This is a genomic window from Aestuariimicrobium ganziense, assembly GCF_015352975.1.
Lineage (GTDB): Bacteria > Actinomycetota > Actinomycetes > Propionibacteriales > Propionibacteriaceae > Aestuariimicrobium > Aestuariimicrobium ganziense.
This window is the reverse complement of sequence record NZ_JACYIZ010000004.1, coordinates 57,672-114,576: the sequence shown is the minus strand read 5'-3', so window position 1 is coordinate 114,576 and position 56,905 is coordinate 57,672. Positions and strand designations below refer to the sequence as shown.

General features: G+C 68.4%; 51 protein-coding genes and 3 tRNA genes (2 of these 54 only partly in view). 21 read left to right on the top strand and 33 right to left on the bottom strand.

From position 1 onward, the window contains the following. Window positions 1-771, top strand: partial view of an MFS transporter gene (locus IE660_RS08685; RefSeq protein ID WP_203567967.1) — the 3' portion only. It extends 567 nt beyond the left edge of the window; only the last 771 of its 1,338 coding nucleotides appear in the window; its start codon lies off the left edge, out of view; the stop codon is at window positions 769-771. A 71-nt stretch (window positions 772-842) separates the two neighbouring features. On the opposite strand, the gene IE660_RS08680 is transcribed toward IE660_RS08685, so the two are convergent. From IE660_RS08680 to IE660_RS08660, 5 genes are all read right to left on the bottom strand, one after another. Continuing rightward, the gene (locus IE660_RS08680; protein WP_203567966.1) at window positions 843-2,294 is read right to left on the bottom strand and encodes a sulfatase family protein; all 1,452 of its coding nucleotides are present in this window, start codon (window positions 2,292-2,294) and stop codon (window positions 843-845) included. Between the two features lie 182 nt (window positions 2,295-2,476). Further along, window positions 2,477-3,577, bottom strand: coding sequence for a Gfo/Idh/MocA family protein (locus IE660_RS16390; protein ID WP_203567965.1), 1,101 nt, complete (start codon window positions 3,575-3,577; stop codon window positions 2,477-2,479). Window positions 3,578-3,685: 108 nt separating this feature from the next. Continuing rightward, window positions 3,686-4,615 carry a TolB family protein gene (locus tag IE660_RS08670; protein WP_203567964.1) on the bottom strand — a complete coding sequence of 310 codons (930 nt, stop codon included), beginning with the start codon at window positions 4,613-4,615 and terminating at the stop codon, window positions 3,686-3,688. Between the two features lie 13 nt (window positions 4,616-4,628). After that, on the bottom strand, window positions 4,629-5,591 hold the full coding sequence (locus tag IE660_RS08665; RefSeq protein WP_203567963.1) for a PD40 domain-containing protein: 963 nt from the start codon (window positions 5,589-5,591) through the stop codon (window positions 4,629-4,631). Between the two features lie 56 nt (window positions 5,592-5,647). Continuing rightward, entirely contained in the window at window positions 5,648-6,367 is a 720-nt protein-coding gene (locus tag IE660_RS08660) for an EcsC family protein (RefSeq protein ID WP_203567962.1), read from the bottom strand. A 128-nt stretch (window positions 6,368-6,495) separates the two neighbouring features. On the opposite strand from IE660_RS08660, the gene IE660_RS08655 reads away from it, so the two are divergent. The 3 genes from IE660_RS08655 to IE660_RS08645 are packed head-to-tail and all read left to right on the top strand — an operon-like array spanning window position 6,496 to window position 9,898. After that, entirely contained in the window at window positions 6,496-7,794 is a 1,299-nt protein-coding gene (locus IE660_RS08655; protein WP_203567961.1) for an alanine racemase, read from the top strand. Continuing rightward, window positions 7,794-9,476, top strand: a complete 1,683-nt coding sequence (locus IE660_RS08650; protein WP_203567960.1) for an N-acyl-D-amino-acid deacylase family protein — start codon at window positions 7,794-7,796, stop codon at window positions 9,474-9,476. Before IE660_RS08655 ends, IE660_RS08650 begins: the two co-directional genes overlap by 1 nt. A 38-nt stretch (window positions 9,477-9,514) precedes the next feature. Then, on the top strand, window positions 9,515-9,898 hold the full coding sequence (locus IE660_RS08645) for a RidA family protein (RefSeq protein WP_203567959.1): 384 nt from the start codon (window positions 9,515-9,517) through the stop codon (window positions 9,896-9,898). On the opposite strand, the gene IE660_RS08640 is transcribed toward IE660_RS08645, so the two are convergent. Continuing rightward, window positions 9,882-10,829, bottom strand: coding sequence for an N-acetylglucosamine kinase (locus IE660_RS08640; RefSeq protein WP_203567958.1), 948 nt, complete (start codon window positions 10,827-10,829; stop codon window positions 9,882-9,884). The two genes, IE660_RS08645 and IE660_RS08640, sit on opposite strands and share 17 nt — an antisense overlap. 128 nt (window positions 10,830-10,957) lie before the next feature. After that, a complete protein-coding gene (locus tag IE660_RS08635; RefSeq protein ID WP_203567957.1) occupies window positions 10,958-11,941 on the bottom strand; it encodes an aldo/keto reductase in 984 nt (327 codons plus the stop codon). A gap of 163 nt (window positions 11,942-12,104) precedes the next feature. Between IE660_RS08635 and IE660_RS08630 the strand changes: the two genes are divergently transcribed. Continuing rightward, window positions 12,105-12,704, top strand: a complete 600-nt coding sequence (locus IE660_RS08630) for a PadR family transcriptional regulator (protein ID WP_203567956.1) — start codon at window positions 12,105-12,107, stop codon at window positions 12,702-12,704. Here the strand turns inward: IE660_RS08630 and IE660_RS08625 are convergent. Continuing rightward, the gene (locus IE660_RS08625; protein WP_203567955.1) at window positions 12,680-13,906 is read right to left on the bottom strand and encodes a multidrug effflux MFS transporter; all 1,227 of its coding nucleotides are present in this window, start codon (window positions 13,904-13,906) and stop codon (window positions 12,680-12,682) included. The two genes, IE660_RS08630 and IE660_RS08625, sit on opposite strands and share 25 nt — an antisense overlap. Before the next feature lie 218 nt (window positions 13,907-14,124). Beyond that, on the bottom strand, window positions 14,125-15,702 hold the full coding sequence (locus IE660_RS08620; protein WP_203567954.1) for a helicase HerA-like domain-containing protein: 1,578 nt from the start codon (window positions 15,700-15,702) through the stop codon (window positions 14,125-14,127). Window positions 15,703-15,855: 153 nt separating this feature from the next. Between IE660_RS08620 and IE660_RS08615 the strand changes: the two genes are divergently transcribed. After that, entirely contained in the window at window positions 15,856-16,149 is a 294-nt protein-coding gene (locus tag IE660_RS08615; RefSeq protein ID WP_203567953.1) for a type II toxin-antitoxin system VapB family antitoxin, read from the top strand. A 25-nt stretch (window positions 16,150-16,174) separates the two neighbouring features. Continuing rightward, complete coding sequence (locus IE660_RS08610; RefSeq protein WP_203567952.1) at window positions 16,175-16,747, top strand: LytR C-terminal domain-containing protein; 573 nt, start codon at window positions 16,175-16,177, stop codon at window positions 16,745-16,747. Window positions 16,748-16,974: 227 nt separating this feature from the next. Here the strand turns inward: IE660_RS08610 and IE660_RS08605 are convergent, their stop codons facing one another. The 4 genes from IE660_RS08605 to IE660_RS08590 form a co-directional block, all read right to left on the bottom strand. Next, entirely contained in the window at window positions 16,975-18,477 is a 1,503-nt protein-coding gene (locus tag IE660_RS08605; RefSeq protein WP_203567951.1) for a potassium/proton antiporter, read from the bottom strand. Window positions 18,478-18,594: 117 nt separating this feature from the next. Then, window positions 18,595-18,682: transfer RNA gene (locus IE660_RS08600), tRNA-Ser, on the bottom strand. Between the two features lie 68 nt (window positions 18,683-18,750). Then, window positions 18,751-19,182: a tRNA adenosine(34) deaminase TadA gene (gene tadA, locus IE660_RS08595; protein WP_203567950.1), complete on the bottom strand. Its 432-nt coding sequence runs from the start codon at window positions 19,180-19,182 to the stop codon at window positions 18,751-18,753. Between the two features lie 30 nt (window positions 19,183-19,212). Continuing rightward, the gene (locus IE660_RS08590; RefSeq protein WP_203567949.1) at window positions 19,213-19,884 is read right to left on the bottom strand and encodes a tRNA adenosine deaminase-associated protein; all 672 of its coding nucleotides are present in this window, start codon (window positions 19,882-19,884) and stop codon (window positions 19,213-19,215) included. 134 nt (window positions 19,885-20,018) lie between these two features. Between IE660_RS08590 and upp the strand changes: the two genes are divergently transcribed. Further along, complete coding sequence (gene upp, locus IE660_RS08585; RefSeq protein ID WP_203567948.1) at window positions 20,019-20,660, top strand: uracil phosphoribosyltransferase; 642 nt, start codon at window positions 20,019-20,021, stop codon at window positions 20,658-20,660. A 336-nt stretch (window positions 20,661-20,996) separates the two neighbouring features. Here the strand turns inward: upp and IE660_RS08580 are convergent, their stop codons facing one another. Next, the gene (locus tag IE660_RS08580) at window positions 20,997-21,224 is read right to left on the bottom strand and encodes a hypothetical protein (RefSeq protein WP_203567947.1); all 228 of its coding nucleotides are present in this window, start codon (window positions 21,222-21,224) and stop codon (window positions 20,997-20,999) included. Window positions 21,225-21,396: 172 nt separating this feature from the next. Between IE660_RS08580 and IE660_RS08575 the strand changes: the two genes are divergently transcribed. Both IE660_RS08575 and IE660_RS08570 read left to right on the top strand, forming a co-directional pair. Then, on the top strand, window positions 21,397-22,038 hold the full coding sequence (locus IE660_RS08575) for a GNAT family N-acetyltransferase (RefSeq protein WP_235997356.1): 642 nt from the start codon (window positions 21,397-21,399) through the stop codon (window positions 22,036-22,038). 387 nt (window positions 22,039-22,425) lie between these two features. Beyond that, window positions 22,426-23,307 carry a hypothetical protein gene (locus tag IE660_RS08570; RefSeq protein WP_203567945.1) on the top strand — a complete coding sequence of 294 codons (882 nt, stop codon included), beginning with the start codon at window positions 22,426-22,428 and terminating at the stop codon, window positions 23,305-23,307. A gap of 14 nt (window positions 23,308-23,321) precedes the next feature. On the opposite strand, the gene IE660_RS08565 is transcribed toward IE660_RS08570, so the two are convergent. The 5 genes from IE660_RS08565 to IE660_RS08545 all read right to left on the bottom strand — a co-directional run bounded on the left by IE660_RS08565 (window position 23,322) and on the right by IE660_RS08545 (window position 28,856). Beyond that, window positions 23,322-23,870 carry a YbaK/EbsC family protein gene (locus IE660_RS08565; RefSeq protein WP_203567944.1) on the bottom strand — a complete coding sequence of 183 codons (549 nt, stop codon included), beginning with the start codon at window positions 23,868-23,870 and terminating at the stop codon, window positions 23,322-23,324. 9 nt (window positions 23,871-23,879) lie between these two features. Further along, window positions 23,880-24,131: a hypothetical protein gene (locus IE660_RS08560; protein ID WP_203567943.1), complete on the bottom strand. Its 252-nt coding sequence runs from the start codon at window positions 24,129-24,131 to the stop codon at window positions 23,880-23,882. A gap of 99 nt (window positions 24,132-24,230) precedes the next feature. Further along, the gene (locus IE660_RS08555; protein WP_203567942.1) at window positions 24,231-24,698 is read right to left on the bottom strand and encodes a hypothetical protein; all 468 of its coding nucleotides are present in this window, start codon (window positions 24,696-24,698) and stop codon (window positions 24,231-24,233) included. Window positions 24,699-24,842: 144 nt separating this feature from the next. After that, the gene (locus IE660_RS08550) at window positions 24,843-25,763 is read right to left on the bottom strand and encodes a 1,4-dihydroxy-2-naphthoyl-CoA synthase (protein WP_203567941.1); all 921 of its coding nucleotides are present in this window, start codon (window positions 25,761-25,763) and stop codon (window positions 24,843-24,845) included. A 33-nt stretch (window positions 25,764-25,796) separates the two neighbouring features. Continuing rightward, window positions 25,797-28,856, bottom strand: a complete 3,060-nt coding sequence (locus tag IE660_RS08545) for a glycine--tRNA ligase (protein WP_207731034.1) — start codon at window positions 28,854-28,856, stop codon at window positions 25,797-25,799. Window positions 28,857-28,907: 51 nt separating this feature from the next. Here IE660_RS08545 and IE660_RS08540 point away from each other — a divergent pair, with 51 nt between their 5' ends. The 4 genes from IE660_RS08540 to IE660_RS08525 all read left to right on the top strand — a co-directional run bounded on the left by IE660_RS08540 (window position 28,908) and on the right by IE660_RS08525 (window position 34,303). Next, a complete protein-coding gene (locus IE660_RS08540) occupies window positions 28,908-29,525 on the top strand; it encodes a GNAT family N-acetyltransferase (protein WP_203567939.1) in 618 nt (205 codons plus the stop codon). A 75-nt stretch (window positions 29,526-29,600) separates the two neighbouring features. Further along, entirely contained in the window at window positions 29,601-31,835 is a 2,235-nt protein-coding gene (locus IE660_RS08535; protein WP_328701905.1) for a catalase, read from the top strand. A gap of 187 nt (window positions 31,836-32,022) precedes the next feature. Then, window positions 32,023-33,783 carry an alpha-amylase family glycosyl hydrolase gene (locus IE660_RS08530; RefSeq protein ID WP_203567938.1) on the top strand — a complete coding sequence of 587 codons (1,761 nt, stop codon included), beginning with the start codon at window positions 32,023-32,025 and terminating at the stop codon, window positions 33,781-33,783. Window position 33,784: 1 nt separating this feature from the next. Then, window positions 33,785-34,303: a hypothetical protein gene (locus tag IE660_RS08525; RefSeq protein WP_203567937.1), complete on the top strand. Its 519-nt coding sequence runs from the start codon at window positions 33,785-33,787 to the stop codon at window positions 34,301-34,303. Between the two features lie 28 nt (window positions 34,304-34,331). Here the strand turns inward: IE660_RS08525 and IE660_RS08520 are convergent, their stop codons facing one another. Together IE660_RS08520 and IE660_RS08515 are read right to left on the bottom strand one after the other, a co-directional pair. Further along, window positions 34,332-36,068 carry an AMP-binding protein gene (locus IE660_RS08520; RefSeq protein WP_235997280.1) on the bottom strand — a complete coding sequence of 579 codons (1,737 nt, stop codon included), beginning with the start codon at window positions 36,066-36,068 and terminating at the stop codon, window positions 34,332-34,334. Window positions 36,069-36,152: 84 nt separating this feature from the next. Further along, entirely contained in the window at window positions 36,153-36,482 is a 330-nt protein-coding gene (locus tag IE660_RS08515; protein WP_203567936.1) for a YciI family protein, read from the bottom strand. A gap of 239 nt (window positions 36,483-36,721) precedes the next feature. Here IE660_RS08515 and IE660_RS08510 point away from each other — a divergent pair, with 239 nt between their 5' ends. Further along, on the top strand, window positions 36,722-38,761 hold the full coding sequence (locus IE660_RS08510; protein WP_203567935.1) for a S9 family peptidase: 2,040 nt from the start codon (window positions 36,722-36,724) through the stop codon (window positions 38,759-38,761). 25 nt (window positions 38,762-38,786) lie between these two features. Continuing rightward, window positions 38,787-39,443, top strand: a complete 657-nt coding sequence (locus IE660_RS08505; RefSeq protein WP_203567934.1) for a DUF1707 SHOCT-like domain-containing protein — start codon at window positions 38,787-38,789, stop codon at window positions 39,441-39,443. Window positions 39,444-39,521: 78 nt separating this feature from the next. On the opposite strand, the gene IE660_RS08500 is transcribed toward IE660_RS08505, so the two are convergent. From IE660_RS08500 to IE660_RS08490, 3 genes are read right to left on the bottom strand one after another with little or no spacing between them, the layout of a single operon-like run. After that, complete coding sequence (locus IE660_RS08500) at window positions 39,522-40,247, bottom strand: glycerophosphodiester phosphodiesterase (protein WP_203567933.1); 726 nt, start codon at window positions 40,245-40,247, stop codon at window positions 39,522-39,524. 2 nt (window positions 40,248-40,249) lie between these two features. Next, on the bottom strand, window positions 40,250-41,698 hold the full coding sequence (locus IE660_RS08495) for a glycerophosphoryl diester phosphodiesterase membrane domain-containing protein (RefSeq protein WP_203567932.1): 1,449 nt from the start codon (window positions 41,696-41,698) through the stop codon (window positions 40,250-40,252). Then, the gene (locus IE660_RS08490) at window positions 41,695-42,528 is read right to left on the bottom strand and encodes a phosphatase PAP2 family protein (RefSeq protein ID WP_203567931.1); all 834 of its coding nucleotides are present in this window, start codon (window positions 42,526-42,528) and stop codon (window positions 41,695-41,697) included. Before IE660_RS08490 ends, IE660_RS08495 begins: the two co-directional genes overlap by 4 nt. Before the next feature lie 91 nt (window positions 42,529-42,619). Between IE660_RS08490 and IE660_RS08485 the strand changes: the two genes are divergently transcribed. Beyond that, window positions 42,620-43,417, top strand: coding sequence for a DUF1206 domain-containing protein (locus tag IE660_RS08485; RefSeq protein WP_203567930.1), 798 nt, complete (start codon window positions 42,620-42,622; stop codon window positions 43,415-43,417). A gap of 27 nt (window positions 43,418-43,444) precedes the next feature. On the opposite strand, the gene IE660_RS08480 is transcribed toward IE660_RS08485, so the two are convergent. Genes IE660_RS08480 through arsM form a run of 3 tightly spaced genes read right to left on the bottom strand, consistent with a single transcriptional unit; the run spans window position 43,445 to window position 45,878 of the window. Further along, on the bottom strand, window positions 43,445-43,873 hold the full coding sequence (locus IE660_RS08480; protein ID WP_203567929.1) for an arsenate reductase ArsC: 429 nt from the start codon (window positions 43,871-43,873) through the stop codon (window positions 43,445-43,447). Between the two features lie 17 nt (window positions 43,874-43,890). Beyond that, window positions 43,891-45,009 carry an ACR3 family arsenite efflux transporter gene (gene arsB, locus IE660_RS08475; RefSeq protein ID WP_203567928.1) on the bottom strand — a complete coding sequence of 373 codons (1,119 nt, stop codon included), beginning with the start codon at window positions 45,007-45,009 and terminating at the stop codon, window positions 43,891-43,893. Next, window positions 45,006-45,878: an arsenite methyltransferase gene (arsM, locus tag IE660_RS08470; RefSeq protein WP_203567927.1), complete on the bottom strand. Its 873-nt coding sequence runs from the start codon at window positions 45,876-45,878 to the stop codon at window positions 45,006-45,008. Before arsM ends, arsB begins: the two co-directional genes overlap by 4 nt. A 77-nt stretch (window positions 45,879-45,955) precedes the next feature. Here arsM and IE660_RS08465 point away from each other — a divergent pair, with 77 nt between their 5' ends. Then, window positions 45,956-46,297, top strand: a complete 342-nt coding sequence (locus IE660_RS08465; RefSeq protein WP_203567926.1) for an ArsR/SmtB family transcription factor — start codon at window positions 45,956-45,958, stop codon at window positions 46,295-46,297. Window positions 46,298-46,386: 89 nt separating this feature from the next. On the opposite strand, the gene IE660_RS08460 is transcribed toward IE660_RS08465, so the two are convergent. After that, a tRNA-Arg gene (locus IE660_RS08460) sits at window positions 46,387-46,462 on the bottom strand. Between the two features lie 245 nt (window positions 46,463-46,707). Between IE660_RS08460 and IE660_RS08455 the strand changes: the two genes are divergently transcribed. Next, window positions 46,708-48,627 (top strand): phosphoenolpyruvate carboxykinase (GTP), encoded by a 1,920-nt coding sequence (locus IE660_RS08455; protein WP_203567925.1) that lies wholly within the window; start codon window positions 46,708-46,710, stop codon window positions 48,625-48,627. Between the two features lie 62 nt (window positions 48,628-48,689). On the opposite strand, the gene IE660_RS08450 is transcribed toward IE660_RS08455, so the two are convergent. From IE660_RS08450 to IE660_RS08435, 4 genes are all read right to left on the bottom strand, one after another. Then, window positions 48,690-51,710: a glycoside hydrolase family 2 TIM barrel-domain containing protein gene (locus tag IE660_RS08450; RefSeq protein WP_203567924.1), complete on the bottom strand. Its 3,021-nt coding sequence runs from the start codon at window positions 51,708-51,710 to the stop codon at window positions 48,690-48,692. Beyond that, window positions 51,707-52,531 (bottom strand): carbohydrate ABC transporter permease, encoded by an 825-nt coding sequence (locus IE660_RS15845; protein ID WP_203567923.1) that lies wholly within the window; start codon window positions 52,529-52,531, stop codon window positions 51,707-51,709. The genes IE660_RS08450 and IE660_RS15845 overlap by 4 nt, the downstream gene beginning before the upstream one ends. Continuing rightward, entirely contained in the window at window positions 52,515-53,471 is a 957-nt protein-coding gene (locus IE660_RS08440) for a carbohydrate ABC transporter permease (RefSeq protein ID WP_203567922.1), read from the bottom strand. Before IE660_RS08440 ends, IE660_RS15845 begins: the two co-directional genes overlap by 17 nt. A 67-nt stretch (window positions 53,472-53,538) precedes the next feature. Continuing rightward, on the bottom strand, window positions 53,539-54,855 hold the full coding sequence (locus IE660_RS08435; protein ID WP_203567921.1) for an extracellular solute-binding protein: 1,317 nt from the start codon (window positions 54,853-54,855) through the stop codon (window positions 53,539-53,541). A 286-nt stretch (window positions 54,856-55,141) separates the two neighbouring features. On the opposite strand from IE660_RS08435, the gene IE660_RS08430 reads away from it, so the two are divergent. Then, window positions 55,142-56,176, top strand: coding sequence for a LacI family DNA-binding transcriptional regulator (locus tag IE660_RS08430; protein ID WP_207731028.1), 1,035 nt, complete (start codon window positions 55,142-55,144; stop codon window positions 56,174-56,176). Between the two features lie 61 nt (window positions 56,177-56,237). On the opposite strand, the gene IE660_RS08425 is transcribed toward IE660_RS08430, so the two are convergent. Then, a tRNA-Ser gene (locus IE660_RS08425) sits at window positions 56,238-56,328 on the bottom strand. A gap of 308 nt (window positions 56,329-56,636) precedes the next feature. Between IE660_RS08425 and IE660_RS08420 the strand changes: the two genes are divergently transcribed. Further along, window positions 56,637-56,905, top strand: the start of a protein-coding gene (locus tag IE660_RS08420) for an LCP family protein (RefSeq protein WP_203567920.1). 1,651 nt of this gene lie beyond the right edge of the window; the window shows 269 of its 1,920 coding nt (coding positions 1-269); it begins with the start codon at window positions 56,637-56,639; the stop codon falls past the right edge of the window.

Genomic DNA, 56,905 nt, shown 5'->3' with positions numbered 1-56,905 from the left:
ACGATGCTGCGCAACCGCGCCGACGGGCAACCGATCCGCACCAAGGTGGACGACCAGCCCGGCTTCGTCCACACCGTGCGCGAGGTGTGGCGCAACCCCGGGACCCGGCTCGGGTTCTACCTGCATGCGCTGGCCGGCTACCCGCCGCTGGTGTTCGTGATGATGTGGGGCTATCCCTTCCTCGAGCAGGGCGTCGGACTGAACGCAGCACAGATCTCGACGCTGTTCTCGATCATGGTGATCGGCGGCATCGTCGCTGGTGGCGTGGTGGGCTGGCTCACCCCGCGGCACCCGCTGCGGTTGTCGAACTTCTCGCTGACCGTCGCTGGGATCAACACCGCAGCGCTGGCGCTGGTGCTGGTGTGGCCTCGTCCGCCGTACTGGGTGCTGGTGCTGTGGATGCTCGCCCTGTCGACCTGCGCCTCGGGCTCGAACATCGGCCTGGAACTCGCCCGCACCCGCAACCTGACCAGCCGGATCGGCACCGCCACCGGTGTGGTGATCATGGGCGCGTTCACCTTCGCGGTGACGTCGATGTGGATCGTCGGCCTGGTGCTCGACCTGTTCGGCGGGTACTCGATGAACGCGTTCCGGGCGGCGTTCGCGACCGAGTTCGTGCTGTTGGGACTGGCCCTGTTCGGGGTCTATCGGACCAGGCCCAAGGTGCGCGCGGCGATGGCCGCGGCGGGGGTGATCGTGCCGTCCTGGCCGGACGCGATCGGGGCTCGGTTGGAGCGGCGGCGTCAGGAGCGCGGCGATCAGGCGGGTTGAGCAGCGGGCGTCTCGACACGTCGCTCGTCGCTCGCTCCTGCTCGACCAGCCGGCCGGAGCGCGCTCGTGACTCAGTGACTGGCGCCCGACCGGCTGCGCCACCCCTCGGGCACCAGTGGGTCGTAGTGCTCGCGTGAGGTGCGCACCTCGTCGGCCCACTGCTCGTGCAGCGCCAGCATGCGCGCGAAGTCGTCGGGATGCGACTCGACCAAGTTGACCTGCTCACCCGGGTCGTCGGCGAGGTTGGCCAGGAAGTGGCCCGAGCCGACCGGCGCGTGCTCGACTCGTCGCAGACCACCGGCCTCGGTGGAGTCCGGGTCGACCCAGCTGAGCTTCCAGTCACCCTGGCGCACCGACCACGACCACGGACCTGTCGTCCAGTGCAGGGCGTCGTGACCCTCACCCGCTCCGGTCCACAGCTCGCTGAGGTCCTGGCCGTCGCAGGGCTCGTCGTCGGCGAGCTTCGTCCCGGCCGCACGCAGCAGCGTCGGGGTGAGGTCGAGGGAACTCGCCAACCCGGGAACCGTCGCACCCGGCTGCGCCACACCCGGCCAGCGGACGATCATCGGTACCCGCACACCGCCCTCCCACAAGGTGTACTTCGTGCCTCGCAGCGGGGTGTTGGACGCGTAGTTGCACGGCGATCCACCGTTGTCGGTGGTGTAGACCACGACGGTGTCGTCGGCCAGCGACAGTTCGTCGAGTTGGTCGAGCACCTGCCCGATCTCGGCGTCCATCAGTTCGAGCTGGGCGAGGTAGTACTCACGCCCGTGTTCGAGGTTGGGGACGATCGCGTTGTCGTACCAGTCGTGGTAGGTCGCGCCGCTGGCGGGGTGCCAGTCGTCGTGGTGCGGCAGGCCGCGCTTGCGCAGTTCGTCGGCCGGCAGCTGCCAACAGAAGTTGTGCACGGCGTTGAAGGCGACCAGCAGGAAGAACGGCTGCTCGTCCGCGGCCGCGCGAGCGATGAAGTCGCGTGCGCGGCGTCCGATCTCCCAGGTGAGGAACCCCTCGTGCTCGACCTGTTCCCCGTTGTCGAACAGGGGTGCGACGGCCATCGGGGCGGCAGCTTCCTTGTACTCGGCCTGCGCTGCGCGGGAGTGGCGCATGTAGTTGAGACGCCCCATCTGTCCCGAGCCGAGGCCATAGAAGCTCTCGTCGAAGCCGTGTTGCTCGGGGCAGGATCGCGAGCCCGGCTCGTCCAGCCCGTAGTGCACCTTGCCGAGGTAGCCAGTGCGGTAACCCTGGGCGCCGAGACGTTCAGCCAAGGTGGGCAGCGTCGGCGGAGGGAAGCTGGACGACTCGAAGAAGTCAGCGCCCCAGCGGGCCTGGTGCACCCCCGAGATCAGGCCCGCGCGCGACGGCGAGCAGACCGGCGCAGTGACGTAGGCATCGGTGTGCGACGTGCCCTCGGCCGCGAGGCGGTCAAGTGCCGGGGTGTGCACCGCCGAGTCATGTCCAAGGAGCGAGCGGTCGGCGTAGCCGTGGTCGTCGGAGACGATCAAGATGATGTTCTTGCGACCCATGCGCCCAGCGTCGCACGAGCGGCTGGTGTCGGGGCATGGGACGCCGGAAGCGTGCAGCGAGTGTGGAGTGCTGGTCTCGAGACACTCGCGGGTGCCCTTGGTCTCAACGCTCGCTGGTGCCCTTGGTCTCGACACACGTTCCCTCGTCCCTCGGGAACTACTCGACCAGCCAGAGAAGTCGCTCAGAGGCCCCACTCGGCCAGTGGGGTCAGCGGGACGCCCTCGGGGCGTTGGCAGGTGCTGAGGATGTCGATGAAGCGGCGTTCCTCGCCCGACTTCACCACGGCCTCCATAACCTCGACGGCGTGGTGGCCGAGTTCGGCCGAGCAGCGGTGGGGTCGTCCGTCACGGATCGCGGCCGCCATGTCGGCCACCCCGATCCCGCGCTCGGCACCGACCACACCAGCCCACGGCTCGACCAACTCCCAGTCGCCGCGTGCCCGGACCTTGACGTCACCGTCGTGGGTGTTGGGGTCTGGCACCGACATGCTGCCCTCGGTGCCGTACACCTCGATGTGGGGCAGGTTCGTCCCACCGAATGCGTCCCAGCTCTCGATCAGCGTGGTCACCACACCGCTGGCGTGCAGCAACGACGCCGACACGTGGGTGGGCACCTCGGGGGTGAACGTCGTCTCGGTGTGCGGCCCGATCATCGGACGACGGTCGCGGCCACGGCCTGAGGTCAACGCCGACACCTGCACGATCGGGCCGAGCAGGTTGACCAGCGCCGCGACGTTGTAGGGACCCATGTCCCACATCGGGCCGCCACCGAACTGGAAGAAGAAGTCGGGCCCCGGGTGCCACAGGTCGGGTCCGCCGCCGGCCATGAACGCGGTCGCGAACCGGGGCTCGCCTATCCGGCCGGAGTCGAGGGTCGCCCTCGCGGTCTGAGTGCCGGTGCCCAGCACGGTGTCAGGCGCAGTGCCCAGTCGCACGCCCTTCTGGTCTGCGGCGTCGAGCAGCTCACCGGCCAGCGCGAACGTGGTCGCCTGCGGCTTCTCGCAGTAGACGTGCTTGCCGGCCTGCAGCCCCGCCATCTCGGTGGCGTGGTGGTTGGCCGGCTCGGTGAGGTCGAGCAGGATGTCGAAGGCGTCGCTGGTCGCGAACTCGGCCGGGTCGAGCACCGGTGCACCCGACACCTGCGACGCCCTCTGCGCGCGTTCGTCCACCAGGTCGCACACGGCGGTGATCTCGACCGCAGGCAGGGCCATCAGCACCGAGAGGTACTTCGGCGAGATCACGCCGCAACCCTGGATGCCGATGCGGGTGCGCTCGGTCGTCACGTGTGACTCCGTCGTCGTTCGGGGTGGTCAGCAGACCCTTGTCTCAGTGCCACTGGGGAGTGCTTCCACTACGGAAGCACTCCCCAGTGACTGCACACAACCAGCTTCTCAGTCGTCGCCGAGCGGGTGGGCGATGTAGCAGAACCAGCGCGAGTCCGGCGCCCACGAGTTGACGTTGATCGTCCCCTGACCGCCCAGCAGCGACACGAGGTCACGGTGGGTGGCTCGTCCCTGCTCGTCGGGCTCGCCCGGCAGCAGCTCGCGCAGGACGACCGGCAGGTCGGCCGGGTGACCGTCGACACCGGGCTCGTAGGACAGGTAGACGATGCGGCGTCCGTCGGGCGACAGGTGCGGGAACCAGTTCACCCGCTGGTCCAAGGTGAACTGCTCACCCGACCCATCGAGCGCGCCCTCCACGGGGATCCGGAAGATCTGCTGGTGGCCGACGACACTGGACTCCTTCTCGGAGTTGATCCAGATCCACTGACCATCGGGTGAGTACTCCGAGCCGTTGGGCTGGCCGTGCTCGGGCGTCACCTGCCGCAACCCGGGCGTGACCGCAGTGCCCATCGCCACCGGCTCGACCGGCGAGCAGCAGATCGAGCGCACCCGCCCCTGGTCGGTGTCACGGGCCGCGGTCCAAGCCACCTCGCGACCATCGGGCGACACCCCGTGCAGGTAGTGCCACCGCCCCTGATCCTCGCCGCTGATCAGCACCGGGTCGACTCCCCCGGCCAGGTCGACCAGGTAGAGGTGCTTGTCATCGCAGGATGCCACCATCAGGTTGGTGCCCGGCACCAAGCAGTGGTCGTTGTTGGCCGGCGGCAGCCCCGGCAGCTCGATCTTGACCGGGGCATCGTCGCCACGGGCGCTCAAGGTGAACAGGTCACCGTCGGCGTTGAGGACGAGGCGGTCGTCCTCGGTCCAGTTCGGCGACTCCAGACGCACTTGGTCGGTGCTCCAGCGCAGCACCTGCTCGCCGGTCTCGATGTCGTACAGCCACACCTCGGTGCGCTGGCCGGGCTTCAGCGGTGCCACGGGGCACTTCCTCTCAGACGTCTGCGGGGGTGTAGGCGACGTAGGCGAACCGCTTCGAGTCCGGCGCCCACGAGTTGACGTTGATCGTGCCCTGACCACCGAAGATGGCGGTCAGGTCGCGGTGGGTGGGACGACCCTGCTCGTCACGATCGTCCAGCAGCAGTTCACGCAGGATCACGTCGAGGTCAGCTGGGTGCCCCTCGGTGCCCGGGGGGAAGGAGATGTAGACGATCCGTCGCCCATCGGGTGACAGGTGCGGGAACCAGTTGACCCGCTCGTCGAAGGTGAACTGCTCGGGCTCACCGCCGCCGACCGGCATCCGGAAGACCTGCGCGTGCCCGGGCGTGGACGAGTTGCGCTCGGAGTTGAACCAGATCCACTCGCCGTCGGGTGAGTACTCCGAGCCGTCGTGTGGCGCGTCGCCCTCGGTGAGTTGGCGCAGGCCGGGGGTCTCGTCCAGCCCGTCGACCGGGCCGACCGTGGTGCAGAAGATGTTGGTGCGCACCTTGTCAGCATTGGCTTGACCGTGTGCATCGAGGCCGCTCAGACCGATCCAGGCCAGTTCGGCGCCGTCGGGTGAGACCCCGTGCAGGAAGTGCCAGATGCCGCCGTCGGAGGCGGTCACCTGCATCGGCTGCTCGGTGACCTCGCCGTTCTCGTCAGGCAGCGCGACGCGGTGCACCTGGAAGTCGCCGCTGTTCGAGACGAAGACGTGGCGCCCATCAGGGTCGAGCACGTGGTCGTTGTTGAGGTCGTCGAGCCCAGGGGTGGGGATGTGCTCGGGCTCGTCCTCACCGTCGACGCTGATCCGCCACAGCTTGCCGTCACCGTTGATCACCAACCACTGGCCGTCGAGGGTCCAGTTGGGGGCCTCGAACAGCACCGACTCGCTGCGATGGCGCAGCGTCGACTCGCCGGTCTCGATGTCGTGGATCCACAGGTCGGCCCGTTGCCCCGGGCGGAAGGCTCGCGCCATTGCTCGTCCTCTCGTCACCGACGAGCCTAGTGCGTGGCCACCGGGGCGCGGGCGCCTCAGACGGTGGTGCCTCGCACCTGCGTCGGGAACTCGCGGCGAGCGTGGTCGGCGACCCGGTTGATCATCCAGCCGTCCAGGCCCGCCCCCACCACACCACCGGCGAACGGCACCGCCTTGCCCAGCTTGGCGAAGGCCTTGGTGCCCAGGTTGCGCAGCAGGCGGAAGCCCACACCCTTGTTGATCATCATCAACGCAGCGCTCGGCAGGTTCTTCAGCAGGGCGTTGGTCGCGACACCCGCGGCGGGCGCGATACCGGCCTTGCGCAGGATGTCGTCGGTCTGGGTGCCGGTCAGGGTGAGCAGCACGGCGGTGCGGATCTCGTCGCGGTTCACGTCGTGGCCGCGCAAGTGGGCGATCGAGGCGACCATGCGCGTGGCGGTGACGTAGAACTCGATGATGTTGGCCGGCAGCGCCACCGGCATGGTGATGAAGCCGCCGAGCCCGGTCGCGAACCCGCCGACAGCGGCCAGCTTGAGGTGGTCGCGGGCCACCTTGTCGATCGCCTTCTCGACATCACCGTTGGAGTCCTTGAGCGCTGCGTCGCCGACCTGGACAGCCGACTTCATCGGGCCCTTGCCCTCGATGCCGAACTCCACCAACTGCTCGATCAGGTTCGTGACGATGTCGTCGCTGCGCGCGGGGTCATTGGCCTCGTCGAGCACCGAACGGCGCGTCGCGGCCGGCTCGTCCTTGCGGAAGATGTCGAACAGTCCCATCGGGGGTCTCCTTGCCTGTGTGCGCCGACGAGGGTGGGTCGACGTCGAGTTCAAGGCTGCCATGCACCGAGTGCGCGGATGGGCGGATTCAGCCGTCGGCTCACCGTTTCGGTCCTAGTCTCAGGGTCATGTCAGGTGTCTCCCCCACTGAACACACACCGCCTGCACCAGACCTGACGAGACTGCGTCGTTTCGTCGCGGACGAGCAGGCGAGCCTGCTCTCGTGGGCTGACAAGGGCGCCCCGGCTGAGTGGGTGGGACGACGGCTCGACTCCTTCGCTGGCGACCCGGGCGACACCGCCGACCAACCCACACCGTGCCTGACGCTGTCGCGCAAGGCCCTCGACCACGACATCGCCGCCTTCGCCGCGTGGGCGTCGTCGCGCGGCCTGGCCCACGCCCCACACGGCAAGACCTCGATGGCGCCGGCCCTGTGGCTGGCCCAACTCGAGGCCGGCGCTTGGGGCATCACCCTGGCCAATGAGGCGCAGGTGCGGGTCGCCCACGCGGTCGGCGTTCCCCGCGTGCTGGTGGCGAACCTGGTGCTGCGTCCGAAGGGACTGCGCTGGCTGGCCTCGATCGCCGACCAGACCGAGGTGACCTGCTGGGTCGACTCGGTCGACGCGGTCGCGCAGATGGACGCCGCGCTGGCCGACGCCGGCCGCCGACTGCCGGTGCTGGTCGAACTGGGCACGGTGCGCACCGGCGCACGCAGCGTGGACGAGGCCGTGCGGGTGGCCGAGGCGGTGGCCCGGGCCCCGCACCTGGAGTTGGCCGGTGTCGGCGGTTACGAGGGTGTCGCGGTCAAGGGGACGAGCGCGGAGGACGTCACTGTGGTGCGGCGGTTCCTGGACGACCTGGTCGACCTGCGCGGACGGGTCGCTGGGATGGTCGAGCGTGACCAGGCGATCCTGACCGCCGGTGGCAGCACTTGGTTCGACCAGGTGACCGAGGCCTTCGGACCGACCACGCCGGAGACGTTGTGCTTGGTCAGGGCCGGGTCGGTGGTCAGTCACGACGACGGCACCTACCTGCACGCCACGCCCTCGGCCCGGGGTGCGGACGGACCTGTGCTCACCCCGGCGTTGCACCTGTGGGCGCGGGTGCTGTCGATGCCGGAGCCTGGGCGGGCGATCCTGGACGCGGGCAAGCGCGACTTCCCACACGACTCCGGACTGCCCGTCCCGCAACTGGGCCTGGGTTCGTCCGGGCTCGAGCCCCTGGTCGGCCACGAACTGCTCGGCTCGAACGACCAGCACGCCACCATGGCGGTGCCCGAAGGATCACCGCTGCGGGTCGGGTCACTGGTGCGGCTGGGCATCTCACACCCGTGCACCGCCTTCGACAAGTGGCGCACGATCCCGGTGCTCGACGACGCTGACGCGCTCGAGGCCCGGGTGGTCGACTGGGTGAGGACGTACTTCTGATGCGCACGCTGCTGCGGGGTGGTCGGTTGGTGCTGCCCGGCGTGGACGAGCCGACCGCCGGTGACCTGGCGTTCGAGGGCGGTGTGATCACCGCGGTCGGCGAGGTTGCTGGGCTTCCCGGCGATCGGGTGGTTGATGTCGGTGGACGAATCGTCGTACCGGGGCTGGTCGATGCGCACAGCCACCTGGACGCGATGGTGTTCGACGCCGACGCCCAGATGGCCTGCCTGCGACAAGGGGTGACGAGTGTCGTCGTCGGTCAGGACGGGGTCTCGTTCGCCCCCGGGTCGGGCGAGTACGGCACCGACTACTTCGGGCCGCTCAACGGCGAGCACCCGACCTACTCCGGTGGCGGGGTGGCGCAGTTGTTGACGTCCTACGACCGGACGACCCCGGTCAACGTGGCCTACCTGGTGCCGATGGGTACCGTGCGCCACGAGGTGATGGGCATGTCGTCGGCAGCGGCGTCCTGCGAACAACTGGACGCGATGGTGGCGCTGGTCGAGCAAGGTCTGGCCGAGGGCGCGGTCGGCATCTCGACCGGACTGGACTACGTGCCAGGTGTGCACGCCGACGTCCCGGAGCTGATCCGGATCTGTCGTGCAGTGGCCGCGCTCGACGGGGTGTACGTCACCCACATGCGCGGGGGCTATGAGGAGAAGTCGCGGCTCGGCACCACCGAGGTCGGCGAGATCGTGGCCGGGTCTGGTGTGCGCGCCCACATCAGCCACTACCACGGCGAGCCCGGGCTGCTCACCGGACTGATCGACGAACTTCTGGCCGAACAGACAGCGCCAGCGGTCTCGACACGCTCGCAGGGACCGCCACTCGACCAGCCGGGTCTGGTCGATCGAGTGGCCCGCGAGGAACGAGCGGGCGTGTCGAGATCGCTCCCGCGGATCACCTACGACTGCTACCTCTACCTGCGCGGCTTCACCCTGGTGGCCATGCCGCTGCTGCCGCCCGACCTGCTCAGCGGCGCACGCTCCGAGGTGGCAGCCAAGCTCGGCAACGAATCGGTGCGCCGCGACCTGCTCGAGGTGTGGTTCCCCCACCACGCCGAGACCTCGGCGCTCGGTCCGGGCTGGGCGAGCCAGATGACCATCGCCCACGCGCCAGGACGACCGGAGGTGCCCGGGCTGACCATCGCCGAGGCGGCCGCCCGAGCCGGGGTCGGCGAGCGGGAGTTCGTCCTCGACCTGTTGGCCGACACCGGACTGCACGCCACCACGGTGATGGAGCCCCGCCACACCCGCGACGTCGACGCGATGGCGCCGCTGTTCACCCACCCGTCGATGGTCGGTGGATCTGACGGGATCGCGATCGGCGACCACCCCCACCCGCGGGCGTTCGGCAACTTCGCCCGCTACCTTCGCGAGTGGGTACTCGACCGCTCGGTGTGGACCTGGGGCGACGCCGCCTGGCACTTGGCCGAGCACCCCGCACTCGTCCACGGGTTCGCTGGTGGGCGCGCTGACCAGCGCGGACGCGGCGCACTCCGAGTCGGGATGGCCGCCGACATCGCCTTGGTCGACCCCGACACCGTGCGCGACCTGGCCACCTACGAGTCACCCCGCCAGCTGGCGGTCGGCATCGACGAGGTCTGGGTCAACGGCGAACAGGTGCTGCGCGACGGCACCCTGACCGGTGCCACCAGCGGACGAGGGCTCCGCCGAGCCTGACCGATCCCCCAGAACATCGACCTGACAAGGAGAGACAGATGAGTGTCCAGAAGATCCATCCCGAGGGCATCCCTCCGGTGGGCGGCCCCTACACCCCGGGCATGCGGGTGGGGAACCTGCTGTTCTGCGCGGGCCAGGTGCCCAACGACGAGCACGGCCAGTTGGTCGGCGCCGGTGACATCAAGGTCCAGGTCACCCAGACCCTGAACAACCTCGAGAAGGTCTGCCAAGCTGCGGGAACCTCGATGCGGCATGCGGTGAAGGTCAACGCCTACCTGTCGAGCCTGAACCTGTTCCCGGCCTTCAACCAGGCCTACGCGGAGTTCTTCGGCGAGGCCCGTCCGGCCAGGACGACGGTGCCGGTCGACCTGCGCGGCTTCGACGTCGAGATCGACGCCGTCGTCGTCATTCCCGAGGGCTGAGCCCGGCCAGCCGCTGGCGCAGCGGTTCGTCCACTGCGACGCCAAGGTGCCGCAGCCCGATCAGGGCAGCGCCGACGGTGCCGTCGACTGCGCGCATCACGGACGCGCCGTCGCTGGTGAGGGCCGCGGCGACGCGGTCACCGACGACCGTTGACGCAATGCCCCCGGCGAGGACCACCGTCGCGGCGCCCGTCGTCGTGAGGTGACCGCAGGCGGTGCGGACGGTGTGCAGCAGGTGCTCGGCCGCCTCGTCGAGGATCGCTGTCGCCACCGGGTCGTCGGCGTGCTCGAACGCCAGCCGGGCGAACTCGGCCAGTGCCGTCGGCCGCGACGACATGGCGTGACGAATGATCCGGGCACGATCACTGCCCTCGCCGGCGGGCAGCGGATCGAGCAGGGCGGGCGTCAGCACCGTGTTCGGACCCCGTCCGTCGAGCGAGGCCAGCACGTCGTGGACGACGCGACGTCCGATCCAGGTGCCTGAGCCGTCATCACCGAGCAGCCACCCGCAGCCGTCGACGAGGGTGCCGAGCTGACCGTCGGCGACCACTGCGGCGACCGCTCCGGTGCCGGCCACAAGCACCACGCCGTCGGTGAGAGTGGTGGCCGAGAACCACGCCGAGAGCAGGTCCGGCTCGATCAGGACGGGCGCCTCGATGCCGGCATCGGCGAGGGCGCCGTCCAGGCCGGGCACCTGCCCGCCGAGTGTGGCGGCGCCGGCGAGCGTGATCGCCACCAGCCCAAGCCCGGTGTCGCCAGCAGCGTCGGCGATGGCGCTGACCAGGTTGCCGACGGCCTCGTCGGGGGCGCTGATCGGGTTGCCCGGCCCTGCGGTGCCCCGTCCCAGCACCGTGCCGTGCTCGTCGAGCAGCACGGCCCGGGTGCTGGTGCCGCCTGCATCGACCGCGACCAAGGTGCGAACAGTGCTCACCAGATCATTGTGCCCGGCAGCACCTGATGGTTTCGTGCCACGCGATCGGCGAAAGTGGCCGAAATCGGCCCTTCAGCGCCATCGCGTGGCACGAAACCATCAGCGGGCCCCTCAACCCCCCGCAGGGGTCACGTGAAGTAGGTCGGCAGCCTGGTCTCGTAGTGCTCCTCGAGGCGAGCCACCTCGTCGTCGGTGAGGTCGATATCGACCGCAGCAGCGGCGTCGGCCAGGTGCTCGGGCTTGGTGGCGCCGACGATGGTCGAGCTGACCACTCGATTGCGCATCACCCAGGCGAGTCCAACCTGGGCCATCGAGACACCCCGCTCCTCGGCAACCTGCTGCACCGCGGCGACCACCTGCGGGTCGGCGTCGCGGAACAGCGGGCGTCCGTACTGGTCGGTCTCACCACTGGACTCCGAGCGCTTGGTGCCGGTCTCGCCCCACGGACGTGCGACCTTCCCACCCGCCAGCGGGCTCCACGGGATCGACCCGACACCCTGGTGGGCGAGCAGGCCGAACATCTCGCGCTCCTCCTCGCGCTGCAGGAGGTTGTACTGGTCCTGCATCGAGACGAAGCGGGTCCAGCCGCCCAAGTCGGCAGCGTGCTGCAGGGTGGCGAACTGCCACGCATACATCGAACTCGCGCCGAGGTAGCGGGCCTTGCCGGCCTTGACCACGTCGTGAAGCGCCTCCATGGTCTCCTCGACCGGGGTGTGGAAGTCGAAGCGGTGAATCTGGTAGAGGTCGACGTAGTCGGTGCCCAAGCGCCTGAGTGAGTTGTCGATCTGCTGCATGACCGCCTTGCGCGACGACCCCTGCGCGCCGGGGCCGCCCTCGGGCATGGCGTTGACCAACTTGGTGGCCAGCACGACCTGGTCGCGCGAGGTGTACTTGGTGATCGCCTCGCCGACGATCTGTTCAGAACTGCCGTAGCCGTAGACGTTGGCGGTGTCCCAGAAGGTGATGCCCAACTCGACCGCCTTGCGGAAGATCGGTTCGGCGGCCTCGGCATTCAGCGACCAGGTGGCCCGCCGTCCGTCGCCGAAGCTCATGCACCCCAGGGCGACCTTGCTGACCTTGAGGCCAGAGGTGCCGAGTCGTCCGTACTCCATGGTGTGTCCCCTTCCGTGTCGTGCTGCCAGTCAACTCTGCTCGTCGCGACGGTGCGAGGTACTGCGGTGACCTCCCTGCCCAACTTGCACCGCAAGCATGTCTCGATATATCGTGATGCTGTCGAACCACACGGGTTCGGCGAAGACGAGAGGACGTGCAGCCATGACGCGCACCCACCACAACCACCGATTCAACGACGAGGGACCCGAGGGCTTCGGTCGTCCCCACCACGGCGGACGAGGCCGCCCCCGAGGCCCGATCGAGGGTCGAGGCCACCGCGAGGGAGGTCGTCCCGAACGAGGGCGACGCCACGGACGCGGCGGACGAGCCCATCGCGGCGACGTTCGCACCGCCGTCCTGCTGCTGCTGAGTGAGGAGCCGATGCACGGCTACCAGCTGATGCAGACCATCGCCGACCGCACCCAGGGCCGCTGGACCCCCAGTCCCGGCGCCATCTACCCCGCGCTCAACCTGCTCGAGGACGAGGGCCTGGTGCAGGTCAGCGCCGAGGGCGGACGAAAGCTCGCCACCCTCACCGACGCCGGACAGACCCTGGTCGCCGAACAGCGTGACTCCTGGGCCGATCCGTTCGGCTCGGGCGACGACACCGACGCCGGTCCTGACCTGCGATCGCTCCTGGTCGAGATCCGCGAGGCCACCCGCCAGGTCGTGCTCACCGGCAACACCGAGCAGACCGCCGCAGCGGCCGAACTGCTCACCCGCACCCGCCGCGAGCTCTACCTGTTGCTCGCCGGGGAATGATCGTCGACGACCTCACGGTCAGCCGGCACCGCACGCAGGTGCCACAACCACAGCAGGAAGCCGATCACCGAGAAGCCTGCCGATGCCATCGCCATCTGCAGCACGGTCCCGCTGACCAGCGGCGAGATCACCCCGGCCAGGGCGGCGTTGAACAGCAGGGTGACGAAGGCCTGCATCGACGCGGCCGCCCCTCGCCGGCGGGGGAACAGGTCGAGCATCACCAACTGCACCACCGGGAAGCTGAGCGCCACACCGAAGGCGACCAGCGACGGTCCGAGCACTGCCCAGGGCAGGGCCGGGGCCCCCGGGAGCGATGACGCCACCACGTTCACCACGCCAGCGACCAGGGTCAGGCCGAAGCCGATCGTCGCCAGCTTTCGTCCGGGCACCCGATGCGCCAGCCGCGCGTTGAGGAACGAGCCCACGATCATCGAGGCCATCAGCGGGACGAACAGCATCCAGAAGTCCTGCTCGCCCTTGCCGAGCAGACGCACGATGAAGATCGGCGCCCCCACGATGTAGAGGAACTGGGCCGCGAACGCGAAGGTGCTGGTCAGCGCCAGCCGCTGGAAGGCGCCGTGGCGGCCCACCTCGAACACCCCGCCGATCACCTCGCGCAGGTTGAACGGCACCCGGTTCTCGACCGGATGGGTCTCGGGCACCACCAGCAGCACCAGCACCGCCAGGAACAGTGCGAAGCCGGTGAGGAACCAGAAGATCACGGGCCAGCGGCCGAGTTGCAGCAGCCAGCCTCCGACGATCGGGGCCACCGCCGGAGCGACCGCGAAGATCATCGAGACCTGGGCCATCAGCCGCTGCGCAGCGGGCCCTGCGAACATGTCGCGGATCAGGGTGCGGCTGATGATCTGGGCAGCACCGGCCGCCAGGCCCTGCATCGAGCGGAACGCCAGCAGGGCGCCCAGGTTCGGTGACAGGGCACAGCCGATCGAGGCGAGCGCGTAGAGCACCAGACCGGTGATCATCACCGGACGCCTGCCCACCGCGTCCGAGATCGGACCGTGCAGCAGCGACATCGCCGCGAAGCTCAACAGGTAGACGCTGGTCACCTGCTGCATGGCGACCTCGTCCACCCGGAACTGCTCGCCGACGGCCGCGAAGCCGGGGAAGATCGTGTCGACGGTGAACGGGCCCAGCATGCCGAGCATCGCGATCACCAGAGTGACCCCGAAGTGGTGGCGCACCGGCGCGGTTCCCCCGGCAGGGGCTTGGTGCGCTGCAGCCGAAGTAATCGCCACATCCTCACACCGGCGTTCCCATGCACCAAAATCGAGTTTGAGCACCAACGTTGGTGCTCAAACTCGATTTTCGTGCGGGGGAAGGGGTCAGCGGCGCAGCCGAGGTGGGGACGAGCCCATGCAGCGCCCTACGGACGAGCCCCCGCGGCGCTGGCGATCAGGCCTCAGCGGCGCCGGGCGTTGCCGAACACCGAGCGGACGATCTCTCGTCCGGCCGAGCGCATGAACTGCTTGAACACGCTCGAGCCGACCACCTTCTCGACCATCCCCTTCTCCTGACGGGCACGGGTGGTGCGCGGCGCCGGCCGGGCCTGCTCCTTCGCCTCGCGGGCCGCAGCCTTCTCGGCCTCGGCCTGCTCGCGCTCACGCTCGGCCGCCGCCGCACCCTCCTCGAGCTTGCGGGCGAGGATCTCGTGGGCGGAGTCGCGGTCGATCTCGGTGCCGTACTTGCTCATCATGGACGAGCGCGCGACCCCCGCGGTGAGCTGGTCGGCCGGCGTCGGGGCCATCATCGACTGCGGGGCGCGCATCCTCGTCCACGCCACCGGTGTGGGGGCACCATCGGGGTCCATCACGGTGACGATCGCCTCGCCGATGCCCAACTGGGTGAGCACCTGGGTGAGGTCGTAGGAGCTGTGCGGGAAGGTCTGCACCGTCGCCTTGAGCGCCTTGGCGTCGTTGGGGGTGTGCGCACGCAACTGGTGCTGCACGCGCGAACCCAGCTGGGCGAGCACCTCCTCGGGCACGTCCTTGGGCGTCTGGGTGACGAAGAAGACACCGACGCCCTTCGACCGGATCAGCCGCACGGTCTGGGCGATCGCGTCGAGGAACGCCTTGGACGCGTCCTTGAACAGCAGGTGCGCCTCGTCGAAGAAGAACACCAGCTTGGGCTTGTCGACGTCGCCGACCTCGGGCAGGTCGGTGAACAGGTCGGCCAGCAGCCACATCAGGAAGGTCGAGAAGATCGCCGGACGGTTCTGCAGGTTGGGCAGTTCCAGCAGCGAGATCACGCCTCGTCCGTCGGTGGTGGTGCGCAGCAGGTCGCGACTGTCGAACTCGGGCTCGCCGAAGAACGCCTCGGCACCCTGGTCGCCCAGGGTGATCAATGAGCGCAGGATCACCCCGACGGTCGCCGACGACACCCCGCCGATCGCCTTGAGCTCGGCCTTGCCCTCGTCGCTGACCAGGTGGGTGAGCACCGCGCGCAGGTCTTCGAGGTCGAGCAGCGGCAGTCCGGCCTTGTCGGCGTAGTGGAAGACCAGACCGAGCGTCGACTCCTGGGTGTCGTTGAGCTCGAGCACCTTGGCCAGCAGGATCGGCCCGAACGAGCTGATCGTGGCGCGCAGCGGCACCCCGATGCCCTCACCGCCGAGTGCGTAGAACTCCACCGGCGAGGCGGTCGGCTGCCAGTCCTGCCCGATCTTCTGGGTGCGGGCCAGCAGCTTCTCGTTGGGCTGCCCGGGCGACGCCAGTCCCGACAGGTCGCCCTTGATGTCGGCGGCGAACACCGGCACGCCCGCGGCCGCCACCTGCTCGGCCATCACCTGCAGGGTCACCGTCTTGCCGGTACCGGTGGCACCGGCCACCAGGCCGTGGCGGTTGAGCATCGACAACGGGATGCGCACCTTGGCCTCGGGCACGGGGCTGTCGTCGTGCATCAGCACGCCCAGTTCGATGGCGGGCTCGTCGAAGGTGTAGCCCTGGGTGATCTCAGCCACGACGTCGGAGCTCTTGTCAGTCATGGCCACAAGCGTGGCACAACGCTGCGAGTGGCTCCGCTGGCCGGGCACCAAAGCCTGAGAAACTCCCCAGATTTGTCCAAGCCCGGTCGCGATCCGGCAACGACCCGGCTCTCGTCGGTGGTTCGATCATGTCGACCGGCTATCCTCGCTTGCGTGATCTTCAAGCGCGTCGGTGACTCTCGTCCCTATCCCGACCACGGCTACGTCCAGAAGCAGTGGGCGGCCATCGCCCCTCACCAGGTGCGTCTGGACGAGCTGGTGACCACCAAGCGCACCCTCGACCTCGAGGCGCTGCTCGAGGACGACTCGACCTTCTACGGTGACCTGTTCGCCCACGTCGTGTCGTACCGGGGCGAGCTGTACCTCGAGGACGGGCTGCACCGCGCGCTGAGGGCCGCACTGCAGCAGCGCCAGACCATGCACGCCCGGGTGCTCGAACTGCGGTGACCTGGACGATGGTGGGGAGGCGACGATGACCGCGCGCAAGGTGCTGCGGGCTCTGGTGACCCCGCTGACCCTCGCGGTGCTGCTCGCCTTCCTCGGCTACGGCGCCTGGTGGGGTTACCGCAACGTGATGCGTCCGATCCCAGCGCGGCCGCCGGACCCCTGCGTCACCCAGTCGGTGGGCCCGAAGCTCAAGTCGTCCCAGGTGACGGTCAACGTCTACAACGGGGGTTACAAGCAGGGCTTGGCCACCACGGTGGCGAAGGCACTGAAGGCCAAGGGCTTCATGATCAAGCACGTCGACAACACCGACGAGCGCATCAAGACCACCGTGATCGTCGGCGCCGACGCCAACAACCCCGAGGTGAAACTGGTCGCGGCGCACTTCAAGAACGCGACCGTCCGCGCTGACCAGCGCCCCGACCACACCGTCGACGTGCTGGTGGGCAACACCTACGGCGGCATGGATGCCAAGGCTGCCGTCGAGATCGCAGTGCCCGGCAACTCGGTCTGCCTGCCCTCGCCGAGCCCGACGCCGACCCCCACCCCGGCGACCCCGGCCACCCCCGCCGCGACCCCGCCGGCGACACCGAAGCGCTGAGCCAGTCCCCCTCTCAACCCGCGTCCCGGCGACCGCGGCCTACCGACGCGCACCCTCGTCCCACGACGGGCCCGATCACGCGGCCCCGTCCGCACGACTCGGCACAACCTTGTTCACTCGGCACAGGTTCAAACGTTCGCTCGGTGAGCCGACCTGTGCCGGGACGAAGCGGGACGCCGGCGCCGCGCGGTCGCAAGCGAACACCGGGCGGACGCAGGGGGTACACCTCAGACGGCGCGATAACCCCGCCACCGCGCGAGTCGTCCGCCTCGCCCGATCTCAGTGAGCCGCTCCTCGACCTGGCGCCGCTGGTTGGGGGCGGTGACCACCAACATCTCGTCCCCCTCCTGCAGCACGTCGCGTCCGTTGGGAGCGAACGGACGACCTTGCCGCACGACGAGTGAGACGACCGCGTTGGTCGGCATCCGCAGTTCGTGCACCGCCACCCCGGCCAGGTGTGAGCCCGCCGGCACCCGCACCGAGAGCAGGTCGGCGCGCAACTTGTCGATCGGGGCGGCCTCGATCTCGACGTCACTGGGTCCCGACGGGTCGACCAGCCCGAGCTTCGCCCCGATCCAGGCCAGTGTCGGTGCCTGGATCGCGGTGAACACGATGACGAACACCAGCACGATGTCGAACAGCATGTCGGCCGCGGGCAGCTTGGCCGCCAACGGGATGGTGCACAAGATGATCGGCACCGCACCCCGCAGCCCCGCCCAGCTGAGGAAGGCCACCTCCTGCCAGGGCAACCGGAACGGTGCCGCGCACAGCACCACAGCCAACGGCCGCGCGATGAACGTCAGGAACAACCCACCCAGCACACCCGCGGTCACCGCCTGCCAGGTCAACCGCTCAGGCGTGGCGAGCACGCCCAGCATCACGAACAGCCCGATCTGGGCGATCCAGCCGATGCCCTCGGCGAACGACCGCACCGAGTGCCGGTGGGTCAACCCGGCGTTGCCGATCACCAGCGCGCAGACGTAGACCGCGGCGAAGCCCGACAGGTGGGTGGCCACGCCGAGGGCATAGGCCAGCACCGCCCACGACAGTGCGGCGATCGCGTAGAGACCGGACGAGGGCAGCGGCACGCGACGCATGATGAACGCCGCCACCACCCCGACGACCGCACCCAGCAGCAATCCGCCGGCCAACTCCAGCAGGATGATCAGCAACTGCACCGCGATGCCGTGTTCGGCACGTCGTCCCAAGGCCATCTGGGTGAACACGATGGTCAACAGCACCACCGGGGCGTCGTTGAGCCCGGACTCGGCCTCGAGCGCTGCTCGCAACCGCGCCGGCAGCGACACGTTGCGCAGCACCGAGAACACCGCCGCCGAGTCGGTCGGCGCGGTCACCGCCCCGAACAGGAAGGCGACCGTCCAGGGCACCCCAAGCACGAAGTGGGCGAAGGCCCCGACCAGTCCGATCGAGACCAGAACCCCGATCGTGGCCAGCACCGTCGCCAGCCCCAGTGCGGGACGAATCGTCTCCCACTTGGTGCTCAGGCCACCCTCGGCGAGGATCAGCACCAGCGCGGCAAAGCCCAACGAAAGCGCCAGGTCTGCATCGTTGAAGGTGATGCCACCGATCTGCGGGCTGCCCAAGGCCATGCCCACGCCGAGGAACAGCAGCAGGGCTGGCAGCCCGAGTCGGCTTCCCAGTCGGGCGGCGCCGATCGCGACCAGCGCGACGACCGCGCCCACCAGCAGGGCGAGGTCGAACGGATCCATGGCTCAGTGTTTCACCCTGCACCCGACCACCACACCGACGACCAGCAGCAAAGTCGCACCAACGACGAACTCCCGAACCCTTGGGCGGGTCCGGGAGTGCGGTGACCGGGAGTCACATGGCGGTGACGGAGGGATTTGAACCCTCGGTGGCTTTCACCACACTCGCTTTCGAGGCGAGCTCTTTCGGCCGCTCAGACACGTCACCGCCGACAAGCGTACGACAGGTCGTGGTGGGGCCGCCAATCCGTCGGGGCTGGTGGGCAGCGGGACGACTCAGCGGTGCTGGCCGAAGAACGTGCGCAGCAACTCGCCGCACTCATTGCCCAGGATTCCGGCCACCACCTCGGGACGGTGGTTGAGCCGTGGGTCCCGCACCACGTCGAACAGGGATGAGACTGCCCCGGCCTTGTGGTCGAAGGCACCGAAGACCAACTTGTCGACCCGACTGAGCACGATGGCGCCCGCGCACATGGTGCAGGGCTCCAGGGTGACCACCAGCGTGCAGCCGTCGAGTCGCCACTGCCCGACCCGCTCGGCCGCCCGCCGCAGCGCCACGACCTCGGCGTGCGCGGTCGGGTCACCGTGCAGTTCTCGCTCGTTGTGGGCGACGGCGAGCACCTCACCCTCGGCCGACAGGACGACCGCGCCGATCGGCACGTCGCCGGACTCAGGGGCCAGTCGGGCCTGCTCCAGCGCAAGCCCCATGGCCTCGACCATCCTCACGCCGTCGGCCCGTCACTGCTGGCTCTGGACGGCCCGCTGGAACTGCGGTCCGAACTTGAGCCGCTCCATCAGCGCAACCACCTGGTCGTCCGACGACTCCTCGAGGTCGTCGGCCAACTGCTCCAGGTCGAACTCGCTGATGCCCAGGTCGGCGAGCATCGCCAAGTCGCCGATCACCTCGGAGTCGTCCTCGTCGTCGGGGAAGTCCAGACCGAGGTAGTCGGCCACGTCGCGGGCCAGCGGCCAGTCATTGGCGGCCACGGAGTCGCTGAGCAGCACCTGCACATTGCGTCCGCGCACCCGCACCAACACGAAGAACTCGCCTGCGATCGAGACCGCGCCGAGGGCTCCGCTGTCGCCGGGCAGGCGCTGCAACTGGGTGATCAACTCGTCCAGGTCGTTGGCGAGGTCGAGGGTCATCGCCGCCGCGACCGGCTCCCCGTCCTCACGGTAGGTGGCCACCACGAAGTCGATGTCGTCGGCGCCGGCGTCCTCGAGGTCGTCATCCTCGTCGTCATCGTCACCGTCATCGTCGGAGTCGTCGTCATCGCTGTCGTCGTCGACGTCCTCGCCGATGATGTCGTCGTCGGGGTCGTCGGCCTCGAAGTCGACCAGGTCCTCGTCGAGGCGGTCGTCGTCAGCGTCGTGCGCGCCCATGGTGTCCACGTGCTCACCGTACGTCATCGCGCCAGTGTTGGCCGCTCGCCCGGTGGGCAATCTCGTCGTGGACGTCGCGCCGATGCCCTGACCAGAGCCACACTGGCCCAGCTCGGCATCCTCGCCCTCAACCACGGTGGCGATGTGCCATTGTGGACGACGTGGAACTGCGCGTCGTCGAACATCCCTTGGTCGCCCACAAGCTGACCCTGCTGCGCCACCGGGACACCCCCTCGGTGGTGTTCCGCCAACTCGTCGAGGAGTTGGTGACGCTGCTCGCCTACGAGGGCACGCGCGAGGTGCGGGTCGAGGCGTGCACCATCCAGACCCCGGTCGCCGAGACCACGGGCGTGTCGCTGCAGCGGCCTCGTCCGTTGGTGGTGCCGATCCTGCGCGCCGGCCTCGGGATGCTCGAGGGCATGATGAAGCTCGTCCCCACCGCCGAGGTCGGCTTCGTCGGCATGGCCCGCAATGAAGAGACCCTGCAGCCGGTGACCTACGCCGAACGACTGCCCAAGGACCTGTCGGGTCGCCAGTGCCACGTGCTCGACCCGATGCTGGCCACCGGTGGATCGCTGGGTGGCACGGTGAAGTTCCTCACCGAGCGCGGCGCCGACCACATCACCTGCATCTGCCTGCTGGCCGCCCCCGAAGGCATCGAGCACTTCCGCAGCCTGGTCGACGAGCTGGACGTGCCGACCACGCTGGTGGTCGCCGCGGTGGACGAGCGACTCGACGAGCGCGGCTACATCGTCCCCGGCCTGGGGGACGCCGGCGACCGGCTCTACGGCCTGGCCGAGTGAGGGTCCTGGCTGGGTGAGGCCAGCTCAGGTCGGCAGCACCTGCACCAGGAAGTGAGCGCCGTAGCGTCCGAGTTCGCCGTCAGGATCGGTGGTCTGCACCACGACCTTGTGGGTCCACTGCCCGATGCCGGGTGATCTGCCGACCGGTGGCTGCAGCGGTGGCTGGGCCCCGCCGCCGACCTCGTGCAGGTCGATGGTGAGCGAGCCAGCCAGGTCACGCAGGGTATAGGCCAGACCGAAGTTGTCACGTTCGTGCAGCAGCCCACCGAGGGTGACTGCCGCCGGCGCCCCGCGGTGTATCTGTTCAGACGTGGCGTAGGTGCGGTTCTCGTCGCCCTAGTTTGCCAGGGTCATCCGGGGGATCTTGACCTCGCTCGACGACGTGGCGCTTCGACAGGTGACGCTGCCGGTGAGGTCGTCCCCGTCGTCCATCCTGATCTCGCAGTGCAGCCCGACGAAGTGGATGGCCATGGTGTGGGTGACGTTGACCCGCGCGGAGAGCTTCCTGCCGAACACGTCGCCGACGGACCCGCCGCCGATCTTCTTGCTCCAGTCAGTACCCATGGCGTCAAGTAGACGCCTGCGCAGCGGCCGCCGACCAGACCTCGACGGCGATTTGTGAGCAGAATGTGAGGTCTGCCACACCTGTGCTCGACGTTGTCGACGTGGCATTCAGCGGCTGCCCGTAACTCGCTGGCGAGCCAGGCTGCGCGCATGGTGGACTTGCCGGGTGCGCATGGCAGAGATGTTTCCCCCAGCCGGGCTGGTGATCCGCTGCGGTGAGGTCGAGCTGCGCTGGCTGTCGGACGACGACCTGCCCGAGCTGATCGAGGTCGCCCTGCGTGGCGTGCACGGCGACGAGCTGATGCCCTTCATGAACGACTGGGCGACCGTGCCGCACGACGTGCTGCCGGCGAACACGCTGCGGTTCTACTGGGGCGAGCGGGCGGCCTGCATGCCCGAGGACTGGAACGTGAACTTCGGTACCTGGCACCGTGGACGACTGGTCGGCATGCAGAGCCTGCAGGGCAAGGCGTTCAGCATGATGCGGGTGGCGTCCACCGGTAGCTGGGTCGGCCTGGAGCACCAGGGCCAGGGCATCGGCACGCTGATGCGCCAGATGGTGTGCGGGCTGGCCATCGACCAACTCGGCGCGGTCGAGTGCCGCTCGGGAGCGTTCACCGACAACACCCGCTCACTCGGGGTGAGCCGACGGATCGGCTACCGGGTCGTCGACACCACCCGGGAGCGCCGCAACGACGCCCAGGGCTGGCAGACCCACCACGTGCTGGTGCTGTCGGCGGACGACTTCGTCCGCCCGGACGAGCCCATCAGCTACGAGGGTGTGGACGCGTTCCGGGCTTGGATCGGCCTCTGACCCTCTTCGTGGCCTCACTGGCAGAACTGGACGGCGATCCCGACGCGGGTGACCCGGAGGCTGGGGCACACACCGAGCCGTCACGGAATGCCTCGACCGTGCTGGGGCGTGTGCCTTGGGGGCCACCAAGGACAACGGTGCCAGGCTCGCCACCGGTACGAGCGACCAGGTCGTGCAGCGACTCGGTGCTGAACGAGATGCGGGCCACGGCGAACTCGTCGTCCTTCCCCCTTCGGGTGGTGTTCGCCATCTGAACCACCTCCTGAGCTCCACGGTAGGTGAGAGTCGGACCTCACTCTGCGGTGTCGTTGCCCGGTCGCCACCCTGGCCGCTGGGCCAAGGCCGTTCGAGCGAGGGCTGCCTCCGCCCCTCGCTACGGTGGGTGGGATGAGCATCCCGCTTGGCCCACCCCCACGCCCTCTGGATGGGCCCCAACTGGCCTCCCGCGTGATCGACGAGCTGCGGCGCCACCCGGACGTGGTCGAGAACCCCGACGCGGCGCGGGTCGAGGCCGAGCGCATCGGAGACACCATCGAGCGGCTGCACGTCTGGCTGACCGGGGTGCGGTTCCGGGTGCCGGACGAACTACTCAACCCCGAGGCGACCGGGGCTCCCACGGATCCCGGCCAGCCCAGTACCCAGCCATCCCCCGCGACGACAGCCGAGATGCCCGTGGCCGGTTCACGAGGCGTGGCCCGTTCGGTGGGCCTGCTCGCCCAACCGGCATCGGTCGAGGGACGAGACGTCTGGGTCGACGGCGCCTTCAACGACCTGCCCGTCCGCTGGATCGAGACGGTCGACCAGGTGGTGCTCGAACTGGACGAACCCACTCCAGATCGTCCACTGCATGGGCATCTGCGCGCGGAGGTCGGCATCGCTGACCTCGAAGGGTTGGTCGAGGACGTGGTCAACCGCGGCCTTGACGGCCGGGGCGCAGTGTCGGGCCTGTCGCTGGCGCTGGCCCGACCGAGCCGGGGCGAGTACCTGCCCGAGGCGGGCGTGACCATGCGACTCGGTCTCCTGCGGGGACGGGTGCGGGCCAGCGCACGGGTGACGATCGACGAGGCGATGGTGCTCCGGGTCGACCGAGTCCGGCTGTCGTCGGCCAACCTGCTGCTGTGGCTTCCGCTGCTCGTCGCCAATCGCAAGCTCGACCAGCACGAGGTGGAGCCGTTCCCGCTGCGCCGGCCCGAGATCGGTGTGATGGTGCGCGACCTCGACGTGCGTCTCGACCAGCGGCTGCGGGTGGCGGCGACCTTCGGGCCCTGAGCGGGCCAGGCCGCTCAGCCGGCCAGGCCCTCGACCACCTCGGCACCGGGCAGGTCGGCCAGTGCCGTCCCGGGCAGCAGCAGCTTGGACGAGCGCACCCCCGACCCGATGCAGACCCAGCCGGCATCGACCACGGCCCGGTCGATCCAGATCGGCCAGTCGTCCGGCATTCCGACCGGGGTGATGCCGCCGTACTCCATGCCGGTGGCCTCGACCGCGTAGTCCATCGGGGCGAAGCTGCACTTGCGCACGTCGAGCTTCTTGCGCACGGTGCGGTTGACGTCGACCCGGGTGGTGGCCAGCGCCATGCAGGCGACGGTCTTGTCGACCTCGCCGCGACTCCCGGCGATGACGACGCAGTTCGCCGCGGTCTCCAGCGGCAGGTCGAACTCGGCGCACAGGGCTGCGGTGTCGGCCAACTCAGGATCGATCTCGAAGACCAAGGCCTGCGGCACGTGCTTCAGTGCGGCGGCCACCGGCGCGGCGACGAGGTCTGGACGCTCGGCGGCCGGCACCGGGTTGAGCTTGGCGAAGTAGTCAGGCAGATCGTCGGCGGAGACCATGGCCGAAGGCTACCGACCCCAGGTGCTCCGCCAGCGCCCCGGCGGCGCTCCCGGAACGTCACAGCGGCCCGGACTCCCAGACCGCAGGCCGCGGACGGCACGGATTTGGCGCGAGAATGCGCTGACCAGGGCGGCAATGACCACGGGCACGATGAAGATCACCACGGTCACCCGGACCCTCTGGCGAGCCATCAGCCATCCCGACAGCGCCGGGGCAATGGCGCCCAGCGTCATCACCAGCAGCCCAAAGGTCGACTGCACCCGCCCCTGCAGCTCGGCGGAGGTTCGTCCGAACAGGTACCCCCACCGCGCCGGCGTTGAGCGCGGGCACGAGCAGCGCCGCACCTGCCCAGAACACGGTCAGGGGGTGCGAGTCCAGCGCGCCACCATGACGTCATAGGGGCCGGCCTCGATCGCCGGGGCGTCCGGGGGCAGAGCCTCGAGCGCGGAGGCCGGCACGACGTTGCGCATGGTCATCGTGGGGGAGTCCCCGTCCAGCCCGGCAAGCTCGACCTGCCAGCGCCAGTCGTCGGCGTAGGTCGCCTCGAGCGTGACCGTGCCGCCGAGGCGTTCGCCGGCCATGACCATGAGGCCGGGCTTCTGGTGCCAGCTGTCGGCCCACGCGGCGGTGACCTCGGTCGCGCCCTCCTCAGGGCCGCCGATGAGCAGGACTCCGCGCTGCGGGCCGTCCGTGGGGTGCACCCAGGCGTACTCGGCCTGGAGCTGGCTGGGGTCGACCTCACGGAGGCGGGCCGAGGAGGGGGCATCGGCGAGCTCGTCGTAGGGCATCATCCGGAAGGCGCAGGTGCCCTCGAAGGTGGGATCCATGCCCCAATTCTGGCTCATCGGACCCGAGCCGGTCGGGGTCGCCGAGGTCCAGGGCGACGAAGTCGAGCCGCGCGCCGCCATCCGAAAACGGTGTTGTTGCGACGCCGAGCCGATCCGGTCAGGAGTAGCAGGGAAGCGTGACCATCAGTAGTAGTAGGGGAAGCGTGACCAGTCGGGGTCGCGCTTCTCGAGGAAGGAGTCGCGTCCTTCGACGGCCTCGTCAGTCATGTAGGCCAGACGGGTGGTCTCACCGGCGAACACCTGCTGCCCGATCAGCCCGTCGTCGATGGCGTTGAAGGCGAACTTCAGCATCCGCTGAGCCGTCGGTGACTTGCCGCAGACCTTGGCCGCCCAGTCCAGGCCGACATCCTCCAACTCAGCGTGCGGGACGACACGGTTGACCGTGCCCATCTCGTAGGCACGCTGGGCGTCGTAGGTCTCACCGAGGAAGAAGATCTCGCGAGCCACCTTCTGCCCGACCTGGCGGGCGAGGTAGGCCGACCCGAACCCGGCGTCGAACGAGCCGACATCGGCATCGGTCTGCTTGAACCGGGCGTGCTCGGCCGAGGCCAGGGTCATGTCGCAGACCACGTGCAGCGAGTGGCCCCCGCCGGCTGCCCAGCCGTTGACCAGGGCGATCACCACCTTGGGCATGAACCGGATCAGCCGCTGCACCTCGAGGATGTGCAACCGCCCACCCTCGGCGGCGGCACGCCGCTCGTCCACCGTCTCGGCGGTCTCGCCGTCGGCGTACTGGTAGCCCGACCGTCCGCGGACCCGCTGGTCGCCGCCGGAGCAGAACGCCCAGCCACCGTCCTTGGCCGACGGCCCGTTGCCGGTGATCAGCACGCAGCCGATGTCGGAGGCCATCCGGGCATGGTCGAGGGCACGGTACAGCTCGTCGACAGTGTGCGGACGAAACGCGTTGCGCACCTCGGGACGGTTGAACGCCACCCGCACCGCGGGCACGTGCTTGGCCCGGTGGTAGGTGATGTCGGTGAAGTCGAAGCCGGGCACCGCCTCCCACAGGTCGGGGTTGAACGGGTTGTCAGAGGGTCTCGACACGCTCGTACCTCGCTACTCGACCAACCATTGGCGTCACTTCTGTGCCTTCTGTCCCAGCGCCAGGTCGAGCGAGCGCCAGTCGATCCCAGCCGGCGCCTTGGCCAGCACGCTGGCCAGCAGTCCCAACCGCGACGCCCGCAGCGCCGGGTCGTCGGCCATCACCAAGGTCTGGTCGAAGAACTCGTTGGTGGCAGCCACCAGCGCACCCGATCCGTCGACCACCTCGTCGAAGCCGACAGTGGCGCCGACGGGAGCCTCGTCGAGCGCGGCTCGCAGCGCCTGCTCACTCGGGCTGACGAGCAGCGCGGCGTCGAACTTGGCCGGCGTTCCCGCGGGAACGATTCGTCCGATTCGGACGAGTGCGGCCACCAGCGCGGCGAGAGCGTCGTCGTCGAAACGTGCCTGCACCGCCCGCAGCAGGCCCTGGGCTCTTCCTGGGGCCTCGGCCGAGGGCAGCACCGCACCGACCAGGTCGGCCGGCACACCTTCGTCGCGCTGCAGCACGCCCCAGCGCCCCAGCGTGAACTCCACGGCCGAGTCGACCGCGTCGTCGGCCACCTCGATGCCCTGCTGGCGCAGTCGCTCGACAGCAGCGGTCAGCCCGTCACGCACGGTGAGGGCACCGACACCCTCGACCTCACGCAGGATTCGCACCACACCGAGCGCCGCCCGGCGCAGACCGAACGGGTCGGACGAGCCGGTCGGCTTGGCACCCAGGGCGAACATGCCGGCGAGCAGGTCGAAGCGGTCGGCCAGCGCCAACAGCGCACCGGGCACCGACGCGGGCACCGCGTCACGCGAGGTGTGCGGCTGCTCCATCTCGTACAGCGCATCGGCCACGGCCTGGGTCTCGCCCATCCGCACCGCGTACTCGCGGGCGACGAACCCGGCCAGCGAGCTCATCTCGACCACCATCTGGCTCGACAGGTCGAACTTGGCCAGCTGACCCGCACGCGACAAGGCCTGACGCTCGTCGTCACCCAGCGAGACCCGCTCGGCCAGCGCACCGGCGACGTCGGCGATCCGGCGGGCACGCAGCCCCACCGAGCCCAGCCGCTCCTCGAAGGTGAGCTGCTCCAGCCCGGGCACGAACTCCTCGGCCGAGGTGGACTTGAGGTCGGAGTTCCAGAAGAACAGCGCGTCCTCGTAGCGGGCGCGAATCACCGAGGCGTTACCGGCGGCGACGGTCTCGTCGTCACAGGGGCCGTTGGCCACCGTGACGAAGTGCGGCAGCAGCGAGCCGTCGGCGGCGTAGACCGGCAGGTAGCGCTGGTGCTTGCGCATCACCGTGGTGAGGATCTGGGCCGGCAGGTCGAGGTAGCGCTCGTCGAACGAGCCGAGCACCCCGTGCGGGTCCTCGACCAGGTTGGTGATCTCGTCGACGACGGCGCCGTCGGCCTCGGCATCGATGCGTCCACCGACGGACGACGCGAGCGCGTTCGCCTGCTCGAGCACCGAGGCGCGGCGCTCGTCCGACGACAACTCGATGGCGCCTCGTCCGAGCACCTCGAGCAGTTCACCGGCGGTGGCGACGGTGGCCTCACCGCGGGGCAGGTCGGGCATCAGCGCCTCGTCGGCACCGTTGAACCCGGCGGCGGTGCGCTGCAGCTGGGTGGTGCGTCCAGCGATCAGATCAGAGATCCGGGCGGGGACGACCGCAGGACCCCACAGCGCGACCAGCCAACGGATGGCGCGCGAGTACGACAGCTTCGGGTCGTTCCAGCGCATGTTCTTCTCAGCGCGCAGCCCGCTGACGGTGGTCTCGACGATGCCCTGCAGCACCTCGAGGGCGGCTCGTCCAGCCTGGGTCGAGCGCACGGCGACGTGCTCGGCGCCGTTGAAGTCGGCCTTCTCGACCTGGTCGACGGTGACCCCCTGGCCACGAAGGAATCCCTCGAGCGCCTTGGTCGGGTTGCCGTCGGCGTCGAAGGCTGCGGCCCACTTGGGTCCGCGGCGCAACTGTTCGGCGTCGGGTTCGTGGGCGGCGACGTCCTCGACCACGGCGACCAGACGGCGGGGAGTGCCGTCGACGGTGATCTCGCCGTGCTCGAGCCGGGTGGCGGCCAACTGCTCGGTCAGGGTCGCCCTGAGCGCGCCGACCTGCAGCGGCACCTCGTGCGGGGGCAGTTCCTCGACCCCGATCTCGAGGGCGAAGGTCTGCGGCTCGTCGGGCAGCTCAGCGGAGGTGGGCTCGGGAGCGCGGTCGTCGGCGACCTCCTCGCGCTTCAGCGGGAAGCCGAGCTCCTCACGCCGCTCGATCCACAGCGCTGCTGTGTCGCGCATCAGCCGGCGCATGGTGGCGAAGGCCTTGGCCCGCTCAGTGGTCGAGATCGCGCCGCGGGCATCGAGCACGTTGAACGCGTGCGAGCTCTTGAGGATGTAGTTGTGCGCGGGCACAGGCAGCCGGGCCTCGACCATGCGGGTGGCCTCGGAGACGTAGGTGTCGTACAGCCGCCGGTTGGCCTCGACGTCGGCGTCGTCGAGGTAGTAGCGAGACATCTCGTACTCCTGCTGGCCGAACGCCTCGCCATAGGTGACGGTGCGTCCGTCGGCCGCAGTGGCGTAGGCAATGTCCTTGAAGTGCTGGACGCCCTGCAGCGCCATCAGGATGCGCTCCATGCCGTAGGTCAGCTCGACCGGGATCGGGTCGAGGTTCACCCCGCCGACCTGCTGGAAGTAGGTGAACTGGGTGATCTCCATGCCGTCGAGCCAGACCTCCCAGCCCAGGCCCCAAGCGCCGATCGCGGGCTGACGCCAGTTGTCCTCGACGAAGCGCACGTCGTGCTTGGCCAGGTCGATGCCGAGCGCCTCGAGCGAGCCCAGGTAGAGCTCCTGGGGGTCGCCGGGCTCGGGCTTGAGGATCACCTGGAACTGGGTGTGGGTCTGCAGCCGGTTCGGGTTCTCGCCGTAGCGGGAGTCGTCGGGACGCACCGAGGGCTCGACGTAGGCGACGTCCCACGGCTCGGGACCGAGCACCCGCAGCACGGTCGCGGGGTTCATCGTCCCGGCGCCGACCTCGGTGTTGAACGGCTGCCAGATCAGGCAGCCGCGCGAGGTCCAGTACTCCGAGAGCTTGGTGAGGGCGTCTTGCATCGTCAGCACCGGGCCAGCCTACCGGCGAGCCCGGGTGCGTAGGCTCAGCCCATGACCTCGATCGTGCGTCCTGCCGTGCGCGCCGACCTCAAGGCGGCCAGCGCGATCTTCGCGTCGGCCTTCGGTGCCACCCCGCAGTGGCGCTGGCTGATCGCAGCGGACGACGTACGCGCCCGCGTGCTGCCGGGGTTCTTCCGCGCGAGCCTGGGCCACGCGCTCTCGAAAGGGCGACTGACGGTCTCGGTGGACGAGAGTTCGGCCGCACTCGACGGGGTCGCGGCCTGGATGCCGCCGGGCCAGTGGCGGGTGCCGTCGTGGCGAGGTCTGGTGGCTTTGCCCACGGTGATGCCGCTGATCCCGGGAGGCCACCTCAAGGAGTTCAGCCGCCGTGGCCCGCTGCTCGACCGGGCCGCTCACGACGCCCACCCTGCCGTGCCGCACTGGTACCTGGCCGGGGTGGCGGTGCTGCCCTCGGGCCAGGCGCGCGGTGTCGGCAGCCGCCTGGTCGAGGAAGGGGTCGAACACGCCTCGGCCGGTGGCCACCCGCTCTACCTGGAGTGCGCGGAAGACCTCGTCGGTTACTACGAGCGCTTCGGGTTCGGGGAGCTGAACCGCATCGAGGCCGGCGAGGGTGCACCGGTGCAGATCGGGATGTGGCACGACGCCTGAACCCGGCCCCCCGCAGGGGTGTGGAGGCCCCCCGGCCGGGCCCGTCCGCCGCGCCGCGGGCCTAGCGTCGCGACCATGGCCACCACCCCGAAGCCTGCCCGCACCAAGGGCAGCCAGAAGAGCCCCGCCGCCAAGGCATCCGCCAGCAAGAAGCCGACCGACCAGCAGCCGACCGACAAGAAGCCCGGCCGCAAGCGCAACGACCCGGCCACCCCTGCCGTCGCCGACTCGCGCCCACCGGGCGCCACCGACCCCGACGGTGTCGACGCCATGCCCGCCCACGACCTGGGCCAGGGCGGCGAGCACCACCAGACCATCGAGCACGGCGGCCCCAGGATGACCACCGCGCAGGGCCAACCCGTCAGCGACGACCAGAACACCTTGCGTGCCGGCCCCCGCGGCCCGCTGCTGATGCAGGACTTCGCCGCCCGCGAGAAGCTGTTCCACTTCGACCACGAGCGCATCCCCGAGCGGGTCGTCCACGCTCGTGGCTACGGCGCGCACGGGTTCTTCGAGACCTACGAGTCGCTGAGCGACATCACCTCGGCCCACCTGTTCCAGGAGAAGGGTCGCCGGGTCGAGGCGTTCGTCCGGTTCTCGACGGTGGCCGGCAACCTCGGCTCGATCGACCTCGCCCGCGACGTGCGTGGCTTCGCGGTCAAGCTCTACACCGAGGAGGGCAACTGGGACATCGTCGGCAACAACATGCCGGTGTTCTTCATCCAGGACGCGATCAAGTTCCCCGACCTGGTGCACGCGGTCAAGGAGGAACCCGACCGCGGCTTCCCGCAGGCCGCCTCGGCCCACGACACCTTCTGGGACTTCATCTCGTTGATGCCCGAGTCGACCCACCACGTGATGTGGCTGATGAGCGACCGTGCCATCCCCCGCTCGTTCCGGTTCATGGAGGGCTTCGGCGTCCACACCTTCCGCATGGTCAACGCCGAACGACGATCCCACTTCGTCAAGTTCCACTGGAAGCCCAAGCTCGGCCTGCAGTCGGTGGTGTGGAACGAAGCGGTCAAGATCAACGGTGCCGACCCCGACTTCCACCGCCGCGACCTGTTCGAGGCGATCAAGTCGGGCAACCCTCCGGAGTGGGAGTTGTGCCTGCAGGTCTTCGACGACGAGTTCGCCGACAGCTTCGACTTCGACGTGCTCGACCCCACCAAGCTGATTCCCGAAGAGGTGTTGCCGGTGCGCAAGGTGGGCCGCCTGGTGCTCGACAGGGTGGTCGACAACGTGTTCGCCGAGATCGAGCAGGTGGCGTTCATGACCCAGAACGTGGTGCCCGGCATCGGGTTCACCAACGACCCGCTACTGCAGGGCCGCAACTTCTCCTACCTCGACACCCAGCTCAAACGGCTCGGCTCGACCAACTTCAGCCACATCCCGGTCAACGCCCCGCGCTGCCCGGTCGCCCACTTCCAGCGCGGCGGTCACATGCAGACCCAGGTGCCGACCGGACGAGCCGCCTACGAACCCAACTCGTGGACCGGCGACAACCGCGGACCGCGGGAGGACCCCGAGCAGGGCTACCGGCACTTCCCCGAGGACGCCGGTGGCCAGATGCGCCAACTGCGCCCCGAGAGCTTCGCCGACCACTACTCGCAGGCGCTGATGTTCCTGCGCAGCCAGACCCCGGTCGAGCGCGAGCACATGGTCGACGCGTTCGTCTTCGAACTGGGCAAGGTCGAGACCCCACCGATCCGCACGAGGATGCTCGCCAACCTGCGCAACGTGGACGAGGCCTTCGCCCAACAGGTCGCCGACGGGCTGGGGATGCCACTGCCCGAGGCCTCCCCCGCGGCGATGCCCACCAAGGACGTGGAGGGCTCACCCGCCCTGAGCATCCTGCAGCGGCCCGAGGCCAGCTTCCGCGGACGCAAGCTCGGTGTGCTGCTCGGTGACGGCGCACCCAAGGCGGTCGTCGACGCCCTGCAGCAGGCCGGTGTGGACGCCGGCGCCGCCGTCGCCCTGGTCGCCAAGGCCGTCGGCGGCGCCACCTTGGACGACGGCACGCTGCTGCCGGTCGACCACGCGGTGACCGCAGCCCCGTCGGTGCTGTTCGACGCGGTCGCCGTGGTGGGTGGTGAGAAGGGAATCGCTGCACTGGCGGTGATGCCCGAGGCCAAGGACTTCGTCCGCGACGCCTTCGTCCACCAGAAGTTCATCGGTGGGGTGCCTGAGGCGGCGACCCTTCTCGAGGCGGCCGGTGTCACCGCCGATGACGGCGTGCTGCCGGTCGACGATGCTGCGGGGTTCTTCACCGCGCTGGACGCCCTGCGGTTCTGGGAGCGCACCCCCTGACCGAGTGGCGCGCCCGTCCCGTCGCCGGCGGGACGGGCGCTGCCGCGTCCAGGTCTGATGCGCCCAGATGCCCCCCGACAACCGCCTGAGCACGGGGTTCGTGCCCGACCGATAGTCTGTGCCCGGCTGCAGCGCGGGGTCCGCCCGCGCTCTTCCACCCCCAGCTCGTCCAGTTTGAGGAGAACACATGTCGAACCTGCCCGGTATGGGTGCCATCGTCGCCGACGGGGGCTGCGGCTTCCGGGTGTGGGCGCCCCACGCCGACTCGGTCAGCGTCGCCGGCGACTTCAACGAGTGGAACAACCAGGTGCACTCGATGGAGCACGAGGGCAACGGCTACTGGTACGGCTGGGTTGACGGCGCCAAGGCCGGTGACGAGTACCAGTTCTTCCTGCGCAACGGCGACATGGAACTGTGGCGGATCGACCCCTACGCGATGCAGGTGACCAACTCAATCGGCAACGGCGTGATCGTCGACCACGCCAGCTTCGACTGGGAGGGCGACACCTTCACCACCCCCAACCACAACAACCTGGTGATCTACGAGATGCACGTCGGCTCGTTCGCCGGTGAGAACGGGACCCTCGACCAGGTCGCCGAACGCCTCGACCACATCTCGCAGCTGGGTGTGAACTGCATCCAGTTGATGCCGTTGATGGAGTTCGCCGGCGACAAGTCCTGGGGCTACAACCCCGCCCACATCTTCGCGATCGAGTCGTCCTACGGCGGCCCGGACGCGCTCAAGGCGATGATCAAACAAGCCCACCGCCGCGGCATCTCGGTGATCGTCGACGTGGTCTACAACCACCTCGGTCCCTCCGACCTCGACCTGTGGCAGTTCGACGGCTGGAGCGAGAACGACAAGGGCGGCATCTACTTCTACAACGACTGGAAGTCGGCAACCCCGTGGGGTGACACCCGCCCTGACTACGGACGACCCGAGGTGCGCCAGTTCCTGCGCGACAACGCCAACATGTGGTTCGACCACTACCACGTGCAGGGCCTGCGCTACGACATGACCCCGTTCATGCGCTCGGTCAACGGTGGCGAGCGTGACATCCCCGAGGGCTGGGCGATGTGCCGCGAGATCAACTCCGAGATCCGCGCCAAGCGCCCCGACGCGATCCTGATCGCCGAAGACCTCCATGGCGTGCACGCGGTCACCGACACCGGCCCGGACGACGCCCACTTCCACTCCCAGTGGGACACCCACTTCGTCCACCCGGTCCGGGGTGCGCTCACCGAGATGCGCGACGAAAACCGTTCGGTCGAGGCGGTGGTCAAGGCGATCACCTACAACTACGGCGACGCCTACGAGCGGGTGATCTACACCGAGAGCCACGACGAGGTCGCCAACGGCAAGGCCCGCATTCCGACCGAGGTCAACCCGGGCGACCCGCAGGGCTGGTTCGGGCAGAAGCGCTCGACCCTCGGCGCGGGGCTGGTGCTGACCTCACCGGGCATCCCGATGCTGTTCCAAGGCCAGGAGTTCCTGCAGGGCGAGTGGTTCCGCGACGACGTGCCGCTGGACTGGCACCTCAACGAGGAGTACCACGGCATCGTCCGCCTCTATCGCGACCTTGTGCGGCTGCGGCTCAACAACGAAGGTCGCTCCAAGGGCCTGATGGGCCAGGACATGCAGGTCATTCAGGCCAACAACTCCTCGAAGGTGATCGCCTTCCACCGTTGGATGAACGGTGGCGCCGGCGATGACGTGGTGGTGGCGCTCAACCTGAGCACCAACACGTGGGGTCAGTACCGGATCGGGTTCCCCGCCGCTGGCCGATGGGAACTGCTGCTGAACTCCGACTCCAAGATCTACTCCGACGACTTCGGCGACCAGTACGCCAGCGACGTCGAGGCCAACGGCCCGGCCCAGGACGGCATGCCTGCCTCGGCCGAGATCGCGCTCGGCCCCTACTCGGTCGTCGTCTACGGAAGGGCCTGAGATGACCGCGCCCCAGGGCACGGGCCGGCCGGTGCTGCAGCCCAAGCAGGCGGTGATGTCGGCCCGGATCGTCTCGGTGACCATGACCGTGGCGGTGATCATGATCAGCGTCACCATGTTCCTGGTCACCAGCGGGGTCGAGGGCCCTGAGGGCCTCACCCACCTGCTGGTGGGGTTGCTGGTGGTGGTCGCGTTCGCCCTGCTCGGACGCCGGGTCGCGACGATGCCGTTCGTCGTCCCGGCGCTGAGGGCGGACGATCCGCAGCCCACGAGCACTTCGATGGTGCGACTGCGCACCTCGACCGTCTACGCCGCCGCGGTCGCCGAGATGGGCGCGATCCTGTGGATGGCGGGCTCGTTCGTGCTGCAACTCAACCTGGTGCAGACCATCGTCCCGATGCTGGTCGGTGCCCTGGGGGTGTTGTGGGCGTCCTACCCCACCGACGACCGGGTGCGCCGGCTGGTCGAACTGCTCGAACGCGACGGGGTGCGCTCAGCGATGGACGAGGTCGTCGCCTGACCGGCGTCGCCGCCCGCGCCCAGCCCCGTCACTGCGACGTGCTGCGGCGCAGTGCGCGCTCGAACCACTGCCGGTCGGTGCTGCCGCTGGCCACCCGCTGGGCCTCGGCCTCGCGCAGTTCGACCCGGCGGATCTTGGAGCTGACCGTCTTGGGCAACTCCTCGACGAACTCGATGATGCGCACGAGTTGGTAGCCGTTGAGGTACTGGCGGGCGTGGACGAAGATCGAGCGCGCCACGTCGGCGTCCGCGGCATGCCCCTGGGCGAGCAGCACGTAGGCCTTGGGCACGTTTCCGCGCAGCTCGTCCGGTGAGGCGACCACCGCACACTCGGCCACGGCGTCGTGCAGCATCAGCGCCGACTCGAGCTCGAACGGAGAGATCTTGTAGTGCGACGCCTTGAACACGTCGTCGGCCCGACCGACGTAGGTGATGGAGCCGTCGTCGTTGCGTCGTCCCACGTCACCGGTGTGGTAGTAGCCGTTGCGCCTGGCCTGGTCGGTCATCGCCTGGTCGTCGTGGTAGCCGCGCATCAGGGCGATGTTGGGGCTGGACAGGTCGAGGCAGATCTCACCCTCACCAACACCCTCGATCACCTCTTCGGTGGCGGTGTCGAGCAGGGCGACTTGGTAGCCGGGCATCGGTCGTCCCATGGCGCCGAGGGTGATCGGCTGACCGGGGCCGTTGCCGATCGAACAGGTCATCTCGGTCTGGCCGTAGCCGTCGCGAATCGTGTTGCCCCACGCAGCGCGGACCTTGTTGATCACCTCGGGGTTGAGCGCCTCACCCGCACCGACCAGTTCACGCGGCGGCTTGGTGAGCTTCGACAGGTCGGCCTGGATCAGCATCCGCCACACCGTCGGAGGCGCGCAGAACGACGACACCTCGTGGGTGTCCATGATCTGCATCAGGGTCTCGGCGTGGAACCGGTTGAAGTTGAAGATGAACACAGTGGCCTGAGCCAGGAACGGGCTGTAGAAGTTCGACCAGGCGTGCTTGCCCCAGCCGGGGGAGCTGATGTTGAGGTGCACGTCGCCGGGACGAACCCCCAGCCAGTACATCGTCGACAGGTGCCCGACTGGGTACGAGACGTGGGTGTGCTCGACCAGCTTGGGACGCCACGTGGTGCCCGAGGTGAAGTAGAGCAGGCAGAGGTCATCGGCCTTGGTCGGGGCGCTGGGCTCGAACTCGGTGGCGGCGCGGGACGAGTCGCGATAGTCGACCCACCCCTCGGGCAGGTCTTCACCGATGCCGATCGAGACGATGCGTCCCTGTGGCACCTGCGAGAACTTGGCGAGCAGGTCGTTCGGGGCGATCGCGAACCGGGCCTGGGCGGTCTCGATGCGCCAGGCCAGGTCGACCTCAGAGACCAGGGTCGAGGTGGGGATGGCGACTGCGCCCATCTTGGTGAGGCCGAGCAGCACCTCCCACAGTTCGATGGTGTTGTGCAGCATCACGATCATGGTGTCGCCGCGCTGCATGCCCAGGTCGATGAGCCAGTTGGCGACCTGGTCGGAGCGGGCTGCGAGCTCGCCGTAGCTGATCTGTGACTCGGTGAGGTCGTCCTCGACGATCTTGACCGCGATCCGGTCGGGGTGCTCGCCGGCGACGACGTCAAACCACTCCAGTCCGAAGTTGAACTCCTCGAGTCGGGGCCACTCGAAGCCGGCCCGCAGCTTCTCGTAGTCGGCGGTGTTCTCGAGGACGAAGTCACGCATCTCGCGCACGGCGAGGGTGGCGGCGGTCGCCGGGCGTCCAGCACTCATGGCGCGACGCTACCGCCGGTCGGGTCGTCGGTCGGGGAGCGACCAAGGAGCGTCTCGAGACCACCATCGCCGGTACCACCTCCCTCAACCAGCGACCGGGCGCACCTCGACCCCGCCACCCTGGTGGTTGATCGGGTTCTGCCTGGCCACCGCCACCGCCGCGTCGAGGTCGTCGGCCTCGATCACGTAGAAGCCGACGACCACCTCAGAGGTCTCGGTGTAGGGTCCCGCGACCACCTCACCCCCACGCACGCTCACCGTCTCGGCCGGGTCTGCCAGCGGGGCTGCGAATCGCAGCCGGCCGCTCGCACTCAGTTCAGCACCGTGCGCGTCGTGTTCGGCCAGGGCAGCCTCGTCGGACTCCCCCTCGGGCTGGTCGGCGGGGTGGTGCAGGAACACTGCGTACAAGGGCATGGTCCCATCCTCTCTGTCGGGGGCGTGGATCGCCCCCTCCTGCAGTGATGACGGAACAGGCTCGCCAGATTCGACGGTCACGGCGAGCACCTGATGGTTTCGTGCCACGGGATCGGCCATTTCGGCCGATTTCGGAACTTTCCCCGGATCGCGTGGCACGAAACCATCACTCGACCGCCAAGCTCGGCCAAGACGACGCCTCATCTGCTCGGCGCTGGCCCGATCGATAGGGTCAACTCATGCGCCCTGACCAACTTCCGCTGCTGCGTACCGTGTCTGCCCCGTCCGTGCACCCCTCCGGTGACTGGGCGGTGGTGTCGGTGGCTCGTCCTGACTTCGACATCGACTCCTCGCTCAGCCAGTTGTGGCGGGTGCCGCGCAAGGGCGCGCCCCGTCGAATCACCCGAGGGCTCAACGACTTCGCGCCACAGTTCTCGCCCGACGGCGATGTGATCGGCTTCCTGCGCGCCGCGGGTGGGCCGCCCCAGGTGGCCCTGGTCAGGGCCGACGGTGGTGAGCCGATGGTGATCACCGATGCCAAGCTCGGGGTCAGCGCGTTCGCCTTCTCACCCGACGGAGCCCGGCTGGTCTACACCACCCGGGTGCCCGAGCAGGGCCGCTACGGCACCGACGACGACATCCCCGCGAACCTCGAGGACCCCCGCCACTTCACCGGCAACCGGCTGCAGTTCAACGGACTGGGCTGGCTGAACGGTCGCCCCTCGCAGGTCTTCCTGATCGACGTGCCCGACCTCGACGCCGAGCCCCCGGTCAAGCCGAAGGGTCGAGCGGCCAAGGCCGCCGCCGAGGCCGCCAAGGAGTCGGGCGAGACCCCGCCGAACCCGTTGGTGCCGGTCGCTGCCCGGCTCACCGACGACGAGATCGACTGGTCCGAGCCCACCTTCACCCCCGACGGCAAGGCGATCATCGTCTCGGGTGCGGCGCACGACAGTCGTGAGAACGACCTCGTCAGCGACCTCTACCGCATCCCGATCACCGGCAAGGCCAGCGCGCCCACCGGTGGCAAGCCGAAGCGGCTGACCAACACCGGGCGCCCCAAGGCGCTGACCTCCGCCGGTGGCGCCACCTTCTCGAACAACGCCGAGCACCTGTTCATGCTCGCCCGCGACCTGGGCGAGGACGGCCTGGACTTCGTCGGGCACCACGGCGGCGTCTGGGTGATGCCCGCCGAGGGCGGCACCGCCACCCAGCTCACCGACCCCGCGGTCACGCCGGACTCCTCCCTCACCCCGATCGGCGACGACGCGGTGCTGCTGGTCGACGGGCACCGCGGCTCGACCCGCCTGCTCAAGGTGCGCGCCGACGGCGACGTCAGCGTCGTGCACGACGGCCCCCACTACGTGCTGGGTGCGGCCGAGGCCGGCGGCCAGCTCTACGCCACCGTCGCTGACACCGGCTCGACCGGAGACGTCGTCCGGATCACCGGCAAGGGCAAGGCCAAGCTGCTCACCGACTTCTGCGCCGACCTGCGCGAGCAGACCACCGTCGTCGAACCAGTCGAGTTCACCGCCACCAGCCCTGATGGTACCCCGGTGCACGGCTGGGTGCTCAAGCCTTCCGGCGAGGGACCCCACCCGGTGCTGCTCAACATCCACGGCGGCCCCTACGCCGCCTACACCGACCACTACTTCGATGAGTTCCAGGTCTACGTCGAGGCTGGGTACGCGGTGGTGGCCTGCAACCCGCGCGGCTCGTCCGGCTACGGCAGCGACCACGGGAAGGCGATCAAGGGCGACATGGGCAACCTCGACATGGTCGACATCCTGAGCTTCCTCGACCAGGCGGTGGCGGCCGACGACGCCCTCGACGGTGACCGGGTCGGGGTCATGGGTGGGTCCTACGGCGGCTACATGACCGCCTGGATCATCGCCCACGACCACCGCTGGGCCGGCGCGATCGTCGAACGTGGCTTCCTCGACGGGGTCAGCTTCGTCGGCTCGTCCGACATCGGTTGGTTCTTCGCGGGCCAGTACCAGGGCAACACGGACGAGGAGATGAACCGTCAGTCACCGATGCTGCTCACCGGCCAGGTGACCACGCCGACGCTGGTGCTGCACTCCGAACTCGACCTGCGCTGCCCGCTGCAGCAGGGCCTGACCTACTACGCCCGGCTCAAGCAGGCAGGGGTGGACGCCGAGATCCTGGTCTTCCCGGGCGAGAACCACGAGTTGTCGCGCTCTGGCACCCCGTGGCACCGCCGCCAGCGCTTCGAGAAGATCTTGGAGTTCTGGGGCAAGCACCTTCCGGTCAACGCGTGAGCGCCGACGTCCTAGGCTGGGGCTCATGACCGATTCACCCCGCATCCGGGCCGGGCACGACGACCGTTCGCGGGTCACCGAGGCCCTCGCGCAGGCCTATGCCGAGGGCAAGCTCGACCACGACGAGTTCGAGGAGCGCAGCGCCACCGTGATGGGCGCCCGCTACCTCGACGAGTTGGGTGGGGTGCTCGCCGACCTGGGCGGTGCGGCCCCGTCGGCCCAGTTGGTCCGTCCGGCTGAGGAACGACCGGTCGTCCCGGCTGCGCCGGCCGGTTCCACCGAGGTCGGCATGCGCTACGACCCGTCGGCCACGCCCAACGGCCTCTCGGTGGGGGTGTTCAGCGGCCAGGATCGGGTCGGACGATGGGTCGTCGGGCCTCGTCACACCAGCGTCGCCGTCATGGGCGGGGTCAGCCTCGACCTGCGGCAGGCCGTGCACACCAGCAACGAGGTCATCGTCAATGCGTGGGCCTTCATGGGGGGTGTCGAGATCATCGTCGGTCCCGACACCGATGTGGTGGTCGAGGGCTTCGGCTTCATGGGCGGCTTCGGATGGGATCCGCGGGGCCGTTCCAAGACCCAGCCGACCAATCCCAAGGGTCCGCGGGTGCGGGTCAAGGGCATGGCCGTCTGGGGCGGAGTGGGAGTCGTGCGCCGCGCCATCGGCGAAGAGGACGACTGACACACCAGCCGGCGAGGGTTGCGCCCACCCGCGCAGAACAGCCCACCCGCGCAGAACCGCTCAGCCGCGCAGAACCGCTCAGCCGGCCAGCACCTCACGCGCCCGGGCGGGCACATTGGTGATGATCGCGTCGACGCCGGCAGCGGCCACCGCCCGCAGGTGCTCGGGCTCGTCCACGGTCCAGACGTTGACTGCCAGACCCAGCGCGTGCGCCTGCTCGACGTACTCCGGCATCCGGATGACCATGCCCCAGTAGGGATGCAGCGCCTGGAGCCCCACGTCGGCGGCGTAGCGCCACGGCTCGCACAGCATGTCCTGGTGCAGGGCAGCCAGCCGCACCTGGGTTCCCGCCCCCGCGATCGAGCGCAGGCTGAGGTGGTTGAAGGACGAGTAGACCACCCGGCCGGTCAGGTTCATGGTGGCGGTGAGCGCCTCGACGGCCTCCTCGAGCCCGGGGTAGGCCTCGATGGTGTTCTTCAGTTCGACGTTGATGACCATGCCGGTCGGGGCGAGCAGTTCGTAGACCTCACGCAGGGTGGGAATCGTCGTGCCGGCGTACCCAGCCATGCCGTTGGAGAAGTCGTGACGACGCAACTCGTCCAAGGTCATCGTGGCGATCGCGCCGGAGCCGTCGCTGGTGCGGTCGATGGTCTCGTCGTGGCAGACCACCACCTCACCGTCGCTGGTGAGCTGCACGTCGAGTTCGACGCCGTCGGCGCCCTGCTCGACGGCCAACTCGAAGGCCGACAGCGTGTTCTCGGGGGCGTCGGCACTGGCGCCTCGGTGGGCCCAGATCGTAGTCATGGTCAGCGGTTCCTGTCCCAGCCCGAACTCCCGGGCTCGTCGGGGGTGGTGGGGCGACGCCACGGATCGTCCGAGGCCGAGGGTGGTGCCCAGGGGTCCTGGCTCGCCGGGGGTTGGGGCTGACCCCATTCGGACGCAGGGAGCGTGGGCGGGGTCGAGGCCGGCGGGTACTGGCTCGAAGGATACTGACTCGGCGCGCTCGGCGTCTGGGACGGGTACGGGGTCGACGGGTACGGGGTCGACGAGTACTGGTCAGACGGGTACTGGTCAGACGGGTACTGCGTGGACGAGTAGGGGCCAGACGAGTACGGCGGATAGGAGCCCTGGCCATGGGTCGGGTTCTGCTGGGGCTGCTGGGCCCACGGGTAGGGCGCCTGCGGGTCGCTGGACGACGACATCGGCGGTTGCCCCCACGCCGATCCCGACGGGTTCCAGGGATCGTTCTGACCCCAGGCCGAGCCGCCGACCGTCGGTTGCTGCGGCCACGCCATCGACTGGTTGAGGGCCTGCTGCTGCCAGTCCAGACCGAGGCTGCGCACCAGTTCCTCGGGCATGGCCACCCACTCGCCACGGCGCTGGACGGCGTCGATGTACATCGTGGTGGTGAACAGGCTCTGGAAGATGGTGGCGAACCACACGTAGGCCGCCATGAGCAGGCTCCAGAGGATCAGGACCACGACCGAGATCCCCGACTCGCGTTGCGAATCCACTGCTGGGGATAGCACTCCTGAGATGAAGTAGCTGGGCACCTGCAGCACCAAGCCGGCCACGAACAGGTAGCCGAAGGTGCGCCAGAAGTTCTCCTGGGTGAGACGCCACGACCGCCGGAAACCCTCGAACAGGCTCAGACCCTCGAGAGCGACCGCATAGATCGTGTAGATCAACTTGATGCTGAGGTAGATGATGCCGACGTAGAAGGCGGGCACGAGCAGGAACAGCAGGCCCAGCAGACCGACAGCGCCGCCTTGGTCGCGCAAGCTGTAGATGACCAGGGCGAACAGGCCGATGACCAGCAGGTAGGCCACGAGCAGTCCGGCGATCACCACGATCGCGCCCGCAGCCAGTCTGCGCACTGTTCCGCGGGTGTCACGCCAGACGCTGCCCAGCGTCGGACCGCCGCCCGCGGCAGCCTCCCGCCCCGCGGCGATCATCAGCACCTGGCTCTTCACCGACAGCCCCAGGATCAGCAGGTAGGCCATCACCCCGACCAGAACCGCCGCGACGATGCCGCCTGTCGAGGGCCGCCAGTTCCCGTCCATGGCACTCAGGCCGCCCAGCAACGCAACGACGACCAGCGACGCCGCCGCGAGCAGCGCAAACATGATCAGGCTCATCGCGATCTGGATCCACAGGAACGAGGCCCACTTCTTCTTGAAGACCTCGAAGGTGCCGGCGAAGACGTCGCCGAGATCCATGGGACTCCGGCGCAGCAGGGGAAACTGGGGATTCACGCCCTCAGCGTACGGTCCGGCGCGTCCACCTCATCGCCATCGGCACCCCGACGAGCATCGCCGGATGCCTCGTCGCGCCCGGCGTCCAACTCGGTGCGCTTGGCCGGCAGTTCCTTGTTCGGCTCGGCCCAGAAGCCTCCGCGACGTTCGGCCGTCGTCCATGCCCAGGCGGCCAGCGGCCAGAGCATCAGGCTCGTCCCACCGGCCAGGGCGGCGCCACCGATGACGTCGAAGTAGAAGTGGGCGGCGGCGTAGACCCGTGACCACGCCATGGTGAGGATCACCAGCACACCGACCGCGACCATCCACCACTTGCGCAGCCCCCACATGGTCAGGGCGAACAGGGCGAAGATCGTGATCGAGGTGGCGAAGCCAGTGTGACCGCTGGGGAAGCTCATCGTGTCGTGGTAGACCACGACCGGCTCGAGGGCCTGCGGCGGACGTTCCCGCGGGAACGACTTCTTGACGAAGTGGCCCGGCAGCCACCCCAGGGCAGGCATCAGCCAGGCCAGCAGGCCCATGATCCGCCGCTTCATCAGGATCAGCACCAGTCCGAGCACCACCAGGGCGTACGGGACGAACTTGGGCCCACCGATGAACTCCAGCACCCGGACGAACAGGTCGACGGGCCTGCTGCGATGCTCGAACATCCACTGGCCCAGCGCGTACTCGCCGGTGCTGTGGGGGTCGAGTCTCCCGGCCTCGCGGGCCAGGAGCACCCCGCCGACCAGCATGATCAGGCCGATGGCGAACGACCACGGGTTCCAGACCCGCACCTCGTCAGCGGCGCGCTGCGCGACGTGCGGTTCCGGGGCTTGATCGGCGTCCATCCGCACAGGGTAGGGCCTGTTCACACCTACCTTCGGGTACTCCACGCCGACTTCACCCCTGCGGGGGTTCCGGGGACGACACACTGTGCCCATGACCGACGCGCAACAGGCGAAGCAGCAGGCCGAGCAGACCGTGAGCAAGGCCGGCGACCACCCGGTCGTCGAGTGGGGGGCACGGCTGGGTTATGCCGCCAATGGCATCGTCCACCTGCTGCTCGGGTGGCTCGCGATCCAGCTGGCCCTAGGCAGCTCGTCGGAGTCGGCCGACCAGTCCGGTGCCTTCGGCATGCTGGCCGACAACACACTCGGCAAGGTGTTGCTGATCGTGGCGGTGGTCGGTTTCGCTTTGCTGGCGATCTGGCAGCTGACCGAGGCCATCCGTGGGCCGGAGCTCACCGACCGACTGAAGGCTGGCGGAAAGTTCATCGCCTACCTGGCCGTGGGCTGGTCGGCGCTGGGGTTCGTACGGGCCAGTGGCTCGTCCAGCGGAGACCAGACCAAGGACTTCACCCAGAAGCTGATGGAGGCCCCCGGCGGCGTGGTGCTGGTGGTCGTGGTCGGGCTCGGTGTGCTCGGCATCGGCGGCTACCACATCTACAAGGGCTGGAAGCGCAAGTTCCGCGAGGACCTGCGCGAGAACCCGGGTGAGGGCATCGAGAAGCTGGCCATGTTCGGCTACATCGCCAAGGGCGTGGCCCTGATGGTGGTCGGTGGCCTGTTCATCGCGGCAGCGCTCGACCACGACCCCGAGAAGGCGCGCGGCCTGGACGGTGCGCTCAAGGCGCTGCTGTCGGCGCCCGGCGGCCAGATCCTGCTGATCGTGGTCGGCCTCGGGCTGGCGGCCTATGGCCTCTACGCGTTCGCCCGCGCCAAGTACGCCAAGGTCTGAGGCGTTGTCAGCGCCAGCCTCGCCAGATCAACTGAGCTGGCGAGGCTGCACGCCGAGTTCGATCAGCAGCGACTGCACGCGGCCCTTGATCTCGTCACGAATCGGACGAACCGCATCGACACCTTGCCCGGCCGGATCAGCCAGCACCCAGTCCTCGTAGCGCTTGCCGGGATAGAAGGGACACGTGTCACCGCAACCCATCGTGATCACGACGTCGGAGGCCTGGACGGCCTCGACGGTGAGGATCTTGGGCTTCTCGTGCGAGATGTCGATGCCCTCCTCGAGCATCGCCGCTCGCACCGCGGGGTTGATGGAGTCGGCGGGTGCCGAGCCGGCCGAGCGAACCTCAACAGCACCGCCGGAGAGGTGGTGGGTGTAGGCGGCGGCCATCTGGGAACGCCCCGCGTTGTGCACGCAGACGTAGAGGACGGACGGCCGGGTGGTGGAGTCGGTCATGGTCGGTCTCGCTCTCGTCAAGAGTTCAGTGGTGCGGAAGAGGTGGCTTGGCCCTTCGACAGCGGGGCCTCGTGCGGGAACCGCTTCGTCAACCAGAGCGACACGTAGACCAGCGCCACCAGCACCGGTACTTCGATCAGCGGCCCGACGACAGCGGCCAGGGCATGCCCCGAGGTGAGACCGAAGGTGGCGATGGCCACGGCGATCGCGAGCTCGAAGTTGTTGCCGGCGGCGGTGAAGGCGAGCGTGGTCGTCCGCTCGTAGGTCATGCCGAGCACCTTGCCGAGCAAATAGCCACCGCCCCACATCAGGGCGAAGTAGGCCAGGAGCGGCAGCGCGATGCGGGCGACGTCCCAGGGACGACTGGTGATCTCGTCCCCCTGCAGCGCGAACAGCACGACGATGGTGAACAGCAGGCCGTAGAGGGCCCATGGGCCGACCTTGGGCAGGAAGGACGACTCGTAGGCGGCTCGTCCCCAGCGCTTCTCGCCCAGCTTGCGGGACAGGTAGCCGGCCAGCAGTGGGATGCCCAGGAAGATCAGGACGCTCTTGGCGATCTGCCAGGCCGACACGTCGAGGTCGGACTGTGGCAGGCCCAGCCAACCGGGCAGCACCGACAGGTAGAACCAGCCGAGGGCGGCGAAGGCGACCACCTGGAAGACCGAGTTGAGGGCCACCAGCACCGCGGCCGCCTCACGGTCACCACAGGCGAGGTCGTTCCAGATGATCACCATGGCGATGCAGCGCGCCAGTCCGACGATGATCAGCCCGGTGCGGTACTCGGGCAGGTCGGGCAGCATCAGCCAGGCCAGGGCGAACATCAGGGCAGGCCCGACCAGCCAGTTGAGCACCAGGCTCGAGACCAGCAGCCGCTTGTCGGCGGTCACGGTGTCGAGCCGGTCGTAGCGCACCTTGGCCAGCACCGGGTACATCATCACCAGCAATCCGATGGCGATCGGCAGAGAGATGCCGTCGACCTGCACCGCGGACAGCGCTGAGCCCAGCCCGGGCACCAGGCGGCCGAGCAGCAGGCCCGCGATCATCGCGAGCAGGATCCAGGCCGGCAGCCAGCGGTCGAGGGTCGACAGCCGAGCGGCCACCGGGGCTGTGACGGGTGCCTCTGTGGTGGCGGTCATGCGTCAGTTCCCGGCTTGGTGGCGCGGATGAAGGCGCTGGCGAAGGCCCCGTCGAGGGTCTGCACCGCGTCAGCCAGGGAGAAGCCATCGGGCAGGTGGCTCGGGTCGAGTTGGTCAGCCATCTCGGTCAGAGCTTCACTGTCGTAGAGCTTGGTGACCTCGACCGAGGCGTCGACGAAGCCGGCACCCTCCAGCTTCGCGACGTAGTCGGAGTCAAGCAGCGACCCGGAGATGCAGCCGGTCCACAGCGCCATGACGCTGCGCAGCTCAGCAGGGATCTCGCGCAGCAGCACGATGTCGGAGACGGCGAATCGTCCGTGTGGACGAAGCACACGATGCGCCTCGCGGAGCACCGCGTCCTTGTCGGGGCTGAGGTTGATCACGCAGTTGGAGATGACGACGTCGACGCTCTGGTCGGGCAGCGGCACCTGTTCGATCGAGCCCAGCATGAACCGGGCGTTCTCGATGCCGGCCTCAACCCGGTGGCGCTCGGCGAGTTCGAGCATCTCTGGGGTCATGTCCAGTCCGTACGCGACACCACTGGGGGCGATCCTTCGAGCCGACAGCAGGACGTCAAGTCCCCCACCGGAGCCCAGGTCGAGCACGTCCTCACCGGGACACAGTTCTGCCAGGGCCGTCGGGTTGCCACAGCCGAGCGAGGCAGCGAGCGCGGCCGTGAACGGGGTGTCGTCCTCGTCGTAGTTGCCTGAGGTGATCGGGTCGATGGCCTGGACCTTGCTGGCTTCTTCGCAGCAGGAGGAGCCTCCGCAGCAGCTGGCGGACTCGTCGACCAGGGCGAGCCGGGCCGCACTGGCATACCGCTCCTGGACGGCTGAACGCACCTGGTCGTCGGTCTGTGGCGTGGTCATCGAATCCCCTTGTCTCGACGCTCCTCGAATCAGCACCACTCTCCACCCTTGATTCGACATCTGTCAAGATAGGAGGCATGACAACTCTGGCGTCGACGCCCGGCAGCGCGGCACTGACCTGCTGTGGACTCGCGACGACCCCGGTGACCGCCGAGGACGCGCAGCGGCTGGCGCCGATGTTCAAGGCTTTGGGGGACCCGGTCCGACTGCAGATGGCCTCGATGATCGCGTCCAGGCCCGAGCTGTGCGTGTGCGAGATCTCGCCGGCCTTCGACCTGTCGTCCGCCACGATCTCTCACCACCTCAAGACCCTGCGCGAGGCGGGCCTGGTCGACAGCGAGCGGCGCGGCACCTTCGTCTACTACTGGATCAAGCCGGACGCCGTGGCGGCGCTGTCGGCGCTGCTGGCCGTGGAGTGATCCGTTGGGCATCGCCTGCCCGAGCCGTGAGCAACCCATCTCCAGTCCGGGTTTCCCGACCTGACAAGGGGCTGCATCTCGTCCAACAGTGGCGCGCTCGGAGGGATTCGAACCCCCAACCTTCTGATCCGTAGTCAGATGCTCTATCCGTTGAGCCACGAGCGCATGCCCTTGCGGGCGCTCAGCAACTCTACCGGACTCCCCTGCCACGGTCCAACCGGCGAACCCAGCACCACCGCGGCCACCTCGCCCATGACGTGAGATGCCTCACCCCCCATTCCCTCGCCAACGATGCCCCCGCTAGGCTCGAAGCGCTGGGCCGGCGAGGCCACGGCGCCTGGCCGGCGCAGCTTCCCCACCCCCCCGGGCCGGGGAGGCACCACCAGGACGACGCCGTCCGAGGAGCGACCATGACTGACGCACCGAACGCTGCCGAGCTGAGCCAGCCACGACCCGAACCCACGCCCACCCCCGACATCTGCGTGGTCGGACAGGTTCCCGACCACCAGGGCATCGTCGACTTCGTCACGCGCACCGCAGCGCTGACCAGACCCGACGCCATCCGCTACTGCGACGGCTCGCAGGCCGAGTACGACGAGCTGGTCGAACTGCTGGTCGCCTCAGGCACCGTGACCAAGCTCAACGACGACCTGGCGCCGCACTCGATCCTGGCTCGCACCGATCCCGACGACGTCGCGCGGGTCGAGGACCAGACCTTCATCTGCTCGGCCAAGGAGTCCGACGCCGGTCCCACCAACCACTGGATGGATCCCCACCAGATGAAGGCCATCCTCACCGGCCTGTTCGACGGGTCGATGCAGGGTCGCACCATGTACGTCATCCCGTTCTGCATGGGACCGATCGACTCCCCCGCCGCGCGCTTCGGCGTCGAGATCACCGACTCGGCCTACGTGGTCATCTCCATGAGGATCATGACCCGGATGGGCGCCGAGCCGATGGCTCGCATGGTCGACGGGAAGCTCGACTTCGTCCCCGCGCTGCACTCAGTCGGCATGCCGCTGACACCGGGGCACGAGGACGTGCCATGGCCGTGCAACGACACCAAGTACATCGTCCACTTCCCCGAGGAGCGCTCGATCTGGAGCTACGGCTCGGGCTACGGCGGCAACTCGCTGCTGGGTAAGAAGTGCTACTCACTGCGCATCGCCTCGGTGATGGGCAGGGACGAGGGCTGGCTCGCCGAGCACATGCTGATCCTCAAGCTGACCTCGCCCGAGGGCAAGACCTACCACCTGTGCGCGGCCTTCCCGTCGGCCTGTGGCAAGACCAACCTCACCATGCTCGAGCCCACCATCCCGGGCTGGCAGGTCGAGACCCTCGGCGACGACATCGCCTGGATCCGGATCGGGGACGACGGTCGCCTGTACGCGATCAACCCCGAGAACGGCTTCTTCGGTGTGGCCCCGGGCACGTCGTATGCCACCAACCCCAACGCCATGCGCACGCTCGAGCCGGGCAACACGATCTACACCAACGTCGGCTACACCGACGAGGGCGGGGTCTGGTGGGAGGGCCTGAGCAAGGAACCGCCGGCCCATCTGATCGACTGGAAGGGACGCTCCTGGAAGCCGGGCAAGGGACCCAAGGGAGGCCGCCGCGACGAAAAGGCCGCCCACCCCAACAGCCGGTTCTGCACCCCGGTCAGCCAGTGCCCGATCCTGTCGTCCGACTTCGAGAACCCCCAGGGCGTGCCGATCGACATCATCATCTTCGGCGGCCGCCGCGAGAACACCATCCCGCTGGTCACCCAGTCACGCGGCTGGACCCACGGTGTCTTCATGGGTGCCACCTGCTCGTCCGAGACCACGGCCGCGGCCACCGGCGCGGTCGGCGTCGTTCGGCGCGACCCGATGGCGATGCTGCCGTTCATCGGCTACCACGTCGGTGACTACCTCAACCACTGGCTGTCGATGCCGCATCGCACCGACGAGGAGAAGCTGCCGAAGATCTTCTACACCAACTGGTTCCGCAAGGACGAGGACGGCAACTTCATCTGGCCAGGCTTCGGTGAGAACTCGCGCGTGCTCAAGTGGATGATCGACCGGGTGGAGGCCAAGGTCGAGGGCATCAACACCCCCGTCGGCCTGGTGCCCGCCCCCGAAGAGGTCGACACCTCCGGTCTCGACATGACCCTGGACGAGGTCGAGGCAGTCACCTGCTACGCGGTCAACGAGTGGTACGACGAACTTCCGCGGATGCGGCAGTGGCTCACCACGCTGGGCGAGAAGGTGCCCCAGCCGCTGTGGTGGGAACTCGACCGGATCGCCTGGGACGTCACCCACGACCCGACCCGCACCCACAAGCACTGAGGGTCACTCCACACGGACGAGGGGTGGTGCGATCAGCACCACCCCTCGTTCGTGTGTTCAGGTCAGAGCACGCCCTGGAAGGCGAACATGAAGCTCAGTTCGCCGGTCGGCAGGCAGTACTCCGGATGGGTCATCGCACCCCACGACTGGTCGCCACCGACACCGCGGCGCATCAACGCTGGGCGCAGCACCGTCCGCTGGATCGGGGGCAGGTCGACGTGGTGGTCGGCGCTCTCGATCTCGACCGGAGTCCACGGTAGCGCCGAGAACTCCATCGGCTCGTCGGCCTCGAAGCGCAGGCCTCGTCCCTGGGTGTCGGTCACCGTCGCCCACCGCACTCCCGTGCGGCTGCCTGCCTCCTGGGGACGCAGGTAGGGCGTCAGGTTCTCGCGCACGTCGAGTGAGTGCACGTCGAGACGGGCACCTCCGCGACGGTCGACGTAGCACTCCAGCGGCCCCTCGCCGTACCAGGTCATCTGGTTGAACTCCGGCTGGGTGGTCATCAGCAACGCGAACTCGGGAGCGTCCGGCATGCCCTCGCCGGGACGCACCGTCATCGAGACCTCGATGCGACCTTCGCCGTCAACCCGGTAGACCACGTCGCACTCGGTCGCCGGGTTGCTGGCGAGCACGTAGTCGTAGCTCACCTCGATGCAGTCGTCGACCTCGGCCACGCGGGGGTTGGCCACCCCGTCCTGACGGCGCAGGTTGGCGTACTGGCTGGCCAGCAGCCACTGCCCGTCGCGCTCCTGCATCCGCCACCCGTTCTCGTTCGAGGTGGGGGCGTGCCAGAAGTTCGGACGAGGGATCGAGCGCAGCATCTCGCGCCCACCATCGGGCGTCGCGCCGTAGCGGTACGACATCAGGCCGCCGTGGATGCGTGAGAACAGCGCCTCGAAGTGGCGTCCCCTCACCCCGATGTTGTGGATGCCCTCGACCAGTTCGGGCTTGGGTGCCGCCTTCGGACGAGCCTCGCCCTCGACGGTGAACACGCCCTGCTCGTAGGCCACCTCGTGGCCGGCCGGAGCCCAACTCGTCCCCTCGCGCAGTCGGAACGACACCTCGACGGTGTACTCACCGGGCACGACCGGCTTGTCGAGCGGCACCAGGTAGCTGCCGGTCTCGCCCGGGGCGACGTCGGTCTCGACCACCGCCGAGGCCAGTCGTCGTCCCTCGCGGGCCAGGGTGACCACGCACTCGTAGGCCGACGACGAGGTGAACAGCAGGCGGTTGGTGAGGGTGAACTCACCCGCCTCCACCGACATCTTGAAGCCCTGGTAGAGGTACTTCATCTCCTGCACGACCGGCTTCGGGGTGTGGTCGGCGAACAGGATGCCGTTGCCACAGAAGTCGGAGTCGTGCGGGGCCTCACCGCAGTCGCCGCCGTAGCCGAAGTAAGCCTGGCCGTGGCGGTCGACCAGGGCGATCGCCTGATCGGAGAAGTCCCAGATGAAGCCGCCCTGGTAGAGCTCGTCGCTGTAGGCCAACTCAATGTACTTGTCGACCGCGCCGAACGAGTTGCCCATCACGTGGGCGTACTCGCACAGGATGAACGGCTTGTCGCGGTTCTCCTTGAGTTGTTCGGCGACCTTGTCAGCCGGGGTGTACATCTGGCTGACCATGTCGGTGGTGCGCTGGTGGCGTCGGTCGTAGTTGACGCCCTCGTAGTGCACCGGACGGGTCGGGTCGAACTCGCGGAAGAAGTCGGACAGGTTGAGCAGGTTGGTGCCACCGTACGACTCGTTGCCCAGCGACCAGATCACGATCGACGGGTGGTTCTTGTCACGCTCGAGGAAGCTCGTCGCCCGGTCCTCCAGGGCCGGGTACCAGTCCGGGTTGTCACCGGGCACCGCGTCAGCGATCTCGCGCTTGCCGAACTCGATCTCGTCCCACAGGCCGTGGGTCTCGAGGTTCATCTCGTCGATCACGTAGAAGCCGAACTCGTCGGCCAGCTCGTAGAAGAACGTGTTGTTCGGGTAGTGGCTGGTGCGAATCGCGTTCACGTTGTTGGCCTTGAGCAGCACCATGTCAGCGACCGTCTGCTCACGCGACATCACCCGGCCCTGCAGACCGAACTCGTGGCGGTTCACGCCGACGAACACGATCCGCTTGCCGTTGATCTTCATCAAGCCGTCCTCGATGCCGAACCGGCGGATGCCGACTCGCTGGACGACGACCTCGCTCACGGCACCCGACTCGTCGAGCACCTCGAGCACCATCCGGTACAGGTGGGGGTCCTCTGCGCTCCACAGGTGCGGGTCATCCACCCGCACCTGCAGTCGCCCCTCGCCGGCGTCGGTCAGGTCACCCACACCCTCGAGCCGTGCACGGACGCTGCCGGCACCCTCGAGCTTGGTCTGCACCGCCACCAACGCGGACGAGAAGTCGTCGCGATCGATGGTGGTGGTGACTCGCATGTCCTCGAGGTGGGTGGCCGGACGCCGGTACAGCATGACGTCGCGGAACAGCCCCGAGAACCGGTAGAAGTCCTGGTCTTCGAGCCACGAGGCCGCACTCCACTTGAAGACGCGCGCGGCCACGGTGTTCTCGCCCTCGACCAGGGCATCGGTGATGTCGAACTCGCTCGGGGTGAACGAGTCACAGCTGTAGCCGATCCAGGTGCCGTTCACCCACAGTGCCAGTGCGCTCTCGGCACCCTGGAACGAGATCGCCAGCCGCTCACCCTCGGCCAGTGGCTGGTCGAGGGTGAACGTGGTGACGTAGCTGGCGGTCGGGTTGAACCGGGTCGGTGCCTGCCCGGGCTCCAGGGTCTCGTGACCGTCCCAGGGGTACTGGGTGTTGACGTACTGGGGACGGTCGTAGCCCTGCAACTGGATGTGGGCCGGCACCGGGATGTCGTCCCACCCGGAGGTGTCGAAGCCCGGCGCCTCGAACCCCTCGGGCGCGCTGGACGGGTTCTTGGCGTAGTGGAACTTCCACACCCCATTGAGGCACTGCTCGAAGCTGCTCTGGCCGGTGGCCGCCTCGTCCTCGCTGGTGAACCAGCGGTGGTCGGAGTGGGCGGGACGCCGGTTCTCGGCGAAGTCGAGCGGGTTGGACAGACGCGACAGGTCGAATGTCACTTGATGGCTCCTGTGATTCCTTCTGCGAACACGCGCTGCAGCGCGAGGAAGACGAAGATCGTCGGCAACGTGGCGATCGTCACCGCGAGCATCAGCACACCGAAGTCGGTGACGTAGCCGGCGGTCAGGTTCGAGATCATCATCGGGATGGTCTGGAACTGCGAGTTGATCAGGATCACCTTGGGCCACAGGAAGTTGTTCCACGCCGCCATGAAGGTGATGACCGCCGCCGCGGCGTAGGCCGAGCGCATCGTGGGGATGAAGATCTTGAAGAAGATCGCGATCTCACTGAGCCCGTCGATGCGCGCTGCCTCGATGATCTCGTGGGGGAAGTTCCTGGCTGACTGTCGGAACAACAGGATCAGGAACGGGGTGGCCACTGCCGGCAGCACCACGGCCATCACCGAGTTGACCATGTTGAGCCCGGCGAACATCTGGAACAGCGGGATCATGGTGGCGGCGAAGGGAATCATGATGGCCAGCAGCAGGACGGCCATCAGGCGGTCCTTGCCCCTGGAGTGGAAGACCTCGAAGCCGTAGCCGGCGATCGAGCAGATCAACAGCGCCAGCACCGTGGTCACCACGGCGATGATCGTCGACTGGCGAAACGCCACCCACAGGCTCTGCTGCGAGGCCATCAACGCGTTGTAGTTGTTGATCAGGTTGCCCCCCGGCGTCAGCTTCGAACTGATCACCTCACGGCTGGTGTTGGTCGCCGAGACCAGCATGAAGTACAGCGGGAACACCGAGACGATTGCGGCGATGGTCAGGAAGATGTAACCGGGAAGCCGGCGCAGGCTCGTCCTAGTCACGACGGTCACCCACCTTCATCTGGATGAGGGCCAGGATGGCCACGAGGATCAGGATCACGTACGAGATGGCTGAGGCGTAACCGAAGTTCGGGCTGCCCTGGAACGACACCTGGTACAGGTAGTGCGACATCGTCATCGATGCGTACCCCGGGCCACCGGCGGTCAGGTTCCACGACTCGTCGAACAACTGCAGCGTGCCGTTGGTCGACATGATCGCGGTGAGCAGGATCATCGGCTTGAGCTGGGGAACCGTCACGTAGAGGAAGGTGCGGATCGGGCCTGCGCCGTCGATGCGGGCCGCCTCGAGGGTGTTCGGATCGATGTTCTGCAGGCCGGCCAGGTAGAAGATCATGTTGTAGCCGGTCCAGCGCCACAGCAGACCCATCACGATGACCAACTTGGCGGTGGTCGGGTTGTTCAGCCACGGCACCGGGTCGAAGCCCAGCTTGCCGAGGAAGACGTTGACCATGCCGTCGTTGGCGAACATCGTGCGGAAGACCAGCGCGTACGACACCAGGCCGACCGCGCAGGGCAGGAAGATCGCGGTGCGGAACAGGCCGCGGAACCGCAGGTTCCGGTCGTTGAGCAGGTTGGCCAGGATCAGGGCCAGGATCAGCATGATCGGCACCTGGATGGCCAGGTAGATGAAGGTGTTGGCCAGCGTCTGCTGGAACACCTTGTCCTCGAGTAGACGTGTGTAGTTGAACCACAGCGGGTCGGCCCAGCGCATCCGGGTGCCGCGCCCGGACTGGAACGACAGGATCAGGGCCCTGAACATGGGCCAGAAGCTCATCAAGGTGACCAGCCCCGCAGCAGGGAGCAGGAAGCCCCAGCCCACGAGATTGGTCCGCCGGCTGATCGTCATCCGGCCGCCCCGTCGCTTGGCGGGGGTCAGGTCTGGCTCACCGTCAGGAGCCAGCGGGACCGTCGGTTGTGTCGTGACTGACACGAGTTACCACCTTCCTGACACGAGAGGGGGGTCGAACTCGGTTCAACCCCCCTCTCACGGTCACCAATCAGTTCATCGCGAACTCGAGGGTCTTGTGGGCCTCCTCGAGAGCAGCCTTGATGTCTCCACCGGCGATGATCTTCGGGATGGCAGCCGCGACGGCGTCGCGGGCCTCGTAGTAGTACGCGCCGGGCGCCATGGCGGGCACCTTCTGGGCGTAGTCGACGACCTTGGAGTAGATGGCGTCGCCACCGAAGTACTCCTGCGGCTCCTTGTAGACCGCGCTGTCGGCCGCGGGGATCCAGTTGGCCAGCGCGCCGGCCTTGGGCAGGATCGTCTCGTAGAGCTCCTTGGAGCCGGCGAAGGTCTTGGCCAGGAAGTCGGCAGCCAGCACCTTGTTGTCCTTGGGCGTGATGGCCCACGACGACCCACCGTTGGCGGAGTAATTCGTGGCACCGTCGACGCCGTCGAGCTTGGGGATGTTGGTGACAGCCCACTTGCCGGACTGGTCCTTGGCGGTCTGCACCGAACCGAGGATCCACACGCCGTTGATGACGCCGCCGACCTTGGAGTTGATGAAGGTGGCGATGTACTCGTCCCACGAGTTCACCTGGGTGAAGATCTTGGCCGCCACGATGTCGCGGTAGGCCTCGAGCGACTTGATCAGCTTCTCGTTGTCCTTGAGGTTGGCCTTGCCGTCCTCGGTGAAGAAGCTGCCGCCGGCGCTCTGCAGCATGATCGACAGGATGTCGGGCGAGCCGACCTCACCCGACATCAGGCCCTTGCCCGTCTTGCCGAGCACCTCCTTGCCCTTGGCGATGAAGTCGGTCCAGGTGATGTCGGTGAAGTCCTCGACCGTGAAGCCGGCCTGCTCGAGGATGTCGGTGCGCAGGGCGTTGACCGCGGTGCCGTTGTCGAACGGGCAGCCCCAGTTCTTGTCGTCGAACTTCGAGTAGCCGACGACGCCCTCGGGGAACTCGTCGTACTTGATGCCGGAGCTGCCGAAGTCGGCGAACAGGTCGGGGTAGTTCTCGACGTTCTTCTGGAAGGCGTTGTTCTGGCACAGGAAGATGTCGGGCAGCTGGTCGAACGCCTTCGACTGGGCGATCGTGGTCAGCTTGGTCTGGACGTCGTCCCAGGGGGTCTCGACGATGTTGAGCTTCACGTCGGGGCTGGTCTTCTGGTAGACCTTCTCGGCCTCTTTCATCGAGTAGAGGTTGAAGGCGGGGTCCCAGCACCAGACGGTGATCGTGCCGCTCTTGGGAATGTCTTCGGAGGCCACGGGCTCGTCGGTGCCACCGCCGTCGTCGCCACAGCCCGCGAGGCCGACGGCCGCTGCCGAGAGGCCCAGACCCAGGAGCAGGCGCCTGTTGAGGTTGTACATGCAGGTTCCTTTTTCTCTTCACCGAAGGGGGACGGTGAAACCCTTTGGGGCCTCGTTGCCCCGCGCGGCCGGCCGGTGGCCGGTCAGGCGTCCCGTCGCCCAGCGACACCGAACGACGGTGATGTTCACGTCAACATAGCGTGTTGGCCCGCCTCGTCGCCGCACCACGGATAACGGTCGGGTAACGATCAGCATCGCTCCCCAGACGGTAACCCTTCTCCATGCAGAGAGCGCTCATTTCGCTGAGATGTTCACGTCACCATCACAGCTGAGTACCATCCAACTCATGTCGATCACGCCCCTGTCGAGACGCCGTCGTGGCGGCCCCTCGATCCAGGACGTGGCGCGCCTGGCTGGGGTCTCGGCGCAGACCGTCTCACGGGTCTCGACCGGCGCCGGCCAGGTGCGTCCTGCCACCCGCGCGCGCGTCGAGCACGCCATGGAGCAACTCGGCTACACCCCCAACAAGGCAGCACGCGCCCTGCGCAGCGGCTCGTTCGGTGCCATCGGACTGCTGGCGCACCGTTTCGAGCGCACCGGTGAGACCCTGACCATGGGTGGGGTGATCGACGCCGCCGAACGGGCCGGCTACTCAGTCAGCCTGCTCAACGTGCGCACCTCGAACACCGAGAGTTGGGCCAGCGCCGTCTCGCGGCTGTCGCACCAGGCGATCGATGGTCTGGCGATCATCCGTGCCGAGCGGACCGCCCCCGAGAACCTCGCCCTGCCGGCCGGGTTGCCGGTGGCGGTGTCGGACTCACGCCTGGTCGGGCACCTGCCGGCCGTGGTCACCGACCAGATGGGGGGTGCGCGCAGGGCGGTGGAGCACCTGCTCGGGCTCGGCCACCACAGCGTGCACCACATCTCCGGCCCTGAGGACTCCGACCCGGCCAGCATGCGGGTGATCGCCTGGCAGGAGACCTTGGTCCAGGCCGGGATTCGTCCGCCCAAGGCCTGGCAGGGCGACTGGACTCCTGCCTCGGGCTACGAGATCGGGCTGCAGATTGCCCGTGACCCAAACATCACAGCGGTGTTCTGCGCCAACGACGAGATGGCCTTCGGGCTGATGCGGGCACTGCACGAGTTGGGACGACGCGTGCCGGACGACATCTCGATCGTCGGGTTCGACGGCATCGCCCTGACCGAGTACTCCGCACCCCCGCTGACCACGGTCAAGCAGGACTTCCACCGGATCGGGGACGAACTGGTGGCCATGTTGTTGGCCCGGATGCAGTCGCCGCAGCAGCCCCCGCCCCGACGGGTGCTGATCCCCACCGAACTGACGGTCCGGGTCTCGACCGCCCCGCCGCCACCGCGCTGAGGGGACGCGACCGAACGACGAACCCCCGCCCGACAAGGTCGGACGGGGGTTCATCACAGGGCGGAGGTGGTGGGATTTGAACCCACGATCGGGTATTAGCCCGAAACCCGCTTAGCAGGCGGGCGCCATAGACCGTACTAGGCGACACCTCCGTGATCGACCTCCGACCCGACCCGCGGGCGGAGGTCCACCAAGGGTCAAGACTAGTGCCGCCGATGGGGCGGGGCAAAGTCCCACGACTCGATGAGCTGGGGCGACCCGACGATCTGGGCGAGCGTCGTCCTCGGCCAACCCTCAACCACCCACTGCCAACCCTCATGCTCGACTCACACCCAGCACCTCGCCGTGCCTACTATGGACGAACCGGCGCAGGGGACGAACCGGCGCAGGGGACGAACCGGCGCAGGGCAGGGACGCCCCCAGACCCACGCGACTCGCGCGCCGGCAGACCAGGAGTTCGATGAACGACGCACCGCGCCGCGCCGGACCTCCCGGGGAGGACGACTACCTCGACAGCGTCTTCCGGGAGCCCCCGGAGGGTACTCGTGCGCCCCGATACCTGGCAGACGGCAACGCTGCCGCCGACGACCCCGACGCCACGGCAGTGCGTCCACGATTCGCGCTGGGCGACGACGAACGGACGACCCGCACTGCAGCGAGCGGTGCATCGACGCCGACCAAGCCCACACCAGCAGCCGAAGCTCCCGATGAGATGGAGACCAGCGCGAT

Coding starts and splice junctions, on each gene's coding strand:
- IE660_RS08530 (WP_203567938.1), top strand. CDS start 32,023: ATGTCGAACCTGCCCGGTATGGGTGCCATCGTCGCCGACGGGGGCTGC.
- arsM (WP_203567927.1), bottom strand. CDS start 45,878: ATGACCACGCCACAGACCGACGACCAGGTGCGTTCAGCCGTCCAGGAG.
- IE660_RS08500 (WP_203567933.1), bottom strand. CDS start 40,247: ATGACTACGATCTGGGCCCACCGAGGCGCCAGTGCCGACGCCCCCGAG.
- IE660_RS08515 (WP_203567936.1), bottom strand. CDS start 36,482: ATGCCCTTGTACGCAGTGTTCCTGCACCACCCCGCCGACCAGCCCGAG.
- IE660_RS08535 (WP_328701905.1), top strand. CDS start 29,601: ATGGCCACCACCCCGAAGCCTGCCCGCACCAAGGGCAGCCAGAAGAGC.
- IE660_RS08655 (WP_203567961.1), top strand. CDS start 6,496: ATGTCAGGTGTCTCCCCCACTGAACACACACCGCCTGCACCAGACCTG.
- IE660_RS08525 (WP_203567937.1), top strand. CDS start 33,785: ATGACCGCGCCCCAGGGCACGGGCCGGCCGGTGCTGCAGCCCAAGCAG.
- IE660_RS08555 (WP_203567942.1), bottom strand. CDS start 24,698: ATGGATCCCACCTTCGAGGGCACCTGCGCCTTCCGGATGATGCCCTAC.
- IE660_RS08680 (WP_203567966.1), bottom strand. CDS start 2,294: ATGGGTCGCAAGAACATCATCTTGATCGTCTCCGACGACCACGGCTAC.
- IE660_RS08570 (WP_203567945.1), top strand. CDS start 22,426: ATGAGCATCCCGCTTGGCCCACCCCCACGCCCTCTGGATGGGCCCCAA.
- IE660_RS08540 (WP_203567939.1), top strand. CDS start 28,908: ATGACCTCGATCGTGCGTCCTGCCGTGCGCGCCGACCTCAAGGCGGCC.
- IE660_RS08620 (WP_203567954.1), bottom strand. CDS start 15,702: ATGACTGACAAGAGCTCCGACGTCGTGGCTGAGATCACCCAGGGCTAC.
- IE660_RS08490 (WP_203567931.1), bottom strand. CDS start 42,528: ATGGACGCCGATCAAGCCCCGGAACCGCACGTCGCGCAGCGCGCCGCT.
- IE660_RS08610 (WP_203567952.1), top strand. CDS start 16,175: ATGACCGCGCGCAAGGTGCTGCGGGCTCTGGTGACCCCGCTGACCCTC.
- IE660_RS08660 (WP_203567962.1), bottom strand. CDS start 6,367: ATGGGACTGTTCGACATCTTCCGCAAGGACGAGCCGGCCGCGACGCGC.
- IE660_RS08575 (WP_235997356.1), top strand. CDS start 21,397: ATGGCAGAGATGTTTCCCCCAGCCGGGCTGGTGATCCGCTGCGGTGAG.
- IE660_RS08580 (WP_203567947.1), bottom strand. CDS start 21,224: ATGGGTACTGACTGGAGCAAGAAGATCGGCGGCGGGTCCGTCGGCGAC.
- IE660_RS08520 (WP_235997280.1), bottom strand. CDS start 36,068: ATGAGTGCTGGACGCCCGGCGACCGCCGCCACCCTCGCCGTGCGCGAG.
- IE660_RS08665 (WP_203567963.1), bottom strand. CDS start 5,591: ATGGCGCGAGCCTTCCGCCCGGGGCAACGGGCCGACCTGTGGATCCAC.
- IE660_RS08650 (WP_203567960.1), top strand. CDS start 7,794: ATGCGCACGCTGCTGCGGGGTGGTCGGTTGGTGCTGCCCGGCGTGGAC.
- IE660_RS08590 (WP_203567949.1), bottom strand. CDS start 19,884: ATGACGTACGGTGAGCACGTGGACACCATGGGCGCGCACGACGCTGAC.
- IE660_RS08465 (WP_203567926.1), top strand. CDS start 45,956: ATGACAACTCTGGCGTCGACGCCCGGCAGCGCGGCACTGACCTGCTGT.
- IE660_RS08430 (WP_207731028.1), top strand. CDS start 55,142: ATGTCGATCACGCCCCTGTCGAGACGCCGTCGTGGCGGCCCCTCGATC.
- IE660_RS08605 (WP_203567951.1), bottom strand. CDS start 18,477: ATGGATCCGTTCGACCTCGCCCTGCTGGTGGGCGCGGTCGTCGCGCTG.
- IE660_RS08485 (WP_203567930.1), top strand. CDS start 42,620: ATGACCGACGCGCAACAGGCGAAGCAGCAGGCCGAGCAGACCGTGAGC.
- IE660_RS08635 (WP_203567957.1), bottom strand. CDS start 11,941: ATGGAGTACGGACGACTCGGCACCTCTGGCCTCAAGGTCAGCAAGGTC.
- IE660_RS08435 (WP_203567921.1), bottom strand. CDS start 54,855: ATGTACAACCTCAACAGGCGCCTGCTCCTGGGTCTGGGCCTCTCGGCA.
- IE660_RS08505 (WP_203567934.1), top strand. CDS start 38,787: ATGACCGATTCACCCCGCATCCGGGCCGGGCACGACGACCGTTCGCGG.
- IE660_RS08510 (WP_203567935.1), top strand. CDS start 36,722: ATGCGCCCTGACCAACTTCCGCTGCTGCGTACCGTGTCTGCCCCGTCC.
- IE660_RS08645 (WP_203567959.1), top strand. CDS start 9,515: ATGAGTGTCCAGAAGATCCATCCCGAGGGCATCCCTCCGGTGGGCGGC.
- IE660_RS08480 (WP_203567929.1), bottom strand. CDS start 43,873: ATGACCGACTCCACCACCCGGCCGTCCGTCCTCTACGTCTGCGTGCAC.
- IE660_RS08565 (WP_203567944.1), bottom strand. CDS start 23,870: ATGGTCTCCGCCGACGATCTGCCTGACTACTTCGCCAAGCTCAACCCG.
- arsB (WP_203567928.1), bottom strand. CDS start 45,009: ATGACCGCCACCACAGAGGCACCCGTCACAGCCCCGGTGGCCGCTCGG.
- tadA (WP_203567950.1), bottom strand. CDS start 19,182: ATGGGGCTTGCGCTGGAGCAGGCCCGACTGGCCCCTGAGTCCGGCGAC.
- IE660_RS08455 (WP_203567925.1), top strand. CDS start 46,708: ATGACTGACGCACCGAACGCTGCCGAGCTGAGCCAGCCACGACCCGAA.
- IE660_RS08630 (WP_203567956.1), top strand. CDS start 12,105: ATGACGCGCACCCACCACAACCACCGATTCAACGACGAGGGACCCGAG.
- IE660_RS08545 (WP_207731034.1), bottom strand. CDS start 28,856: ATGCAAGACGCCCTCACCAAGCTCTCGGAGTACTGGACCTCGCGCGGC.